The organism is Candidatus Chlorohelix sp., from assembly GCF_037138995.1.
Lineage (GTDB): Bacteria > Chloroflexota > Chloroflexia > Chloroheliales > Chloroheliaceae > Chlorohelix.
The window spans coordinates 1-57,671 of the sequence record NZ_JBAXHI010000013.1 but is presented as its reverse complement, the minus strand read 5'-3'; the positions used below and the strand labels follow the sequence as shown (position 1 = coordinate 57,671).

The following is a 57,671-nucleotide window of genomic DNA, read 5'->3' as shown; positions in this document are numbered from 1 at the left end:
CATTGTGCGCCTAAAGAAGCGGTATTGGGGGTTTCCTTTGGTCCGTAGCAGCCAAAGCAATTGCGCTGATAAGAAGGGCAGAGCGCATTGCATCCGGCGTGTGTGACCGGTCCCAAGCAAGGAGTTCCATTCGCAACCATCACGCAAACGGTTTGCCGCATTTTGCATTCCACGCATACGCTATAAGGCGGCGTATTAGGTCTGCGCCCATTTAGCATCGCGTTTATTACTTCCAGTAGTTGGTATTTATTGATAGGGCAGCCCTGCAACTCAAAATCCACCCTTACATGCTGCGCGATAGGCGTTGAGCGATCTAGGGTGCTGATAAATGCAGGATTGGCATAAACCGCGCTGGTAAATTCTTTTACATCCTTAAAATTGCGGAGCGCTTGAATACCGCCCGCATTGGCGCAAGCTCCAATCGTAATGAGGTATTTTGAAAGGTTGCGTACTTTCTGGATGCGTTCGGCATCATGTAAAGTGGTAATTGAACCTTCCACCAGTGATATATCATAAGGTCCCTTGAGTACAGTGCTAGAGGCTTCGGGGAAATTGGCAATTTCTACCTTTTCCGCCACCGCCAATAGCTCATCCTCACAATCGAGCAGGCTTAGCTGGCAGCCATCGCATGAGGCGAACTTCCAGATTGCCAGTTTTGGTTTTTTCTCAGGCTGCATTTCAAACCTCCCACTTTTTGAACCAATCTTGAATCTGGTCAAATCTGAAAACAGGACCATCCTTGCACACAAACACCGGACCTACTTGGCAATGTCCACAAAGCCCGATGGCACATTGCATATTGCGCTCCATCGAGACGTAAATATGGTCAAGAGGCACACCACGTTTTTCCAGTTCCATAATAGTATAGCGCATCATTATTTCGGGACCGCACACCAGCGCCACCGCATTATGAGGGTCGAAAGGCACTCTAGGTATAAGGGTAGTCACTACGCCAACATCGCCCATCCAACTTCCGGTAGCGCGGTCAGTTGTTACTTCTACCGTCATATCAAAGCGGCTGCGCCATTTAGCCAATTCGCTTTTGTAAAGCACTTCTTGGGGAGTACGCGCCCCATATAGCAGCACAAACTTACCGTAATTAGGGCGATTGGCGAGAATATGGTAAATGGCGGGGCGCAAGGGCGCGAGTCCAATTCCACCCGTTATAAGTACAATATCCTTGCCGATGGCTTTATCCACGGGCCATGGAGACCCGAACGGACCCCGCACTCCAATTTTGTCACCGGGTTTTAGCATACGCATAGCATTAGTGACAGAACCAACCGCTCTTAAAGTATGCACAAGAGTTTCAGGATGAGACGGATCTCCGCTGATTGATATAGGCACTTCGCCTACCCCAAACATATAGAGCATGTTGAATTGTCCCGGTTGAAAACGAAACTCGCTGTGTCCATTTACCGGTTCAAGCAATAGGGTAAAGGTATCATTCGTTTCCTTGCGAACCTGCTCAACCACAAAAGGAATGGGTAGCATAGAATCTGGCAAGGCAGATGAAATGATTTCAGCAGAACTCATCTATTACCGCCTTTCAGAGGATTTGCCGTACAAATCCAGCAATTGTAGCCGGGTTGCTTGCAGTCTTTGGATAGTCAATTGCGCTACACGGTTCATCACTATATAACCTAAGTCGTGGTCTAGTTCGCAATATTCGCGCAACCACCTGCCATCAATTGAGAGCGCAATGGTTTGTTCAACCGAGCGGGCATCAAAATGCCAGCGATAAGGCGCGAAAAGCCATGACCAACCGAGAATATCACCATCCCGCAGAGTTTGAATTATAACCGAGCCGGTTTTTGCTCCTGCTACTTCAAGCGCAACTTTGCCGTGTTGGATAATATAAAATTGTTGTGCCGGAGTATCGTTTTTGAAGATAAACTCTCCCGATTTAAAATCAACGTTGGTACAATGTTCTGCAATCAGGTTGACATTGTATTCACCCATCCCTATAAAGAAAGGATGGTTTGCTATAACTTGCTCAAACATAATGCCCTTTCCTTTCTCAGCGTGCTAGTTCGCTCTGGCGAATGGCAAGTGCCTCTTCAGTCAGGTCTATCCCTACCGGACACCATGTTATACAGCGTCCGCAACCTACACAGCCGGAAGTACCGAATTGGTCGTGCCATGCGGCGAGTTTGTGAGTGAGCCATTGCCGATAACGCGAGTGAACAGAAGGTCGCACCGCGCCGCCTTTTATATAGGAATACTCCACGATGAAGCACGAATCCCATTTGCGCCAACGTTCTGCACTCGCGCCGTCCAACTCGGTGACATCCTCGACTCTGGAGCAAAAACAGGTTGGGCAAACCATCGTGCAGTTTGAGCAAGTGAGGCAGCGATTGGCTACTTCCTCCCAGCGCGGGTTTTCTGTATTACGGTAAAGTAACTCTTTTAGCCCTTCAGTAGCAAGAGTGCGTCCCATTTGCTCATCCGCTTGCCTAACCAAACGGCTTGCTTTTTCGATTTCAGCAGGCGCTTCCGTTTTATGCGGGATTTTTTGCAAAATCTTTACGCCTACATCTGAGCCTGCTTCCATCACAAAGTAATGTTCTGAATCCTCACAAACTTCGGTCAATGCAATATCAAAGCCTGATTCAACCTGTGGACCGGTTCGCATAGAGCTACAAAAACATGTACCACCCGGTTCAGTGCAGTTTACCGCTACAATAAAAAGGTTCTCGCGCTTTTTACGGTAGTCCGAATCCACATAATTACCCTGTAAAAAAACCTTATCCTGAATATGTATGGCGTGTAGCTCGCAGGCTCTCACCCCCATGAAGGCATATTTTGGAGGCGGTTCTGCGGATTCTTGGAAACTAGATAGCCCGGCATCGGTTCGCCACATTTGCAGATTGGCTGGAAATAAAAAGTTTTTCCAAGAATGAGGACCTACTACATAGCCAAATAGCGACTCATCTTCACGCTTTTTTAGCCTGTAAGATGCGTTATTTTGCTCATCAGCCCAGCCTTCAGGAAGCTCATCGGAAGAATCAAGTTCTGCATATACAATGGCTTTATTCTGAACGGTTGGACCTACAATCTGATAGCCCTGTTGAACAAGCTTTTCAAAAAGCTGTTGGAAGTGTGGACGTTGTACCACGACTTTTTCGCCGACTTTTAATGTCATAATTGCGAGTCTTTCTTTGCCTTAGCACACCGGGTTGGTAATATTTTCAGTTAGTAATACATGAATCCTTCATCATTGAAAGATGCCAGAACCCTGCTAAAACCAAAACCGCGGTTGCTGTCTAATTCCATCGCACAAACATCAGGATTAATTATAGAACCGTTAGGTGTATAGAATGGAAAAATATGTAAATTTTAGGTAAAACATTTATAATGAATTTCCCCCCAAGATAGTGTCATTTCTCTTATAACTGCGAAATGAAAAGGCTCAAAGGACTTCTAAAGCAACATTATAATTGCAAAATAAACACTTTGAATTCAAACCCCCATAAGTAGTACAGAATAGGTGAATCTGTTATTTTTGTAACCAACTTTTCTATTTATTTCACTTGAATTTCATAGTACATGGATTAAAATGTCTTCATAAGATAACGATTATTGCTATGTTTGGTGTTTTTATTCTTTTACTTAGTTTATAAATATAAAGGATGTTGGTATGGGGCTTGTACGTGACGCTTCTCGATACTAGATTCAAGCAGTAAGAATTTTGACATAGGATGAACCCCATAGTTTTTAATTATCCACACCCTACGTTAGTTTATACATCCTAGTTTATTAGACATATCTTTAATACAAACTACTGCACTGTTGCAGTAGCTTGCGTTATGCTCCCTATTGCAAGGGCGGGATAGGAAAGTTTACCGCCACATTATTCAATCAGGGGTGGTACTAATCCACCGCCCCACCATTTTCTTGTAACCGATTATAGCATAAAAGGAATAGGTGAAATGGTGGTACTTGTTATTAATGAAACTTCTGCCTTGAGAAAAGTTGTGCGCTTATTCTTTGAGTTGCATGGCTACGATGCGGTTGAAGCCGCTAACTGTAGCGAGGGTTATGCGCGAGCAGCCGAATACAAACCGCAGATTGTATTAGCAGATAACTTTATTGAATCAATGCCCTACATTTATCTTTGTAAGAATATTCAGGCAATTCCGGGTATGGAAACCGCTGAGTTTGTAGTTTTTACTGAATTTGAGGATGAGTTAGTAAATGTTTCTGGTATCAATCTAAAAGGAATTATTACCAAGCCTAATATATTACCTAAGTTGCGAAATTATTTCCCCCCCTTGAAATAGAATTTACCCCTCCTCTTACGCACCCCCACCAAGCAGTCGAAAACAAAGAGCCGGACTAAAACCCATCCGGCTCTTGCATCATAAGGAGCATAATTCCCCTTGTTTGAACTAGGGGTGTCTATTTACCTAACGTCCGTAGGAATTACGGCGTTTTCCGCCGGAATACGCCACATCTCGTTCTCGAAACCCTTCATTGCGATTGCCTTCGTTGCGGTTGCCTTGTTCTGGACGAGATTCTGAACCGTTTTCAAAACTGCCCTTGCGGATAGGACGTTTGGTAGAACGGTCAAATTGCCCCTGTGGTTGGCTATTTTCGCGGCGTGGTCTGTCATTTCTAGGGGGCTGCCATGAATTATTTTCGCGGCGCGGATATTCTCGTGGCGCAAATTTTGATTCATCGTAGCTGCTAATTTCATTGACCGGAACAGCGTTAAAGGCTTGAATAGATTCTGGGGTAGCGCGAGGTCCATCCCATTTGCTACGGGTGTAATCTACTCCGGCTTTGCGCATCGCCGCTTCAATCTCGCGCCATTTATCACGGTCTTCCCCTGTCAAAAAGGTAATAGCAGTGCCGCTTTCACCGTTGCGACCAGTACGCCCAGCCCGGTGTGTAAATAATTCGGGGCTTTCCGGCAGGTCATAGTTTATAACATGGCTCACACCTTTGACATCCAAACCACGCGCCCCCACGTTGGTAGCCACCATTATGCGGATTTTTTTCATTCGGAAGTCCGACATTACGCGGTCACGGGCGTTCTGGCTCAAATCGCCCTGAAGCCCTGCCGCAGAATAGCCGGCATGTTGCAAACGAGCAGCAAGTTTGTGAACGCCATGTCTGGTACGCGCAAACACGAGCATAGAATGGGAAGGGTAGGTATCGAGCAAATGGCACAACGCCACTGGCTTATCCATTAGCTTCATATCGTAAATTAAATGCTCAATGTCGGGACCGACTACTGAACCGGGCGGAATTAAAATGGATTCGTGGTCACTTCGCATATGAGTTAAAGCGGTTTTCATTACCCATTCCGGCAAAGTAGCCGAGAATAGGGCGGTTTGGCGTTTTCCCGGCACTCCCGCACAACTGGCGATTGCTTCAATATCCTGAGTGAAGCCTCTATCTAGCATTTCATCAGCTTCATCGAGAACCAACATGCGGACGTTACCAAGTTTCAAAGTGCCACGATTTAAATGGTCACGCAAGCGTCCGGGCGTTCCCACTACAACCTGATAGCCGCCGGTTTGCAACCCTCGGATTTGTCCTTCCATACCAACGCCACCATAGATTGAGGTAATTCTGGCGCTGTTTCCGGCGAGACCTTTGAAAACATGGGTTACTTGTACCGCCAATTCTCTGGTTGGTACAATAATAAGAGCTTGCAACTCTCTTGATTTGGTCTGAATTCTGGCAAGCATAGGCAGCGCAAAAGCGGCAGTTTTTCCGCTTCCGGTCATAGACTGTGCCATCAAATCCTGACCTGTCATCAGTATTGGGATAGCTTTAGACTGAATTTCGGTAGGGTGATGAAACCCCATCTTATGCAGCCCTTCTTTCAAATAGGAGGGAAATCCAAATTGGGCAAAGGTGGCAAGTTTGGGTTCAGTATGCGTTGGTTCTTCGGTAATTAAATTGTTCGTACTCAAAGGTATGGTTAGCCTTCCTAAAAAATCTCTCCCCGGCATACAGCCAGAACGAGTCATATTATTGATAAAAGATGAACAGAAAAATTAGCCTGGGGAAAGCTTCAAAGAGAAGGAAAACAGGACACGTTGGATAAGTGCCGATTGCTGAAGAAGTTCCCTGAGGTACGTAACTTCATTGACGCAACCTCTTATCACAGCCATATATTTGTTCTTAACAAGTATAACACACTTTTTGCGCTAATGCACAGGTATCGCAAATTAGCCTTTACTAATGAGAAATATTAACCAATATTATTCTCAATGTTTATCTTTGATGTTCAATTAAAGATGGCAAACACTAATTTTTTCTTTCATTCTTCACAAACTGCGTATAATATATTAATATTTTTTGGTTAGCTTTCATAACAAAGTAGTGTGGAAGAAAGGAATATCCTTTGCTAAAGGTTAATGAGCAGGTTGCTACGAATACAAAAACCGCCTGTATAGATATAGTCACGCGGCGCAAGCGTGCTGCGCGTTGGAGTGTTATCTCAAATAGTTCGCTTATTGTTTCCAAACTGGCGGTTGGTCTGACTATCGGCTCAATCAGTGTTATCTCCGAGGCGATTCATAGCAGTGTAGATTTAATAGCCGCCATTATTGCCCTTATAGCGATTAGGATAGCGGCGCGTCCCGCTGATAAAAGCCACCCATTTGGTCATGGCAAAATCGAAAACTTGAGCGGCGCAATCGAATCCTTGCTCATTTTTGCAGGAGCCGGGGTAATCATTGTGGAAGCACTGGATAAATTCGGCGAAGCCCCCGTGATAGACCAACCTTTGTTGGGTGCCGCCATTATGGGCGCTTCTGCGCTGGTCAACTACTTAGTATCCAGTTATCTCAAGAAAGTAGCTAAAGAGACCGACTCAATCGCCTTGCTGGCGGATGCCGCGCATCTTCACGCTGATGTTGTAACCTGTGTTGGGGTGCTGGTGGGCTTGTCGCTAGTCTCGCTAACGGGCTGGAACTGGCTTGACCCGGTGGTTGCCTTGCTGGTTGCCTTGCTGATAATCAAAGCAGGTTGGGATATTCTGTTGCATTCTATTTCAGGCTTGCTAGACTCTAGCTTGCCGGAAGAGGAAAATAGGGTAATTAGCCAAAGAATCGAGCATTACAAAGAATGGTATGTAAATTACCACATGCTACGCACTCGTCAATCCGGACCCGAACGCCACATTGATTTTCATTTGGTTGTACCAGATGAAATGACCGCTCTGGAGGCACATCGCCTTTGCAATTGGCTTGAAACGGATATTCACAATTCCGTCAACGGCGTAACAGTGCAAATCCACGTTGAGCCTCAAAGCATCTGCACCGAATCAGAAGGAATCTATCTTTGTAGTTCTACTGCTTGAATCTGTGGAAATCTGCAATATCACTTCTGAATAGTAACTATTCACCACCCTAACCCCCTCAAGGGGGGTAGGGACACCCTTTATTTACCCCGCGGCGGGGAGCTTACCCTGCATCCCTTATTTACCTGCCAGTTATACAAACGTACCAACAAATAGAAAAACAGGATAAGCCTTGCTTGTAACGGTCAGTATGAAATTACTGTTTAAACCGAATTAGCGGTTATTTCTTGCAACGATTCCTATCAAGGACTACAATTGAATAGAGATCAATCGCTACCAGACAAAAAGGGAGACATATTATGAGGTTTGCGATATTTGGTACAGGCGCAGTAGGCGGTTATGTGGGCGGTTTACTTGCCTTGAACAATCATAAGGTAAGTTTTATTGCAAGAGGGGCGCATCTGGAGGCAATTCGAGAGAAAGGGCTGACTTTGCGCTATATCAATCAGGGCGAAGTTAAATCTGATGTACTCAAGGTGTTTGCTACGAATGACCCAGAAGAAGTTGGCGAAGTTGATTATATTATTTTCGGGGTAAAGGCTTATGATACCATCGAAGCGGGGAATAAATTGCAACCCTTGATGGGACACGAAACCGCTATCATAACCATTCAAAACGGTTTGGATGCACCCCACCAACTCTCGATTCTATATGGTGATGATAGTGTAGTAGCCGGAGCGGTTCGCGTTGAAGCCACGCTAGGTGAGCCGGGCGTGGTGATAAAGTATGGACCTGCCCGTGATAGCAGCGCTTTTGAGGTAGCCGAATTAAGCGAGGTACGTACTACCCGGATGGAAAAATTCGTGGAGTTGCTCAATGCTGCACATATCAAAGCTTCACTCAGCGCCGACCCGCATACTGTACTTTGGACTAAATTTCTTGCGCTTGCGCCTACCGCTGCTCTAACTGCTGCGGCACGCGCTCATGGAGGTGAGGTTTTTGGCTTTGACCTAACCAAACAGCTTTATGCGACTCTGGTAGCGGAAGCTGCCGCTGTTGCCCACGCGGAAGGGGTGCATTTTGCGCCTGAGATGATAGAACGTGCTAAACATCCACTCTTCCCGCTTGATACTGCCTTCAAAAGTTCGCTACAGCGCGATTTTGAGAAAGGACACCGCACTGAAGTAGATTCATTGCTAGGGGCATTAGTGAAACGCGCCCACAAATATAATGTGCCTGTGCCACATTTTGAGACACTTTACGCTCTGCTGTCGCTTTCGGCAAAGGTTGGGTATCGTTATTCGGCGTAGGTTACAATTACGTGGAGCAAATAGAAACCCATGAAATATTTGAGCGAACCAAGAATGATAGCAATGGTTGGCGCGCCGCTGGCATTGGGACAGGACTTGGCGGGGGTAGAAGATGCACCCGATGCGCTGCGTAGGGCAGGGATGGCGCAATCAATTCAAGAATTAGGCTGGCAGGTTATTGATACGGGTGATTTGCCTTTCGACCTGCCTCATCACCGTGAACTTGATATAGGTCAGGTCACTTTGGGCAAGGTAAAATACGCGCATGAGGTGGGTACTGCCTGTCGCCTTCTCTCTGAAAGAGTGGCTAATCTAGCGGGGGAGGGTAAATTTTGCCTTACGCTTGGAGGCGACCATAGTATTGCAATGGGTTCTATTAGCGGAATGGTAAAGGCGCGACCAGATGTATCGGTAGTGTGGGTAGATGCACATGGCGATTTCAATACTCCCGAAAGCTCGCCTAGCGGTCATTTGCATGGGATGCCGCTTGCTGCCCTGATGGGCAAAATTAATCCCGGTTCAATGCCCGGTTTTGATTGGCTAACGCAATTGCTCAAGCCTGACCATGTGACTCTTATTGGGGTGCGCTCGATTGATGCAGAGGAGCGCATTTTGCTACGCGAATCCGGCATCAAGGTTTTTACCATGATGGAGGTTGACCGCTACGGTATCGGTAGGGTGATGGAAATGGCGTTGAACTCGATAAACCCTGACAACAACCGCCCAATCCATCTTAGCCTTGATATAGACGCGCTTGACCCCTATATTGCCCCCAACACCGGCACTAAAGCGCGTGGTGGTTTGAACTATCGCGAGGCGCACTTTATCTGCGAAGCGTTGGCGGAAACGGGCGCATTAGTTTCTATGGATTTGGTGGAGATTAATCCGCGCTTGGGTTATCTCGAAGATAGGCACAACCTTGCACAGGGTGGTACTAACCTACAAGAGGATGCCACCGTTGAAATGGGCATCGAACTGGTGGCTTCCGCGCTTGGAAAACGCATACTCTAAATTGGATAGAGCAAGGAATGTTATTTTCTACTTATCAAGCTATTAAGTTTACATAATTATATTTATAAACCCGTATTTCATACTAGGGTTTTAAATCAGCCTATTTAAAGGAACTTTTCTAATGTCTGAATCAGCCTCATCCGGTACATCTGCTATACAAGAAGTCGCGGCTAATCTCTACAAAATAAAACTTCCAATGCCGTTTGAACCGTTTCACATCAATGTTTACCTGTTGAAAGGCACAAACCGTCTGACGTTGGTGGATACAGGTTTGCCTATTGCGTGGGAAGATTTGCAGCAGGGCTTTAAAGCGTTGGACATTTATTTTGGTGAGTTAACCGATATTTTCCTGACCCACTACCACATTGACCATATCGGGGCGCTTTCCTCCCTGCGTGAAGCGGCACCGGGCGCAAAAATCTTTTTCCATCAACTTGACCATGAGTTTATGCACTACCGCACCTCTAAGCCGCAAGAGTCAAACGAGGCGATGTATAAATGGTTATTGCAAAACGGCGCGGCTGATTTAGGTGGTGACCCCGCCGGTTTTCCAATGCAGATGATAGATTTAAAGCCGGGTGATACTTTGGTGGGAGGAGGCGAGAAAGTCAGCTTACGGAATGAAACTGACGGTTGGGAAGTAGTTTGGACACCCGGACACACCAACGGTCATTTTGTGCTATATAACCGCGAACAGCGATTACTTTTGTCTGGCGACCATCTTTTAACCACCATTAGCAGCAATATCGGTATATACCCCGGTTCTCGGCCCGACCCATTGGGCGATTTTATCAGTTCGTTGGATAAACTTGCCGCTTTAGAGGTAGATGAGATTTTACCAGCGCATGGTCATCCCTTTGGTAATCATCGTCACCGCATAGAAAATCTGAAGCTACATCATCGCCATCGTATGAATAAAATTTTAGCAGGGCTAGAGCATAGCCCGCTTACTGCTAAAGGGGTAGCGCATACCATTTGGGGAGACCGCTTGAAGGGTTTCAACCGTTATTTGGGCTTGATGGAGGTCTTGTCACATCTTGAACGTTTGAAACAAGAAGGGCAGGTTTTAGCCGAAGAACGTGAAGGCATAGTATATTACCGCCAAAATTGAACAAGGGAGGCTTGACAAATTTCGGTAAAAGCGGTTTCATCTAAAGCGGTATTTTCAACCTTTTGTCGCTTTTTACCACAGATTGAGAACAAGAATGACCAAACGTTTTTCCCTAACCCTTCTTCTGATAATCGCCGCGCTTATGCTGCTGGTAGGTTGTGGCGATTCGCCTATCGCTACTGTCGCGCCTACTGTTACACCTGCGCTCACCGCAACGGTTGCCCCAAGTCCCACCGCCATCCCTACTCCTACCACCATACCGCCTACCCCTACTCCGTCTTTTACTGCTACCCCGTTACCCTCGCCTACGCCTGCTTATCGTTTCGGCGAAGAAGTAGCCACTTTGCAAGGGCATACTGGTGGGCTATGGCAAGCGGTGTTGAGTCCCGATGGTAAAATCCTTGCCACCGCCTCTGCTGACAAAACTATCAAATTGTGGGATTTTGCCAGCCACAAAGAGCTTAAAACGCTCAAAGGACATGCTGCCGAAGTTAGAGCGGTGGCTTTCAGCCCGGACGGAAAATTGCTTGCCAGCGGTTCGGTAGATAAGACTATTAAATTATGGCAATTGCCCGGTGGCGAAGAACTGGCTACCCTCAAGGGACATACCGATGAGATAGCGGCGGTCAGTTTTAGCCCGGACGGCAAAACCCTCGCCAGTGGCTCTAAAGATACCACCTTGCGCCTGTGGGAGATTCCTTCCGGCAAAGAGCTTGCCATCCTCAATGGGCATACCAACTGGATTGAAAGCGCGGTATTCAGCCCTGACGGTAAGCTCATCGCTACCGGTTCGCTGGATTATACGGTACGTTTGTGGGATGTCGCTACTCGTAAAACTTCGTCTATCCTGAGAGGTCATACTAATTGGGTTTTGCCTGTCACTTTCAGCCCCGATAGCAAACTGGTAGCAAGCGGCTCGAAGGATGCCAATGTGCTGATTTGGGAAGCGGCTACTGGCAAACTGCGCTACACTCTCAAAGGGCATACAGAGGAAGTGCGCTCGGTGGCTTTCAGTCCTTCCGGTAAAATTCTGGCAAGCGGCTCGGAAGACCAGTTTACACGCCTTTGGGATGTGGTTAAAGGCTCGCCCCTTGCCAGCTTTAAAAATGGCTCGTCTGCGGCGTGGGTTACTTTCAATGCCGATGGTAATTTGCTGATAGCTGGACTCGGTAACGGACTTACCAAAATTCGTTATGTGGGCGTTTCGTAATTGCTTATACAATTTTTTAGTAATATTCAAATAAGATTTTAACAAGCCGCTTTTTGAGAAAGCCTATTATTGTATTGTAAACTACCTACATAGTGGGGCAAGTTTGGTAGCTTTAAGCAGAAACCCTCAAATCTATTTGAAATAGGAAAATAATCATGAAAAGTGTTGTAGAGATAAATCGAATCCCTGAAGAAGTTTTCGAATATCTTTCTAATGGCAATAAAACCAACGAGTATTTTATTCGGGATTTCGAGGTTAAACCATTGGTACGCCCACCCTCTACCGATGGTATTTATCGTTTGGGTACTTATGTGAGGGGCAAAGGGGCGTTTTTTGGCAAAAAGGTTTCAATCCTTTATAAAGTTGTGGTTTTTACTCCCGGACAGGAAGTGCGATTGCGCTCTGAAGATAAAGAATACGACAGCGAGGTTATATGGCTATTGCATAAGACCGCCGATGGTAATACTCGCGTTTCGCTTGAGTTAAAACTGGTGATGCGTACAGCTTTTATCGGTTTTTTCGCCAATACTGCCATCCAGATGCTTGACCCGGTACTCACTGGCTACCTTCAACATAGCCTTTCGCGCCTTAAGCACATCCTTGAGGGCAAGCCAGGCGAACACCACATGCAACCCTCTATCAGCTAGAAGTAAAAAACTTGAAATGGACGCTCGACTGGGAGCGTCCTTTTTTTACCCAACCAATTCCCGCATTACTTCACGGACTGTTTCAAAGGGTATGTCTTTGCGGATTGTGACACGCCCAACCCCTTCTGGGATTATCCAGCGAATTGCCCCGCCATCACTTTTTTTGTCTAGACCCATAGCTGCTAACGCTCTATCCGGGTCAACTGCTGCCTTGAGCTTGAAACCGAAGCCTTCGAGGATTTGGCGCTGTCTTTCCACAAAAGCGGAATCGCAGTAGCCCAATTGCTGTGAAAGCAAAGCTACCCCGTGCATCCCAATCGCTACCGCCTCGCCATGCAATAGCAGGTTGTAACCTCCAGCCGACTCTAGACCATGCGCGTAAGTATGCCCGTAGTTAAGAGTCATTCGCAAGCCTGTTTCATGCTCGTCCTGCTCGACTACCCCTGCCTTTACCGCTACAGACTCCCGCAAAATCGCAGCGGTTATTTCCGCCTCGCCAGCTTGCAAGCGTGGCAAGTGCGTTTCCAATCGCGCCAAGCGTTTCAGTGCGCCCTGCTCATTGAGGTCTGCACCGGGAATAATGGCGTGTTTTATAACTTCTCCCCAACCGCTGCGCCGCTCTCTTTCGGGCAAGCTATCTAGCAAATTGACATCGGTTAGCACCAAGCGTGGCGGGTAAAATGCGCCCACCAGATTTTTGCCCTGTGGCAAATTAACTCCAGTTTTGCCGCCTACGCTGCTATCTACCATTGCCAGCAACGTGGTAGGAACTTGCACTAGCGGCACACCACGTAGCCATGTAGCCGCCACAAACCCGGCTAAATCTCCCACAACGCCTCCGCCCAACGCCACAATTATATCTTTGCGTTCGGCACGCGCTTCTGCTAACTTTTCGTATAGCTCTGACACACGCTCAAGGCTTTTGGACTGTTCGCCGAAGGGTACGCTCGATAGTGTAGGGCGAAAGCCTTCCGAGCGTAGCGCGTCCAATGTTTTCTCTCCATAGATTGCTGCAACATTAGAATCGCTTATTACAAATACGGCGCGGTTCTCGCTACCCGGCAAATGAATTTTTATGAGACTTCCAAGTTCTGCCAGCAAATCAGGCGCAAATAAAACATTATAACTACCTTTGGTGGCTTTGATTTGAAGCGCTTCTGAGTCAGAAGTATGCGGGCTGAAAACTATTGCATCGGCGGCGGCTCTCTTAGCAGGCGTAGTTGCGCCACCCTTGCCTTTTTCACCGCGCCGTTTTACCAGTTCTAAAGCCCGTATAATTTCCTCCACTACAACTTCGGGGGTCAAAAAATCGGTATGCACTGTCCAATCTGACTCGGCGTAAAATGATTGTCGTGACGCTTTTAGGCTGGTAATACGATTATAGGAGTCATTGCCTTGTAGCAAAGGGCGCACCGAACCGGGTTCACTGCTTGCCAGCATAAGGCGCACCATAATTGTTTCGGGACGCGCTTCAAGGCAAAATACATAGCCGTTAGCAGTCATCTTTGTACGATTTGTCGCCGAAATAACGATGCCGCCGCCGGTAGAAACCACCTGATAATCTTCGCGGCAAACCGATTCCAACACATCACTTTCAAGCTGGCGAAAAGGCGCTTCCCCATCCGCAGCAAAAATTTCAGGGATACTTCTCCCGGTATTAGCCTCAATCTGGAGGTCGGTATCGACAAACTCGTAACCGAGCATCCGGGCAAGCAGTTTACCAACGCTGGTTTTGCCCGTACCGCTGAACCCTACCAGAAAAATATTTTCTTTCAAACTTTCCATGTTATCCTCTAGTTAATTTTTGCTTCATTTTATGCCAAAAGAAGGCATGCGGCAAATAGGCACAAAAAGAGGGGTGCATTTTTACCTTTGGAGTGTTTCTGCCATTGTTTGGCGCAGCAACCATTCCTTTGCTTGTTCCACGTCCGGGTTGGAAGGTGCTAACTAACCATTTTGAAACACAATATTAACTGGTTTGTGGCAGCAGTACCCCGTTTCGGGGGTTACGCAAAAAAAACCAATTTCGGGAAATTCTTTACAACTTGGAAGTCAAACACAATAAATTGCTTATCCCTCTCCGCGTATCAAATCCTCAAATGTTTCCCTTGAGCGGATGATACGCCAATTATTCTCCTCGACTAATATTTCAGCTGCGCGTGGACGGCTATTATAATTTGAGGACATACTGAAGCCATAAGCCCCTGCGCCCAAAATAGCCAGCTTCATACCTTCTTCTAGTAGCGGTAAAGCCCGATTTTGAGCTAGAAAATCTCCGCTTTCGCAAACTGGACCTACCACATCATAACTAATCAGGTCGCTGTTTAATGGTTCGACCAGTGGCGCTATTTCGTGATATGCTTGATAGAGCGAAGGACGAATCAAATCATTCATCGCCGCGTCCACAATCGCGAAGTTTGTCTCGCTATCTCTTTTCAGGAATAACACTTCTGTTAATAGCGCACCTGCTTCCGCTACTATCCAGCGTCCCGGTTCTGTCAGTATTTTCCAATTTCGCCCGTATTTTGCCAGCGCATTTGCCACCAGTTGCGCTAAAGCTTCGGGAGAAGCAGCTTGTTCTTCTGACAATTTATATGCCACTCCCAAGCCTCCCCCGATGTCGAGATATTCTAGCGCACAATTATTTTGCTTCTCAATCGTTTGCGCCAAATCTACCAACCGAGTTATTGACTCGCCGATTGGTTCAAGCTCATGTAGTTGCGAGCCGATGTGACACTGTACTCCTACCAACCAAAGATAAGGCGATTTTGTAGCGTAGCGTGCCAATTCCAACGCCTGTTCGTAGCTTATACCAAACTTGTTACCTCTTTGTCCGGTGGTAATATACGCATGGGTATGAGGATTGACACCCGGATTTAAACGCAGCGAAATACGCGCAGATAAACCCAATTGCTCGGCTACCCGCTCAATCAGCCTTAACTCTGGTTCGGACTCAACATTAAAAGCGCGAATACCGCTTTTCAAGCCCAATCCTATCTCGTGTTTGGTTTTACCCACTCCCGCGAACACTATATTATGGGCAGGAACGTCCGCTTTTATGGCGCGTAGTAGTTCCCCTCCCGATACTACATCTGCTCCCGCCCCTTCATTGGCAAGCAAACGGATTATTTCAAGGTTTGAGCAGGCTTTTACCGCATAAAAAATTTCAGCTTCCAAACCCGCTATAAGAAAAGCACGGGCATATTGGCGGTAACGCTCGCGTATAGCAGATGCGCTATAAATATAACAGGGCGTACCCACTTTATTAGCAATTTCGCCAAGCTCAATATCCTCAATAAATAAGCGGTTATCGCGGTATTGAAATTTATTCGACAAGTTGGTTAGCATTATTTCCCTTCATTCCAGAGTTTCAGGCTATTTTTTCGGGGTATATAGCCAGTACAAACCCTGACTATCCCGCCCTCGCAAAATTTGCACCTCATAATTATCGGCAAGCGCGTTTGCTATCGGCGCAACCCAGCGGTACAAGTCAGGCGTAACCGTCAGGATTTGCTTCCAACGTTTTTCTTTGAGGTCTTTTACTAATAAGGTTGAATCGGCTTTCCCTGAACTTAACATAATAGAATAAATCAGGTAATCACCCGCTCTATTATAATATTCATTGGCTATCAACGCGCCATCTGCCAGCACAAGGCTATCCTGAGCATCTTTGATGACCGCTGCTCCCGCTTGATACGCTTCTGTGAAATTATCGGCGGCATTAAGTTGCGAATAACCTATTACCATTCCCGCGCCAAGCAAGCATTGGATTCCGATTAATAAGGTTGGCACGTAGTTTTTTATTTTACGCTGCTTTGCGTTTAAATCCCTTGTCTCCGTATTTTTACTTTGCAAAAATATACAGGTCATTATACTGGCAAGATAAACCAGTTCGGTAAAATAGTAATCCACTGCACCATCTTTAATTATAGTAAGGCAAGATAACGCACTGAATAGGGCATAGAGCGGTAAAAAGGGCTGTTCCTTCTTCCATAAGAAAGCAACGCCCGTACTTGCTAGGATTAATATGGGTAAATGGTCAATCAAGAAGAAAAAGACCATTCCCGGCGCGAGATGAAATATAAACCGGGTTGCTCTGGAGGGGTCAAATATATTAAAGAAAATCCCACCCGAAAGAATATTTGTAACAAAATAGGCAATACCCAATGGCAAAATATAGGAAACAGTAAAAATCCCGGCTTTTTTCCATTTTCTTGCTAGTAACAAATTGAGTAGCAAAGCAATGGTCGCAGCAAGATAAGTTTGTTTGGTTAACGCGGCAAGCGCAAATAGAAACCCGGTTGCTTTGACAGAACCGTTGCGTAGATAAAGCCATGCGCCGCTCAAGCTCAGAAATAGAGCCAAAGGGTCAACCCGCGCAGTCTGCATGTAGATTATTACGGGCCAGAAGCAAAATGGCAGAAAAATTGTCAAATAGTTATAGCGAAGCGGCTGTTTAGGCAACCACTCTTTAACTATGAAACCGGCGACAATTGCCGCAGCGATATAGCCGCCAAAGCTCCAGAAGCGCACTGCCCCTTCTAGGCTGATACCGAAGATATTGTGTAATAAGACTGTCAGCACAGGAAACAAGGGTGGGTACTGGATACCGGGCATGTCGTAGGGTGCGCCCGGTGGCGCGTACATTGCGGCGATGCCGTTATTTTCTAACTGCCATGTTCCGGCAACCAGCATTTGCTCGGTGTAATCCAATACCAACGGCGTGAAAAGCGCAAGAAAACCGCGCATCATCTGGATTGCGCCCAAAAATGCCAACACTGACAGCATTATTTTAAGAATTGATTTTGACATTTGCGCTAATTATCAAACTATAGAACCAGTTGACCAAATGACGCTAAATCTAACACAGTACACTGAGGTTTAGCAAACCTCGCTAATATCCGATCCTCTCAACAACCTTCTAACATAATTGTAGAAGCTACATAGAATAGAAACATTTATATTTCTTAATAACTGTTATAATAACAACAACCATTAAATACAAATACATACAAACCACAAATTATTGGATATAACTTATGCTAAACTTGTTCAAGTTAAAGTCGCAACCGCAGCATTACAGTAAAAAAGGGCAAGACCCGCTTTATCCTGTAGTATTTTTCAAGGTCGTTCCAAGATTAGGACAAGTAATAGAAGCGTTAGAACGTTGGGCTATATGAGTTCGCAAGAGAGAACACAACGACAAATGGCAAGGGTCAAACTGACACCTACAGATTGGAAAGACTTAGAAGGTGGTCTTGAACGAGAATGGTTACTTACCAACGGTCTGGGCGGTTGGGCAAGCGCTTCAATCTTTGGAGCAAATACTCGCCGTTATCATGGCTTGCTGGTTGCTGCCGAGAAGATACCTACCGAACGCACGACGCTTTTATCTAAAATTAACGAAGAATTAGTAATAAATGATGTAGTGTATCCACTGGATGTTAACGAATGGTCAAATGAAGTTGCTGAACCACGGGGCGACCAATATCTAAAGCAATTTATCCAAAACTACTGGTCAGTGGAATTTCATTATGAAGTAGGTAATTACAGACTTGTAAAAATGGTCTGGATGGCAAACGGCTATAACGCAACCTATATTCGTTATCGTTTAGAGGGCGCAGAGCAAGGAGATAAGCTTGAACTGCGCTTGCATCCATTAATAACCCGCAAAAATTATCATGACGAAGCCCGCGCTAATCTTGAGATGCGTTGGTACTGTGATATTTTGGAGAATAATGCAGGGTTTAAATATTACAGAAAAGAACCGGGTTTGCCCTTACAGATTCGCTTTGAAAATGAGAAGGGTTGGTCTGTTACCCAAACAGGTTACTGGTTATATAACTTTCATCATCGCGCTGAATTAGAACGCGGGCTTGACCATCTCGAAGATTTATTTGAACCACAAGTCTATGTGGTTGAGTTGAAACCGGGAAAATCGGCAGGCTTGGTAGCATCATTAGGGGAGGCACCGGAAGAGGATTTTGAGGTCTCGCTAAAAAACCAACAACACAGGATGTTGGGTATTCAGTCGTTTAGCAAACTTGACGAATTTGGTAAATGCCTTGCTGCCGCCGGTGATCAGTTTATTGTAGCCCGCCCTTCGGTAGAGCAAGTCCTAAAACCGGGTGGAAAAGATCGGACAATAATTGCCGGGTATCACTGGTTTACCGACTGGGGGCGCGACACTATGATTGCGCTACCGGGTTTAACACTAAGCGGCGGGCGTTTTGGGGAAGCTTCCGCGATACTTCGCACCTTCACTGCCTATCTAAGCGAAGGGATGCTACCAAACCGTTTTCCTGATAAAGAGGAAAAACTTGAATATAACACTGTAGATGCCACTCTCTGGTTCTTCCAAGCAATATATGACTATTACCAAGCAACTACCGATTCAAAACTGGTTAGCGACTTATACCCAAATCTTGAAGAAATTATCCAATGGCATCTGCGCGGAACTCGCTACAGTATCCGAGTTGACCCAGATGATGGCTTATTGCACGCCGGAGAACCGGGAACACAACTCACTTGGATGGATGTAAAAATCGGTGATTTGATTGTAACGCCCCGTCATGGAAAACCCGTAAGTATAAATGCGCTCTGGTGTAATGCGTTAGGAATTATGAATTATTTCCGGCGTGAACTTAATCTAAAAACCACTCAGACGTATGATACCTTGTACGACAAAACCCGCCGCTCTTTTCTAGGAAAATTCTGGAACAAAGAAGGTGGCTATTTATTTGACGTGATAGAATCGGAAGATGCGTCTGCACCCAATATTAATTCACTCAAGCGCGATTCTTCGATTCGTCCAAACCAACTGTTCGCAATCTCATTACCATTTAGCCCCTATGCAAATCTCGAAACCGAAGAATTAGTCAATCAGGCTAAAAGCATAATAAATGTATGCGAACGTGAGCTATTAACGCCTTACGGTTTGCGAACGCTTAACCGAAATGACCCACGTTACAAGACTCGTTTTACCGGAAATCAAGTACAACGAGACGTTGCTTATCACAATGGAACTGTATGGTCATGGTTGATGGGCGCTTTTGTTGAAGCGCATCTACGGGTTTTCAAGGATAAAAAAGCCGCTCGAAATTACCTGTTACAATTCCAAAGTTGCCTTAAAGAAGGCGGAATAGGCACTATCAACGAGGTATTCGATGCAGAGCCACCCCATCGACCATTGGGCTGTATAGCGCAAGCATGGAGCGTGTCCGAAATTATGCGACTCTGGCGGCTGGTAAACGAATAGTAACATCAATCACGGTTGCTTAATAATCCGATTTCGGATATGATACCTCAAATCGCTGGAGTATTTCAAAGATTGAACGTAACAAAAAAACATGAGCAAGGATTCTAAGATAATCAGACCTGCCTTTATGGATGCAGTAGAAGCAGCTGCAAACCTCAAAACAGATCGTCAAACTGTGCTGCAATATATTCAGGAAGGCAAACTGAAAACTTTCGGTGGGAAATCCGGCAATCCTTTTGTGCGTACTGCCGATGTGGATAAACTGGCAGAAGCTCTGGGAGTTCTTCCTACAGCCGAAGAAGAACCGCCAGACCCTCGGGCGGTACAGAGAAGTGACCCGGTTCGGAAAATCAAGCTGCGAATACAGCAGGATGCCAAATGGAATGAACTGGGTGAATCTGATATGCGCCTTTGGGCAAAGGAAATTGACCCGGTGACATTTGTAAGCATGCGTAAAGTAGCTACAGAAGCCATTTCCAAACTAAAGCTACTAATCAAAATTATAGATGAAACAGCAAATCAAAGTAAGTAAGAATAATAAATGAGGGCAGAAGTCATTTTTAGAATTATCCAGCAGGCATATTATGGGTAAAGAAATTACGACAACACAACTCCGCGCCGAATTATCTCATTTGTTGGATATGCTGGATAGTGGCGAAACACACTTTATTATCAAACGTAACAATCAAGCTTCGGCGGTTCTGCTAAGTATGGATAAATTCCGAGACATAATGCAGACCCTCGAAACTTTACGTACTCTTGAATTCATCGGACAACCTGAACTGGAAGCGGGCAGTCTTCAAGATTATCTTAACTCATTATTAAGAGCGGATAACCATCTCTCAGATGAAAATAACCTGCCATTGCAAGACGAGTTCTCAGATGAAACACCCGAATCACCTTCGCTGGTTTCCTTACCCGGCAACCCTGATAAAGAAAAAGAAACCAAAGTTTCGAGGGAAGGTTCAGTAGAAGAAGCCGCTGCCAAGCTTGGAATCCGCTTGATAAAATAATTGGAGAGCATTCGCATAGGGTTTTGATAAGCGTTCAATCACCGGAGAAGTCTTACAAGTGGTGGATATTGTCATCAATCAAACGATTGATGCGGAACATGATGTTAGAAACCGAGTCCAACATGCGCTTGATAATTCAACGCATGGCAGAAAACCCTCTCACTAACTATTTTTTCCCTTTTACTACCATTTTGCCGGAATAGCGCCACATATTCATACCGCCTGAAAGATTATATATATTAGTGTAACCGGCAATTGCCGCTACCTCGCAAGCAGCAGTGCTACGCTGTCCCATTTCGCACACAAAAATTAAAGGCTCATCCTTAGAAAGATTTATTTGATTCAGTGCTTGAGAAAATGAGTAAAGTCCGTCAATTGATACAAGTAAAGCTTGGTCAATATGGTCGTAGCCATATTCATAAGGCTGGCGAACATCAATCACCTTCACACCCTTTGCAATCAATTCTTCCGCCTCATCCGCATCAACTGGATGGTAAGGTTCTAATGACATTTACAAAACCTTTCTCTCTATTGACGTTTGACTAAAAGAACAGAACGAATCGGTAAATTGAAAAAAGGCAAAGGGAGTTGCTAGAAATAGGTTTTATTAGTAAAGTTTCTTTTTCATCCTAATTGCAAAAGAATCTCAAAAAGAGCCTTATTCACATGCATTTTAACACATACTAGCTGTGTAGTTACTTTTTGTTAGACTATTATATTATAACCCGGTTCTCCCAATTTAAGCGCTCCCTGACTTCTCCGGAATTTATAAAACAGGGGGCTTTGATTACCCCCTGCTCGAAACCCTGCCCGTTAGACACAGGGTATTTCTTATTCAGATTACAGGTTGCGTCCGGCAGTACGCGCGTTAGGATTTGCGCCCATTATACCGGAGCCTTGCTCGCCAAGTCCTTCGATTTCATCTTCCAGACCAGCGTAAATATCCTTGAGTCGTTCGATAGTGGAGGCATCGGCTTCCCAGAAACCGCGCCCGTTAGCTTCCAGCAACCTGCCCACGATGCCCTTAAAGCTGTAAGGGTTCATCTCGGTCAGCCTTTCGCGCATATTGGTATCGGCGATAAAAGTTTGGTCAATATCGCTGTAAACCCAATTATCTACTGCGCCAGCAGTCGCGCTCCAACCGAAAGTATTGCTGACGCGGGTTTCGATTTCTCGTACACCCTCGTAGCCATATTTGAGCATACTCTCGTACCATTTAGGGTTCAGCAGTTTGGTGCGAGATTCTAGCCGTACCGCTTCATCCAGCGACTTGATACCGTTGCCCTGACTCAACCCGCCACTAGTAGAGGAGATGCTATCGGCAACCAACGCTGCTGGTTTTTTCCCGCCCGTCAGCTTTTCTACCGCTTTGGTTACACCGCCCAGATACTCGTAATAGTGATCTACATCGGTGATACCGACTTCGGCGCTATCCACATTCTGGAAGCTAAGTTCCACGCGAGTTAGAGCAGCCTCCATCAACTTACGGGAATTTTCGCCACCGCTCTTGATGCCATAAGCAAAGCTCTTGCGATTCAGGAAGGCTTCGCTCAACTCATCATCATTTTCCCAACTGGAATTGTCCACCATAAAGTTGACGTTTGCGCCATACTGTCCCGGCGCATTGCTAAAAACGCGAGCGCAGGCTTCATCGAAAGTCATGCCTTTGGAAACCTCTTCTAAAACATGCTTGCGAACGTAGTTCATTTCAATTGGCTCATCCGCTTGCGCTACCAACCGTACCGCTCGGTCAATCAACTCCATCTGGTTTGGCATCAGGTCACGGAAAATACCGCTGACCGTACACACAATATCAATACGTGGACGACCCAGTTCTTTAAGAGTCAGCAATTTGACATTGCTAATCTTGCCCAAGCCATCGGTAGTGGCGCGTGTGCCTAGCAGATAGAGCGCTTGCGCTACGCCTTCACCATCGCTTTTGATATTGTCTGTACCCCACAATACCATCGCAATAGTTTCTGGATACTGCCCTTCCGGCAAGTTAATTTCCTCGCGGGCGCGTTCCAGCATTGCCTTCGCGCTGCGCTCACCGTTGCGGCGGGCGATTGGACTAGGAACCAATGCAGGGTCTAACCCGTGAATATTGCGTCCGGTGGGTAGCACTTCTGGATTACGTACAATATCGTTGCCGGGGCTAGGCTCGATGTATTCGCCGTTGAAAGCGCGTATAATCTGCTTGATTTCGGCATTATGCTTTAGGGTTTCAGCCACTTCCGCCAGATATTCAAACATCGGCTCACTGGCATGGGTATCAACTCTTGCCATCGAGTGTAAGTACCGAGCAGCATCTTTTACTGACTTCTCGGCATGTCCTTGCGTCAAGCCTTCTACCAGAATCTTGAGTGACTGCCGCTGAATATGCTCTATTTTCTCCCAACGCGAAAGTAAGTTGTTATCCTCACGCGCTTTTTCGCGAATTTCTTCAAGGTCAAAGCCCAACCCGGTTGCAATCAAATCGGTTAGAGCTTGCGCTTCTTCATCGCTACCGGGTTTCCCGCGTGAGAAACTACCGATAGAGTTGAGCATATCGCCAAGCATCGCCACATCGGGTGCTTCATCAATGATGTGCAATCCGCTAGGTATCAGGCGTTCTTCAATTTCTAGCAGGTCGTTGTATAATGCCAGCGAATATTTTTCTGGTTCGTTGAGTGGGTCAACATCACGCGGTTTCAGGTTGATTGCCGCAGCCTGTTCCACGATTGATTCTATCAGCATCTCCAGATGACCCTGCTCTTTATCTCCGCCGCTATCCGCTGCATCGGTTTGCGCCGTCTTCTCAGAACGCGCCTTGAAAGTATAGCCATCACCCAGAGCTTTGCGGAATACATTGAGCGTATCCTTTAGCTGGATTAATTGGCGGTACAATCCGGCGGTTTCCATCGGCGGCGAAAGGTAGCTGATAATAGTAGCGTAGCCGCGCCGCTTGGCGATAGTGCCTTCGGAAGGGTTGTTGACGCTATACAGATAGAAGTTTGGCAAATCACCGATTAATCGGTCGGGCCAACATTTGGCGCTCAAGCCCACTTGCTTGCCCGGCATAAACTCCATTGCGCCGTGTGTCCCAAAATGAAGCACCGCATCTGCACGCCAGATTTTATCCAGATAAGCATAGAAAGCGGCAAAACCATGATGCGGTGAGGCATTGGTCGCCATTAAAAGGCGCATCGGGTCATCTTCGTAGCCGAAAGAGGGTTGGATACCCACCAACAGGTTTCCAAATTGACGACCAAGCACTTGCATACCGCTACCATCGCTCAGTAACGCGCCGGGGGGAGGACCCCAGTAAGGTTCGATTTCACTCCAATAAGGGAAGTGACGTTGATAATCAGTAACACTCAAATGGGTATGCAGGTTTGCGCTGGTTCCATAGGCAGCCGAATTGCCTTCAACTACCTGATTGCGTAATTCCTCAGCATTAGCAGGTACTTCGACATTATAGCCTTCTTGTTTCAGGCGTTTCATAAGGCGATAAAGGCTTTCAAATACCCCTAGATAGGCAGCAGTACCTACGTTGCCTTTGTTGGGCGGGAAGCTGAAAAGCACAACCGCGATTTTTTTACTGTGGTTCGGTACATGCGAAAGGGTCGCTTGTCGCGCTGCCCTTCGCGCTAGTCTTTTAACCTCATCCGGTAGCGGATACATGCTTTTATCAGGTCCGCGCTCTACGCCTGCTGCAAATACGCGCGGTTCAGAAGCGCCATCCAGTTCTGGAACTGCCACCTGTAGCGCCGCCTGTACCGGGTTCAAGCCTGTGCGACTTGCTCTCCAGTCTTCCTCACTTTGGAAGAACAGCGAAATAACCGACCACAGAGGACGATTAACGCGGTTAAACTGTGCAACTGCCGCCGAAGCGTCGTTTTCGGCAGGACCCCCGACTAAGGAGAAACCGCTCATGTTGATTACCAAATCAACGGTCGGGGTTACATTACCCTTCTTATCCTCATCTAGAAAATAGTTCTCGATAGTAGGGCGGAAATCCAAACCCGCCGCGTAGCATGGCACTGCCTCTGCGCCGGCTTCTTCCAGTTGCTTAATCAGTTCAATAATATGGCGACGATTTCCGGCAAGATAGAGCGCACGCATTACCACGATACCTACGCGGGGTCTTCCCGCTTGCTTGGGATGCGCTTTTGCCAGCCATTTATCATAATCCTCGCGGGTTTCCCAAGTTTTATCGGGCGCATCGGGATGGAAAATGGCAAGGCGCGGGTAAATTACCGGGTCTTTGGATTTGAGCTTAGGTCCCTTATATGAAGGGATGTAATGGTCAATGGCGAATTTGAAAAACTCCTCAAGGTTTTCCGGCGAGCTATTCACCCAATAGAGCATAATCATTAGGTAAGCGCGTACATCCTGTGCCTGACCGGGGAGCAGTTTCAGAATGTTAGGAAGGGTACGCATGAGGTTGACCATCCCATTATGCATGCCCTTCTTGACTGCCTTGTGGCGTTTCAAGCGGCGGCGCGGGGTACCCTCATCCGGGTCATCATCTTCTAGGGTTTCAACTTTGGCTTCGGAGCGTCCGTCTTTAGTAACTAAGCGCTTCAAGCTACCCACGAAACCGGAAATTTTAGTAACAGGGTTGTTCTTCATGAACTGAAGCAAGCGGGTAAACTCAAAATCGCCTAAACGAGTCATGTTCATCAGGGAAGGCATCGAGTTCATAACTACAATCGAGCGTTCGGGCTTGAGTGGTCCATATTGCTTGATTATTTTTTCTACCCCTGCTACCTGATGTGAGAGCGTTACCATGTTCGCCACGAACATATCGCACTCTTTGAAATCCTGTTCAAATTCGGGCCAAGCTGGAGAACCTTCGCTTAATTGCCGTAGTGTCCAGAACTTCAAATCCAACTTTATGCCGTGCTTACGGGTAACTTCGGCAGCAGCGCGTTCGGTGGCGCTTTGCACACTATTCTCTATAAGTAGAAAAACAAATTTCATTTTTATCTCCTGATAGCTTCAGCCAGCACCACATGATAAAAACCTTTACTGAAATGCTGCTGGCGTGCAAGTTCCAATCCAGCCGTAGCAAGACCACGCCTTACCGCCGCTTCGCCAATAATTTGCATGCTGGTGGAGCGATGTCCGCGTGGGAATAACCTGCCAATCCGGTGCATTGCCTTAAAAACAGGATGAGCAGGAGCATATGTGAAAATAAGACGATTAGGAGTCAAAGCGGTTAGATGCTTCATAATGTTGCCGAATTGTTCTTCGGGGTAGTAAATCAACACATCTAGGCATATTGCTAGATCCACTTGCTCCTGCACGAGAGTACCAATCGACTCCAAATCCGATACTACAAATTTCATTCGCTGTGCGATTTCCGGAGGTTCTTCAGCGGCAAGTTGCGCGGCGGTTTCAACCATTTGTTCCGCTAGGTCACAGCCTATCACCGTACAACCGGCACGCGCCAACGCTCTAGAAACAAGACCGGGTCCGCATCCGGCATCCAGCACACGTTGGTTTGAACCATTTTCCCAAGCCCATGCCAATGCTTGGGCTACCATTGCGTTGTGTCCTTCCCGCACGGTACGGCGAATAAAGGAGACTTTCTCACTGCCATATATCTTGCGCCAGCGTTCATAGCCATCGACTCCAAAATAACGACGCAGTTCAAGCTTGCGGGTGTCAAGCGGGTGATGCTCAGGCGCGTCGGCTACTGCCATCCACAAATCCTCGCTTCCTTAAAATATTAGGGATACAGAAAAAAAAGACCGCATTTAAGCGACCCTTAACGGGAAATTTATAAATAGTGGAATATAAGCCAGTTTTGAGTGAAGCTATAAGGCAAGCAACCTAACCTAGTTCATTGAAATAGTGCAGCCTTGATACTACTCGCCCACATTACCCTGAATATATCAGAGTGAGTTAAAGAAGTATGTAGTACGAACTACTAGAAAAAATAGCATTATTCGGGAGGAAGAAAGTAAAATACCTGACCGCCAGGAAAAGGGTAATGCCCCATCTTGCGGTTATAGGTCTGGAGATGTCCGATAAGCCGTTTTATATCCCAATCAATATCCGCGAAACGCTGGTCAACTGCAATCACCAACCCTTGCGGCGGCACTATCACCGATTCTGGTGGTTGTGGCAAACGCAAAATATCTCTCAGTTCCTCATCTCGCATGTAGAAACGCAAGACATCCTCGACCGGTTTCATCGGTATCATCAGCGCAGGGCGAGGCTGTTGGCTTTCCAGTTGCCGAATTTGTGCCACCATCACGCGGTAATCGTCACCATGTGTAGCAGTACGGTAATAATATTGGAGGCTATAAATCGAGATTATTGACAAAAAGAGTAAAACTATCACGCCTGCCCAACGTTTCCATTGCCCCAAGCGTTGCCCCATCAACAAGAGCAGAGTGTAGATTACCGCGCCCGCCCCACCTAGAAAGTTTCGAGTTTCTAACTGGCTGTTGGTATAAATCATTACCCCGATATAGGGAGTGATAATGGCAGGCAATAGAATCCACAAAGCCACCACTCGATTTTTGCCAGTGGTGGTGCGTCCGCGCAAACGCCATGCGGCATAACCTGCCGCCGCGCCCCCTACCGCTAAAGCTAATGCCATTCGGAATAACCATTCATCTTTTAGCGGCAAGCCTAAAAACAAATTGGGAAAACCTGCCGCTTGTCGGTAAAAGAAATCAAAATCGAGCTTGTAATAAAGCCAGCCCGGATCTGAAACCCGCTCATGCAATGAACGCAACGCCACAGGCAGCCACGGCAGGTACAAAATAAGTGACACAAAAAGCGAACCGACGGTATATAGCAAAGTTCTCAGGCGCGGGAGTTTGCCGATTGCCAGCAGGATTGCCAACATTACATATTCGCCAATTACCACATAGACGCTGAAATAATGGGTATAAGCAATAAGCGTATTAACCAAAGCCCAAGCCGCCCAACGCCAATCTAGCCCAAATTTGCCCGGCTTGAAATCTGAGATGATTTTCAGAAATAACGCCAGCGAAGCAAACGCAAAAAGCGTTACCAGCACATAGTTTTTGGCATATTGCGAATAATAAAGGTGGTAGCCGTTAACCGCTACCATTGCTGCGCCCACTAATGCCCACCAGCGTCCAACCACTTGCCGGAACAGCCAGTAAGAAACCGGGATGGTAGCAGTTCCAATCAACGCTGATAAGAAGCGGACGTTAAATTCGCTGTTCGCGCCCCCGCAAAGAAAAGACCATAGGCGGAACAGAAAATAATATAAGGGCGGTTCGATTGCATTTGAAACGGTGTTTATAATAGTAGAGACATCTTGCCGCGCGACATTATAGTTGAACACTTCATCCCAAACCGCCGGAATACTTTCGATATGATAAAGGCGCAACCCTAACCCGACCAGAGTCAATATTCCTAACGTTAACCAACCCAGCGTATTTTCTCGCCGCTTAATAAAGTTTTGTGCCGGGAGAAGCCATGTCATCCGCAGATTCTCTTTAGTCTTTACCAAATATACACCCCTAAATTTTCAACAGCAGTCGCTAACAACGGGCTAATATAAGTTACCCAACAATGCTTGTCAAACTTTAATACCTCAGTAACTAGGTATAGGTAAGTGGCAAATTGAGTTTTTTTATGTCAGGGATTCAAAAAATGAGCTGTTCCAACCGCTATTGTTAGCGAGCGCGTATCGGGACCGGGCGCAAAATCAGAAGGACGGTTAGCATTACCGCCTATTTTCAGGCTCAAAATATTTCGACCTGCTTGTAAATCCAGCGTTACCCTCACATTTTGCGGCTCAAGCCCGATGCTGCGGCTTCCGTCTGGCAGTTTCACCCCGTTCAAATATAGCTCCAGCGAGTGCGCTTCGTGGAAACTCCAAGCAGGAAACTCAAGTTCGAGGCGGCGCGGCTGACCGCACCAAAATTCCATTTTCGCCTCGCTCTCCTTAGCCCAACGATAAACCATACCGCTTGGGTCGTTCTCCGCTTCATTCCAGCTACTTAGCAAAGGATAATAGAAGAAAACGTTTTCGGGTACTCCGGCAGGAGTTTCAAATACCTGCAAGCCTTCTTTGGCATAAACGGGACCTTGCGGAAACAGGCGATAAGCCAATGTCAGCAACTTATCAAGCTGACTGCGCGATTGCACCCGGTCTTCATGAATAATGACATAGCGGGCATTGAAATAGCGCAACGTATCGAGTGAGAGTGGTTGCGCTGGCAAAATATCCGGCTTTGGCGCGGTCTCAAAGTTGCGAAACTCGCGAAAGATTGGCGCTCCATCCAGAATGAAGTAAGCCGGATTTCGCGAAACATAGCCCCCCAAGAGCGGTTTGCCGTGTTCCATCTGCGCCTCCATATAGGAGGTTTCATATTGCGACACGGGCAAGTCGAGAATGGCATATTTAGATGGGTCTTTTGCCAGTTCGCGATAAAACTGCGGCACATTGTATTCGGTCATTTGGTAGGGGGCAGGGAAAAGCTCAAACGCCAGCGTCAGACAAAACAAGCCCGCCAAACTCGCCTGACCAATTTTGCGCTTGTTCCAGCCAATCTCCAGCGCCAGCAATTTGCTCAGTCCCCACGCCGCCAGCAAGCCCAACGCCAGCAGCGCGGGCAAAGCATAGCGCGAAGGTACGCGAGTCACATTTAGTATCGGCATGTCGAAGATAAGCGAGGCTGGCAAAGGCGGACCGACTTCGATTCCGTTTATATGCAGCCTGCGCCCGAAGCTGAGAAGCGCGAATAGTCCTGCCACCACTAGCCAAAACTCTGCGCCCACTTTCACTAGGCGGTTAGAAACTACAGGCTTGCTTTGCAACTTTTTCCTCAGAATCGGTAGTACCGTAACCACCAACCCAAACAAGCCCAACAGATAAACGGTATAGCCGGGAAAAACGATTTTCTCAATCAGCGTGGCTGTCCAAGGCTTCACCGCTACTTTCATAGCATTGCCCCACAGCGGTTGAAAAGGACTAGGATAGAGATAAGCCAGCAAATCCGCGCTATAGATATTCTCCTCGCGTTTGGGTACGGCGTTAGGATTGCTGGCAATATCCTGCATTAGCGGAATAGTAAAGGGCAGAGTCAGTAGCACAAAAGCCAGCGCAATTGCACCCGCTCTGAGAAATAGCGGCATAAGAGCCGAAAAATCACGCTTCCACATGTGCTTGACTGTCAGATATAACATTAGCAAGACACTGAAAATCCCCAGATATAACACGAACTGCAAATCGAGGAAGGTATTAAAAATAAGCAACAGCGTCGTCAGCGATGCGTTACGTACCCACTTCTCTTGTTCTGTCAGGGTTTTGAGCAGGAACAGGATGTAAAAAGGGATAAACTCGGTGGAAATCAGGTTGAGGTGTCCGAGCAGGTGGTCAAAGTTGAAAGCACTAAAGCCATACGCCACTCCTGCCGCCAGCGCCGCCTTCCAATCGCCCCATAGCCACAATGCCAGCCGATACGCCCCGTATGCGCCAAGCGTGAACGATAACAGCACGATGAAGTTGTAAGCGGCAACTGCCCCATGCGCTGCCCCTCCTAACCAGTCGAAAAGATATTGTACAGGCAAGCTCACAAAACCGTTCCAAGCGTTGAGCGCGTGCAAAACCAGTCTCGGCTGAATCGGATAAAAGAGCAAGTCGGTTTGGAAAGGGCTTTGCCCAGTTTCAAGGGCGTGGCGCACCCACCACAAGTTCCAGACCATTTGCCACGCATCCTTGTTATCCTCGCCCGGTACGGCAACCATAAAGCGCACAATCAAAGGAAAGGTGAACAACAGCGCCATCAGAGCAAAACCGCCCAGTATTATAATTTCGCGCCTGAGAGTGGAGGGTTTAGCGGTAGTTGCTGTTTGTAGTTTTAGCATTGCTAACTTGCCTTGAGGATGCTCACCGTCCCCACCTCAATTGAATCGCTGCCGTTAGATAAGGTCAGCCGCGCTCCGTTGGGTGGTTCGTACATCCCCACCACAATTCTATATTTACCTTCTGCAAGGTTGGCAGGTAAGGGCAATGGATAATCATCTCTGGTAATCTCGCCCGGTCGCCATAACGAGGTAGGGCGCGTACCGCCTAGCGGGGGCAAATCTAGTTGGCTTGCAATCTTGCCGTTCTCATCTAGCAAGTGTACAAAAACGGTGTAATTGCGCGTTGGCGCGTTTATCGCTTGCCAGTACAACGCTAGGTTTAAAGCACTTCCGGCTTGCAGCGAATCGGGGTAATTCGCCCCGATAAGGCGAATGTCGTTGCCAAGTTTAACATCGGTTGGGCGTTGAATCTGGTAATCCTGTGTGTTGCGGGATACCGTTTTCAGAGTAGTTCGCAGGATAATAACCCGCGCTCCCGGCTTATCCTTGCCGTTGACCTGAAAATCCTGTTCGAGTTCTAAGCCCGCCGGACGTGGTCCGTCAATCAGAGCGTTGTAGGCGGCTTTAATCGAATCTTTCCCTGTGGTGCGCGACTCCTTATGATACGCCTCGCTCAAAACCAGATAGTTAAAGCCGTTGGCAGCGTACCACTCCGGCGGGTATTTCAACGCGCTACCGCCTTCGAGACGGTAATTATCGCGCGGCAGCAACTCCACCGAGAAAGGCTCAATGTAAAGTTTTGACCCAGCGGGTAGGTTCTTTTCGATGTACTCGGTGGCGCGAACGCGGGCGGTTGGCTGTGCGTTCAAGTTGGCGTGTGTAGCAATATCGATAGCGGGAAATAAAATCACTACCAGACTCAACCCTGCCAGCACAAAACGGTTATAACGAGCAAACGCTCCCGGCAAATATTTAAGGGCTATTTCCACCAGCCATACTAACGCAACCGCCGCGAAAATAGCCAGAAAAGGAATAATCGGCATTAGATTGCGGGTGAAATTCACCTTGTAAGAGGATAATTGCAAGAAAGAAATCAGCGGGAAAGCTAACAGCGTTACATCCTGCTTGAGGTGACGCGCAAATGCCAATGCGATTCCGCCAAGTCCTAGCCACAGCGTCAACAAATTGTTCTGACCCAACGCCTGTAAGTAGAACAGCCAATTATTTTCGCCTTCGTAGCCGGGATGCCCGCTATTCTGATAATGGTTGATAATTGCCGCAATATCGGTTAAGAAATTTGGCAAATGGAAAAAGATAAAAGGCGAGGAAATAAAGAACCCTGCAAAAGTTCCCACTCCTGCCAACGGCAAATTCCAGTTAAGCCACTTGCGAGGAGAGCGACCCAGCAAATGCGCCAACACCAGCGGCAAAATAATCAGGGCGTTGTTGTATTTTGTGCCGATTGCTAAACCGCATAGGATTCCGGTTGCCAGATATAGCCATTTTTTCTCGCTGCCTTTAAGAATTGGCAAAATCAAAAGGAAAGGTAAAATTGCGAAAAAGCCGCTCGGCACATCGGTAGTAATGTAGCGTGAATTAATAAAATGCAAGTAGAAAAACGTCAGGAAAAGCCCGCCCGTTAGCCCCACCCTGCGGTTGTACCAACGCGAACCTATCACAAACACCAGCAATACCGTACCTGCGCCGAGTAGGACAGTAAGAGCGCGACCCCACAGGTAAAAATCCGGCTTAACGGTCAGTGCATCTAGACCACCCGTTCCGGTGTATTTATCTGCCGCCACACCCGCCAAAAAACGCGCTGCAAAAACTCCGCTTTGCAGGTAAGTGTACAGGCTTGGGTAAGTAAAAGCCTGTCGGTCATTGTCAGGCAGCACGGGGTTGCGATAATCGAGCGGGTCAAAGTTTCCGGTCTGTACAATATGAAGGGCGCGGTCTGCCACCGCCCACTCGTCCACCTGTTCCAGATAGGGCAAACCGAAGTTTATACTCCACAGGCGCAAAACTAACGCCGCCAGCATTAGCGCAATTAGAGGAACAGCCGAACGCACTTTGACGTTTTGCCACAATATTAGGGGAATTTTAAGCAACTGTGTAAAGCCAAACGCTTTATACAACCGAACGCCCGCTGTCACTACCAAAGCCAGAACCGCCAACCCAAACAATAGTTTGCGCCCGCCCGGAATCCGGTCATATAATTCCCAGTTTTTACTTATATATATAAATAGTAAAGCCGCACATGATAACGCCACGCCAGCATTCAGAATTTTAGCTAATGGCAAGCGGTGGGGTTTTTTACCGTATTCCTTATCTTTATCGGATTCATTTTTGATGGGATTGGATTCCGTTTGCAAAACCAGCTTAACCTCGTAACATCATTAGTAATTCAAATAGGTAGCTCAAAATACTGAAATTGTACCAACACCGCCACATTATATAACAAACTTCCCGGCTTTCAGAATTTTCCTGCAAGACGATTTATTCCATGTTGCGGTTACAGGCGGATGAGCTTAAAATAAAAGGAAAAGCATAAAGGAGAAATGCGCTGACTCAACAAATTACCATAGATGAACATACGCACGACCATAGCCACCACCAGCATCAGCACAGTTTTAGCGGGACGGCGTTTAAAATCGGTTTTGCCCTAACCGCCAGTTTTGTAGTAATCGAGTTGATAGCCGGGTTAATGGCTAACAGCCTTGCGCTTATTTCCGATGCCGGACACAACCTGACCGATGCGCTGGCTTTGGCTTTTAGTTGGTGGGCGCTTCGGATTGCACGCCGCGCCCCGAATCACCGTAAAACCTACGGCTACCATCGCGCCGGAATATTGGCAGCCACCCTCAATGCCGTTACGCTTATCCTGATTTCGATTTATATATTCTACGAAGGTGTGCAGCGTTTTATGCAACCGCCCGAAGTGCAGGGCTGGACGGTGCTTGGCGTGGCATGTATTGCTCTGATTATAAACCTCAGCGTGGCGTGGTTGTTGCATCACGACTCAAAACACGACCTCAATACCCGTAGCGCATACTTGCATATAGTGGGCGATGCCGCCGCTTCCGTAGGCGTTATCATTGCAGGGCTGGTTGAAATTGTATTCGGCTGGCGTTATGCCGACCCTATAATCTCAATGCTTATCGGGCTTTTTATTCTCGTGTCAAGCTGGACTATCATCAAAGAGGCAACCAACATTCTGCTAGAAGGGATACCGGACGGATTGGATATGCCCAGTCTGGTGCGCGACCTTATGAAGCAACCCTATGTTGAAGATGTGCATGATTTACATGTGTGGACGATTGGACGCGATTATAAGGTGCTTTCCTGTCACCTAACAGTGCAAGGCGAATGTTCGTTGCAAGATGCGAACCGAACAGTGCATTCCATAAACCATATGCTGGAAGAACAGTACCACATACACCATGCCACCCTGCAAATCGAGAGCGAATCCTGCGAGTTAAACCAGATTTTTTGCGCTAATCCCAACGCTAGAAATTAGCGCAACCTTGATTTGTCGAGGAGGAAACCCAGATTTCACAACCTGCTGGGAAATATTACTCGCCAAAATGAAAAACGAGGAAGTAACATCAAGGGTAGAGCAATTTATTCCAGAAAAATGACCTTCCGAGGGCATTGCAGGACGATCTTTCTTAGCTCGTTGCTTAAATACCTACATCTGCAAAATCCTCTCCCCTCCTCTCCGGCAGGTGCCGCAGATTACTGACCTAAAAACGTTTCTTGCAACTGCTATGAATTATGGTTGGTTACTATTGACTTAGAAATAGTCAGGGGATATAATTTTTCAATCATAAGAATGATTCTTAATTAGTAACGATGGGTAAAATGTATATCCTAGCCTCGTTAAATATCCACATAATTGATTCGGGGGTAAATAAATAGATGTTCATTGCTGAAGAGATTTGCCAAAAATTACGCGAAAACGGAAAGAAAGTTACACCACAACGCCGCCTGATTTATAAAGCGTTGGAAGGTAAGACTACACATCCTACCGCTGAAGACATCTATAACGAGGTAAGGGCAGTAATTCCTGACATTTCTCTAGCAACAGTCTATAAAACCCTGCGAGAATTAGTCGAATCAAGTTTCTTGCTTGAAATACAGGTAGATGGAGATTGCAGCCGTTTTGACCCTCGCACCGATGCACATAGCCATCTTAAATGTATCGGCTTCAAAGTTGGAATAGATGGTGAATATCTAGCTTGCGGTCGCCTCGAAGATATATCTACTATATATCCCAATTTGCAAATTTCCGCCGATGAATTGCATGGCTATAAATTAATCGGCAATGAAGTTATGTTTCTAGGATATTGCCCTGATTGCCAAAGCAGATAACCCCCCATGCCTGAAAATTTGAAAGAGGCACGCAACAAAATAAAAAAATGTGCGTATGTATATAAGAGTTGTTTGTTGATTTAGGATGACAGGTTGTCTTGGAGGTTATGCAAATGGGCGGTTTAATTTTGGCAGTTATTCTCATAATAATCGGTTTGGCGGTACTCTCAGTGGTTATGTCAATGGCATTTTCGCTGGTTGGATGGTTAATAATCGGGTTGATTGCCGGGTTCTTAGCTAACTACATGATGAAAGGTAGAACCGGAGATTTAATTGCCAATATGGTTTATGGTTTGCTCGGTTCTGTACTCAGTGGCTTTATACTAACGAAACTGGGTATGGGCGGCTTGGATAATAACTTGATAGGTGGGGTAGTTTTCTCAACTATCGGAGCGATGGCAGTAATTGGGCTTTCTCGGCTTTTTAGCTCAAATAGACCGACCTATCCACGCTAATAATAAAAAGTGTGGGCGGGTTTGCTACCCGCCTTTTATATCTTTATACTCGGCGCTTCCAAAGTAGCCAATTGCCATGCTCTATCAGAACAGGATTTATTTTTAGGTTTTTGAAATATACTTCATCACCAATGTAAACCCAAGCTCTCCGAATTGAACCATCCAACCCTTTTACTTCGCGAACCTCACGACAATAATGATTATCGTCACGACCGGGTGTATAATCTTCCAGCATATCCACATTAGCCAGCACATCTGAATATATTTCTAGTGGAACAGTTAATAGATCGCCCGTTACAATTTTCGTTTTATCTTTCACTGCTCGTGCCATAGGATATGCGCCGAGGTCATATAGCTCTATACCTTCAAGTGTAAACCCGCTTTCTTCTTTTTCTGTATGCCTGTGGAAAAAAATCATGTAATTGTAATCACGTGGTCTTAGCGTACCATATACAAAAAACGGCAGGTATTCTTCTACCATAGAGTCTCCATCTAAGTGTTAATTGTATTCATCAAAAGATATTATAACAGGGAATCGTTATTATTTTATGGTAAGTTTTATCTATTTTCGCTTCTGGGTGGGAACACTAGGATATACCAGACCCTCTCACATCGATATTTCTTTTTGTTTTCACCTACTACTATTTGATAGAACTTCTTTTCTGTACGGTGGCAAATCCTGAAAATCTAAAATAGATTATTTGGGAGAATATTAGCGGCGTTAAGGCTGTTTGAACCTAGAAGAAGGTTCGGATAACGTTTCTTATCCGAACCTTAATATATTCTTTCTTAATATTTATAAAGATACAACAATTAAAATTTAACGGTTGCGATGAGGAAAAAGTTGTGGCTGTGGACGTGGACCAAAATCCGAATTAGGCTCTGTCCAGAGTGAGCGGATGATTGAAAGATTCAGTTCTCCAAGGTTGGATAATACAAGGCTTGCGCCCATTGCCCGCCAACGCGGTGTATGATAGCCGGGAATACAGATAGATTTCATTGCAGCGTTAGTTGCAGCTTCTACGCCATCTCTACGACAAGTTAGCGATAGTACAGAAGAAGGGTGAAGCGCAAAAGTTTCACCGCAGGCTATGTGAAAAGTTGGATCAGGGTAGCTCTGCTGAACCATATCGCCAGCTACAATCACATCGAAGGCTTCATCAAGCCCCAATTTTTCTAATACATAATATAAGTAATCCCTTGGTCCGGTGCAGATTATAGCTAACTTAAACTCATAATCCTTGAACATTTGAAGGGATTCTATCAATCCCTGTTTTGGTTCGAGGCTTTCCTCTATCAGTTGCATGAATATTTCATGCCAACTTTCATGAACCTCCATGGGGCTAATAGGCAAATTATAGCGATGGCGCAAAAAGTCTGCTATATCAAAAGTACGCTTGCCCAATAAATCCAACAACAAATTTTCGTTTGGCTCAACTTTGAGTTTTTGCAAACATTCGCCCCATGCGCGAACGTGTGTCAACTCGGTGTCAACCATTAAGCCATCAAGCTCGTAAATAATACCTTCAAACATCATTTGCCTTCTGGCTCATCATTTGTACGATAATTGATAAGACCTTCTAAATGATAAGGCTTAAGCCCTATTCGCGCAACTTGATTTATATACAAGATTTAAAGATTTCTCTAAAACAGAACGATTAAAAGGGTTGACACTTTTCCGCAGCCTGATAAGATAAAGTAGGCGCTAATCATACCGATTATCCCATTATCATACCCCTTGAACCAATATTCAATTTAAAGCTAAGCTGAGAGTTATTATATGTCAAATATTTTTCGTCAGAATGCGCTTAATAAGCTCTCCACACCCGAAGACTTGGATAAAACAATTCGAGTTACAGAAAGGCGTGGTTGGGTAGCTCTTGCAGGGTTAGCATTAGTCCTGATAATTGCACTTGTCTGGTCAATTTTTGGCAGTATCCCTACCGTATTGCGTGGTACTGGACTTCTTTACAGCCCAGATGCGATAAAAGAAGTTAACACACAAGAAGCCGGATTTGTGACTAACATTAGCGTGCGTTCTGGGGATACAGTAAAAGATGGACAGATTATTGCCAAAATCAAGAACCAAGCAGGCGCAGATATTGAGTTACGTAGTCCGGGAGATGGAACTGTGCTAGATGTACTGGTGGAAAAAGGCTCTCCCCTTCAAGCATTAGCTTCGGTTGTGAATATTGAATTGAGCGGCAAACCTTTGCAAGGGGTAGTTTTCGTATCTCTAGCTGATGGCAAGCGAATAAAACCCGGTATGAAGGTGCAACTTTCGCCTTCTTCTGTTCGCGCAGAAGAATCTGGTTTCCTTTTGGGTACCGTAAGCTTAGTCTCACAATTTCCGGTTTCGTCACAAAGCCTGTTGGTGCAGCTTAAAAGCCGCGAACTGGTCGATGCTTTGGCTTCCGGCGCACCGTTAATTAGGGTTGACGTTACGTTGGAAAAAGACTCTACTTTTAGCGAATTTAAATGGACAACCGGAAGTGGACCCCATCTCAAACTTACCGGAGGGACGCTTGCAAGCGCGAATCTGGTGCTGGGAGAGCAACGCCCGATTACTCTGATATTACCTGTATTTCAGCAGGAGGGTAACTAATGCGGGTCAAGACTCCTACTGTCCTGCAAATGGAAGCCGTAGAATGTGGAGCCGCCGCGCTTGCCATTATCTTAGCATATTTAGGACGATGGGTTCCTCTGGAAGAATTAAGGGTTTCTTGTGGAGTTTCACGCGATGGTAGCAAGGCAAGCAACGTTGTAAAAGCGGCGCGTACCTATGGGCTTACGGCAAAAGGCTTCCGAAAAGAACCGCAAAGCTTGCCCGAAATGCAGATGCCGGTTATTGTCCACTGGAAATTCAACCATTTTCTAGTGGTAGAAGGTTTTAGCAAAGGCAAAGTATTTCTGAATGACCCTGCCAGTGGTCCCTATGCTGTCACCTCAGAAGAGTTTGACGAGTCGTTTACCGGGGTAGTGCTGACATTTGAACCAACTGCCGAATTTCGCAAGGGTGGTAAGAAATTCGATGTAGTAGCGGCATTGCGTAATCGCCTTACAGGTTCTGGTTCTGCTCTGCTATTTGTGGTTTTGGCAGGGTTAAGCCTTGTTATTCCGGGTTTAATAGTACCCTCCTTTACACGTATTTTCGTGGATTACTACCTCGTTCGAGAATTAAATTCCTGGCTAGTACCTCTTTTGGTGGGAATGGCTGCCACATTATTACTCACTGCCGCCTTAACATGGGTGCGCGAATATTATCTTTTAAGGCTAGAAACCAAACTTGCCGCTAGTATGTCGGGTAAATTTCTCTGGCATGTTTTACGCTTGCCGATGGAATATTATTTGCAACGTTATGCCGGTGAAATCGGTGGGCGTGTTTCGATAAACGATCAAGTTGCATATCTGTTATCCGGTAGGTTGGCATCCACCTTCCTTGATATTATCGCAATTTTTTTCTATGCCATTCTGATGTTTATTTATGACCCGCTTCTGACTCTGGTGGGTATATTGTTTGCTGTTTTGAATATAGTAGCTTTGCGCTACGTTTCGCGAAAAAGAGTTGACCTTAACCAAAGAGTATTACAGGAATCCGGGAAAATGACCGGAGTAGCGATGTCGGGTTTGTACACTATTGAAACCCTTAAAGCAATTGGGCGCGAGTCGGATTTCTTTTCCCGATGGGCAGGGTATCAGGCAAAACTGGCAAGAGCGCGTCAAGAAATGGCGGTTTATACCCAGTATCTATCCATAGTTCCGCCCTTGCTAACTGCCTTGAATACTACCGCAATTCTAACCTTGGGTAGTATGAAAGTAATAGAAGGGCAATTGAGCATTGGTATGTTGATAGCCTTCCAAAGCCTGATGTACGCTTTTCTTTCGCCGGTAAACAAACTGGTGGAACTTGGTACGACTTTGCAAGATGTACAGGGCGGGCTAAAGCGTCTGGATGACGTACTCGGCAATAAAGCTGATACCGCGTTGGATAAGAAAGAAGATTGGAGCGACCTCTCCAAACGGCAACCTAGATTGACCGGATATTTGGAATTAAAGAATTTGAAATTCGGTTACAGTCGGCTGGAGTCGCCCCTAATAGAAGATTTTAACCTGACGCTTCAGCCCGGTAGCCGTGTGGCATTGGTGGGTGGCAGCGGGAGCGGCAAATCTACCGTTGCAAAATTAGTTTCTGGTCTTTACCAATCATGGGAAGGCGAGATATTATTTGATGGCAAACCGCGTTCCGACATACCACGCAGCGTAATTACAAACTCATTGGCAGTTGTAGATCAGGATATATTCCTGTTTGAAGGCTCAGTGCGCGACAATCTGACAATGTGGGACCCTACTATACCTGACCAACAAGTGATTCAGGCTTCCAAAGATGCCGGAATACACAATGAAATTGCTGCCCGACCCGGCGGTTATGCCTCAACCGTAGCCGAAGAAGGCGTAAATTTCAGCGGCGGTCAACGCCAACGCCTTGAAATAGCCCGCGCTTTAGCGGGAAACCCGGCGGTACTGATATTGGATGAAGCTACCAGCGCACTAGACCCGGTAACAGAAAGCTTGATAGACCAAAACTTGCGCCGCCGTGGTTGCACCTGCCTGATTATTGCACACCGACTCAGCACAATTCGAGATTGTGATGAGATTATAGTGCTGGAGAGAGGCAAAATCGTACAGCGTGGCACTCACGAACAGATGAAAAATGTTAATGGTCCTTATTCACGCCTGATTGCGACGGAATAGAGTTATGTCAACACCAGCACAAGCCAATCCTGCCATAAATATGCCCCGCCTTTTAGTTCTGAACGGAAACCAGCGCGGAGTATTCATCCCACTTGATTTTGAAAGCCTCAAGCTTAAACCTCTGGTTTTGGGACGCTCCACAACAAATGCCGATGTGGTGCTACAAAGCCCGCAAAATCTTGTTTCTTCGCGCCACGCTATTATTAGCTATAGGGTAGAAGATAGCTTACTGATAATCTCCGACTCCGGCTCAACCAATGGTACTTTCGTAAACGGCGATAGGATTGCGGGTAACATTCCGCTTTTCCCCGGTGATTGGGTAAGTTGCGCCGATGTAGAGATGGTTTTCCTTTTGCCCGGTCTGGTCAGTGCGCCGCCTCCCAAACCAACTCGTTTTCAGGTTGAAGATAATAACCCCGGTATGGCACGCTTGGAAGTTGTCGCCAGTAATATAACAAACCTACCGCCCGGCTCTTTCTGCCGTCTTACGCCAACCCGCCCTTTCGGAATTGGGCGAAATCAAAGTAACGACATGCGACTAATCGAGCAGGGCGAGGCACAGCGCATGGTCAGCCGCAAGCAAGCGGAAATACGCTGGTCAGAGCAAGGTTACTTAATCTATGACCCCGGCGCGACCAACCCCTCGCTGGTAAATGGCAATCCCTTAGTCGGCTCAATGCTGTTAAAAGAGGGTGATACCATTATTATCGCTTCAACCACCTTGCGATTTCGCGCACCACGCAAGCCCTATGGCGGAAAAGAAAAGCCTGTAGCCGCAAAAACAGATAATCGGATGGTAGTTTTACGGCACGCTTCTCGCCTTCCGCTATATTTGGGTCCTGAACGGTTAGGGTTGCCGCAACAACAAGAGATTATAATCGGGCGTGATAAAGATGGTTTGTTGCGTTTGATGGATGTCTCAATCTCACGCCGTCACGCCCGACTCTTTTATCAGAACGGGCAATTGCTGATTGACGATTTGGGTTCTGCTAACGGTACATTTGTAAACCGGAATATGGTGCTACAACCTACCCCGCTCAAGCCCGGTGACCATCTCCAAATCGGCGAATTTGAATTTGTAGTGGAAGATTCGTCCCAGCCCGGTTCTCAACCTGTGCCGCTTGGCGCCCCGGTTACGATGCAATTGGCGCTTGAACAAGGCGCAGTGAGGGTTGCTGCCGCTCCTAGAGTTACCGGTTTTATTTCAGTTGTGCCTAAGCCGCTCCCACCACCCGCTGATTATCAGGGGAGCTTTGAAGAAATTTGTGAAAAACTTGGCTCTATCGTTAATAAGGGCGGCAACGAACCATTTCTATTGAATGACCATGACAGCTTCTGGTTGGTCAAAAAGGGCAAAGTAGAAGTTTTTGCGGTGCAGCTAAGCGAAGGCAAGCCCGTAAATACTCGACACCATATTTGCTCTGTAGTTCCCGGTCAGGCTTTAATCGGGCTGGATTCTGCCCGTTACGGGGGCGGTCTTGGGTTACTGGCGGTAGCTGTGCCAGACACCAATTTGCTTAAAATACCCTCCTATCACTTGCGCTATATGGTTAAAGAACCACATCTGATTGGAAAGCTATCGCAAATATTTGAGAACTGGATAGATTACCTTTCGCGCAGTATTAGCGGAGAAAGCAGCACATCGCCCATTGAAGCGGTTTTGGAAGTCGGCACGGAACTAGAATTGACTGCCCAACAACGAGTCGGTTTGAAAAAGAGCGGCTTATGGGTGAAACTGCTAGAAGGAAACGCTTTGTATTTCGGGGAAGAAGAGCTAGGCTCCGATACGGGTGAAACTGTTTTCCCGGTTTTTGGCAATAGCTGGCTGTTAGCGTCCTCCAAATGTCGTCTCAAACCAATCCCCTCTCAAGAAATACTGTCAGACCCGCGCCTTTGGGAGGGGCTGGATCAATTCCATGAAATCTTCTTTCGGATAAAAGTCACCAATATTCGCCTGATGACTTTTGAAGAAATTAACCGATTGAGAAGAAAAGCGGAATATGATACAGCGGTTGCTCAAACGGCTTTAGGTAATCTTTCTTCTATATTTGAAGACCGCAAAGCAGGCGAAGAACCGGCTTACCGGGCTACTCGCAATTTGTTGTTAAATGCTTGCCGAATGATCGGAGATGCACGGGGAATTTTAATCCAGACTGCCCGTGAACAATTTGATGCTTCCGGTAGAAGCAATCCACTTGACGATATTGCCAGAGCTTCGCGTATTCGCATACGTGAAGTAACCCTAGAACCGGATTGGTGGAAGCAGGATACCGGAGCCTTATTGGGTTATTGGAATGAAGGTGTATCTGGAAAAGAAGCCGGTAGCCCCTTGGCATTATTGCCCCTCTCCAGCAAACGCTATGAGGTAGCAGACCCTGCCGATAATAGCAGGACTGTGATTACTCGCGAAATAGCCGCGCAGATTTCCACTACTGCTTATGTCTTCTACCGCCCTTTCCCGCTGAGAATATTTAAGGCATGGGAATTGATACGCTTTGGTACGCGCGGTTCTAGCAAAGATTTAGTCAGCCTGATTTTGTTGAGTATCGGGGTTGGGTTGCTTGCATTGTTTATACCGGCAATAACCGGCTTCCTGTTTGATACAGTAACACCTACCGGGAATCGCTCCCTATTATTACAGGTAGTAATCGGGCTGATAGTGGTAACTCTTGCTTCGGTAGCATTTCAATTTACTCGTAGTATTGCAATATTAAGGTTTGAGACAAGGCTTGAATTATCCACGCAAGCCGCTCTATGGGATAAATTGCTCGAACTACCCACCTCTTTCTTCCGCAAATATACTGTCGGGGATTTGGCGGTAAGGGCAATGGGGCTGGATGTAATTTTGCAACTGGTAGGGGGAAATGTAATAACCGCTGTGTTAGGCAGCGTGTTTTCAATTTTCAGCTTCTTCCAGCTATTTGCCTATGATGCGGGATTGGCTTTTGTTGCGCTTGGCTTGATTGCGCTGACCTTACTGACGGTAATCATTTTTAGCCTATGGGAATTGCGTTTTCAACGCACCCTTACTGAATTGCAGGGCAAGGTTTCAGGTCTGGTATTGCAACTCATCACTGGTATTGCAAAGTTGCGAGTAGCTGGTGCAGAAACTCGCGCTTTTGGCGTATGGGCGAGTGAGTTCACCAAACAACGCCGAATAGCTTTTAAAGCGCGTACTGTCAGCAATTACCAACAAGTATTTAACTCGATACTACCTATAATAACCAGCGCGATTATCTTTGGCGCGGTAGATAGTTTCAAGAAACAAGGTACTCTTTCCACCGGTTCATTCCTTGCATTTATAGCCGCGTTCGGTCAATTTCAAGCGGCTATGATTGCAATGGTGGTAGCCTTTACTTCAGTATTACAGGCAATCCCTCTATATGAACGAATCCGTGTAATACTGGATGCTGAACCGGAGGTTCAATCCGGCAAAATCAATCCCGGTGAGCTTAACGGCGAAATCGAATTAAACCATGTCTCTTTCCGCTATAGTCCTGAGACACCTTACATCTTGAATGATGTATCCTTGCATATTCGCGCCGGACAATTTATCGCAATTGTGGGACCTTCCGGTTCTGGCAAATCTACTATCTTCCGTTTGCTGCTGGGTTTTGAAAAACCTGAAGCAGGCTCGATTTTGTTTGATAATCAAGATTTATCCGAACTTGATTTGTCGGCAGTACGCAGACGCACCGGAGTAGTGATGCAAAACGGTAAATTAATGCCGGGCGATATTCTGAGCAATATCATCGGTTCAAGCCCGTTTACCATTGAAGAAGCGTGGGAAGCGGTAAGAATGGCGGGACTTGAGGCTGATATTAAGCAAATGCCAATGGGTATGTTTACTTTAATTTCTGAAGGTGGTTCGACTCTATCAGGCGGACAACGCCAGCGCCTAATGATAGCCCGCTCAATCATAGGCAAACCGCGTATCCTGCTGTTTGATGAGGCAACGAGCGCATTGGATAATCAGACTCAAGCGATTGTAAGCCGCAGCCTTGAAAATTTGCAGGCGACCCGGATTGTTATAGCGCATCGCCTCAGCACTATTATAAATGCTGATTGTATCTATGTATTGCAAGGTGGGCATATTGCTGAATTTGGAACCTTTCAAGAGTTAATGAACCGGGATGGTCTTTTCAAAGATTTAGCTTCACGACAATTGGCTTGAAAAATAAGTAAATCGGGTTTTAATTCTCAGGGCTTTCGCCGCATTATAGCGGCGGTGATTTGTCTAGGCAAAAATTAAAAACCCCTCTCGCCGAAAAGCGAGAAGGGCATCTATAAGGGAAACTATCTGCCGTGTGACATGTCTGCTGTTCGTTCAGGCATAATCTGAACTACCAGCGCAGTCAAGGTTGTGCCATTGGCATCCATTGTACCTTCAGCCTCAATATTCTTGCCGGTTGCAATATCGCTCAGGGAAGCTGCCGTTTGAGCAGCACCCGGCTGAGTAACCACATAGAATTTGGTGCTTGAATTGGTCACAACAGTAATCTGACGGTTGCCGCGTGGGTCACTCAAGGTAATGGTGGCTCCCTCAACCTTACTAACCGTACCGTGAGCTTCCGGCAACTGGATAACAACCTGCTCTGCTTTGAGGCTGCCGTCACTGTTCAAAGTGCCGTTTGCCATTATCTGGCTGCCTACCGTCACATCGGCTAGTGATGCGCTCTGACCTGCCTTCAAAAAGCTGGTAGATGCGTCAACCACTACTTGCTGAGTGGCGCTATTGCGTTCGGTCAGGGTAATGGTAGAACCAGACACTGCGGTGATAGTACCATCAGCATGCGCCAACACAACTTCGATAGAACTTGCGGTGGTAGCGCCCTGATTCATATGCACTTCGATTTTATCGCCCGTTTTCAGGTCGGCAAGGCTGATTGCTTTACCGGCTCTGGTATAGGTAGTATTGGCATCAACAGTTACGGCGCTGGTGCTACCGTTCTGGGCAGTTAGGGTAAGAGTATTGCCGTTCACAGCCGTTAAGGTAGAATCGGCTTGACCATGTTTTCCACCACGACCCTGCATATTATCTAGTCCGCCCGCGCCATCTGGTCTGCCGCCCATCGAGCCTTTACCACCGTGACCGCCAAAAGTATCTGGGGCAACCCCGGTTTGGTCGCTACTACCCGAAGGCGGGGAAACTTGGCTGCTCGGAGTTGTGCCGGGCGTAGTTGTCTGTGCGCTGACCGATTTCAAGTTTGAAACGCTAAACACGCCAGCCCCAACACCTAGCATCAAAGCCAATGCCATCATTACTGCAACAAATCTTACCTTTTTCTTTTTTCTACCTTGATTAGAAGGGTTCGATATTTGCGTATCCTCGTTCAATGTAAAGCCATCCTTTCAGTTATTTTCAACAAACTTTCAGTAAAGATTTTTTCTTTACACTATCACTTTAGAACTTATGGATTGGTTTGTACTGAAAGAAGGCTGAGAGTTAGCTGAGAATTTAGGCAAGCGACTTTGCGGAGTTAGACGGGGGCTTAATTGTTCAAAAGTGGGGTTTCGCGCCTGTTCACGGGCGTAGCTTACCATTCGTTCCAATCGTTCCAACACGTTAATACCTGATTGCACCAGCTTTTGCTGTTTTAGCCAATCCAAGTTCTTTGTGCTAAAATGGTTTGACCTGCTTAATTTATTCCAAGCTTTGGTATCGTGAACGGTTGTGAAAAAGTTAATTTCTACTCAAGTCCAAAACTGCTTATTTTTATAAAATGGAGGGATGCCTACAGTGTTTGCTACTAAAAGGATATTGATAACAGGCGGTAATGGATTTTTAGGTCGTAGCATTGTCAAACATTTGAAAGAAAAGGGGTGTGAGCATATTTTTGCCCCGCGCAAGGCTGATTATGACTTGCGTAACAACGAGCATGTTAGACAATTATATCTTGATATAAAGCCACAGGTAATAATTCATGCTGCCGCTTCGGTTGGTGGAATAGGCGCTAATCTAGAACATCCCGGCGATTTTTTTTACGATAACCTGATTATGGGTGTTCAAATGATGGAGCAAGCCCGACAAAACAAGGTTGAAAAGTTTGTGGCGGTTGGTACAGTTTGCGCGTATCCTAAATTTGCCCCTGTGCCGTTCAAAGAAAACGACCTCTGGGACGGATACCCTGAAGAGACGAATGCACCCTATGGTTTGGCAAAAAAGATGTTATTAGTGCAAGCCCAAGCCTATCGCCAGCAATATGATTTTAACGGTATTTTTCTCCTGCCGGTTAATCTTTATGGACCATATGATAACTTTGATCCGAAAAGCTCACATGTAATACCAGCCTTGATAAAAAAATGTGTGGATGCCCGAAAAGAGAATTTAGCAGAGATTACAGTCTGGGGGGATGGCTCCCCAACTCGCGAGTTTCTTTACGTGGACGATGCCGCACGCGGTATAGTGATGGCTACCGAATTATATAATAAAAGTGAACCTGTAAACTTAGGCTCAAGCTATGAGATTTCCATACAAGAACTTGCTTTAACCATAGCCGAATTTTGCGGTTTCAAGGGCAAAATCACCTTTGATACTACCAAACCGAACGGGCAACCGCGCCGCAAACTTGATGTAAGCAGGGCAGAGCAAGAATTCGGTTTCAAATCCAGCGTCAGTTTCAGTGAAGGCTTGAAAGAAGCGATAGAATGGTATCTTAGAAATCACTAATAAATCAGGTGTGTTTTTTACCTAGTCAAAACGCTAGAAAATTAGCAGATTGGAATTTTAATGATAGCCTTTGCTTTATCAATAGGAATATTTATATTTTGGACAGCGTTAGGTTTTGCTTTTCTCTCCATTTTCCAACTCAAGTCTAGCTCAATCCAAAATTTATTACTTGCCCCAGCGCTAGGGTTGGCGGTCACCCTTTTACCTGTGTTTTTTTTGAATAGATTAGGAGGGATACCGGTAAAATATTTTGGGGTTATTCTAGTCCTCCTACTCCTATTCCTCATCGGGATACTATTTTGGCGATTCCGACCAAATATCCCAATAAAATTGTACTTGCCTTTTGGTATTGTTTTGTTGTTAGCAGCCGTGATTACCGGACGACCCCTGTTTGAATTTGGCTTTAATTGGATGAGTTATTACAACGATGATTCATCTCTTTATATAAGCTCTGCATATCGAGTTTTAAATTTCGGCTTTGATGAGCCACCCAATCTAGATAGCTTGATATCAAGCAGCGATAATAGTGCGGCTCTCTGGTTTCTTTATAGCGTTTCTGGACATCGCGCCGGTAGTGATTGGTTACTGGCGCTGTTGAGTAGTATAACGGGTATGATGCCTGACCAGATTTATATGCCGCTCATTATGGCAATGCACATCACTCTGATAAGTACCAGCGGAGCCTTAATTTACCAAACCCCCAAATTACGTATGCCGGCTTTAGTGCTGTGTATAATGTTAGCATTTTCGGCTCTTACCAGCCTTGGTACCGCATATCAGTTAATGCCTCAGGTTGGAGGTTTAAGTATATTGATACTTTGCTTGATTTTATTAAGCCAAATAGCCCAACCTGATAAGAGATGGTCTATTATATGGTATTGTATTCTAATCAGCATTTCGGTTTCTGCCTTATTAGTGGATTACCCTGAAATTTTCCCCTTCCTTGTACTTAGTTATGGACTCTATTTAGGTGTTGGTTTTATCAAAAAGCTTATAAACTGGAAAATCTTATTAACACGTCTATCTTTCGCCAGTTTTTTTGTCCTTATAATTTTAAATACTTATATTATAAAAGTTGTTGGTTTTTTAATAAACCAAACAACCATAGGTACTGGTAGTGTTGGTTCGAGTGGACAACTTTCGTATAATACCACCGTTGAATTGATGTTCCCCTATTATCTAATACCAAGTGGGCTGGCTGACCTATGGGGATTCCAGAATATAGCTTCTATTCCAAATGATCCTTGGCTAACAATTAGTATAATACTGGGAGCATTTCTACTGATATTGGCAATTATTGCAATTATATGGTCATGTTGGAGATTACAATTAGTTGCCTTTCCTGCGCTTGTAATGCTATTAATGGCTGCTTTTCTATTCATCAAAACAAGCGATTTTGGATTATTTAAGTTAGCTATGTATATTCAACCCTTTTTATTGGGTTCCGTAGTAGCCATCTGGTTCTATATTATGCGAAAACATCCGAAATTCGCTCTTATCCCTTTGATTTTTTTGGTTTGTTTAGGCATACCGTTCCAATATAGCTATATAGAGCGTAGTCGGGGTACTGCTGATTCTGGCTTCGGATTATTAGAGATTCCAAATCCTTCCGCAACTGGAATTCATCAAGATTTTCGAACTATCATTAATCAGAATAACCCCTCGCAAGTTATTTTAGACACTAACAACTTTATTCTCGCTAAATTCCAGAGCCTTTATATGAGAAATCAAAAGGTAGTTTCATTTCCAGGTGTAGGACTTTTTTACTGGAGAATAGTACTTAAAGGAAAGTTCGACGACGATTTTAGTAAATATGCACAAATAAAAGTTGCAGATCGCTATCGTGATGCTGAATTTAATTTGTTTAGCACAGAAGGCAATCCTTCAACAACTGCTTTCTCTATAGATGCGGTTTTGACCAAAGAGTTCTTAAATAATTCAACCATGATTTCCCCAACTCCTCGGTTAAGTATTTTTAATCGGCGCAAATTTCTTAATGATAATTCTATAAATTTCATAGCACAACCTACGAACAAACTGGAGAATCATCTGGTTTTCATACCTTCTTCACTTGGAATGAATTATTACGGTGGAAACTCTGACCTCGTTTCTCTTTTCCAACTAGAATCTGATTTGTTGTACCCCGGAAAAACTATGGCAGGTTTAGGTCGTTATTATATTTTTGAGCCAATAAATCCTTCTCCTAGCGTGAGATTGGTAATGGAGTTAACCGATAGTCTTAGTGGTGATCATGAAAACCTATTGCCTTCAGCTAGCGCTATCGGCGTAACTCGCCAACCCTTTCCTATTGTTGGGCGGGGTTCTGCAAGGGTTTTTTCCGAACCAATAACACCTCAAATAATCCAAAATCAACCATTTTTGGGTATTGATATGGGTAAGTATGGAAAATACTTTCCAAATCCAAAAAATGGGATTATGGAACTTTTTGGCAAGCAAATATTGCTGGATAAGCGGAAAATATTAGGTTTTGCTCGCGATATTTCGCTGGTTTCCATCGAAGAATATGACCAACTAAAAGCGCCGGAAGTAGTTTCTCAATTTCCCTCTGATTTGACTAACCCTAACCTAGAGTATTCGGGAGTCTATGAAGATGGATGGATATCAGAAGCCGCTTTCTTCCGCCTAGCGCAACCAACCAGCACCGCTAAACTGGTTATCAAAGGCACAATACCCCTAATAGATAACCAAAACTTTACATCAAACCTTGAAATACTCAGTGATGGTATTCTAGTTGCCACAAAGCAACTACCTCTTGGAGATTTTGAAATTCAACTACCGGTAACAGGAACTGTGGCTAACCACCGCATAGACCTGCGTTTTTCCAAATTTCAAACTTTACCCGGAAACGACGGTCGCCCGGTGGCAGCTTTAATCAAGTATGTCGGTTACGAAAAATAGAAGTAATTTCATTGAATAGCAGAAGGAAACTGCCAAAGCGTGAGGCAGTAGGGTAAAACGTATAGCATTCTAACAAATTCTTTTGGTTGGTTTTTGAACAACTCAAATTCTAACATGAAGGAGTTTTTATGAGGGCGCTTGCTGGTTATGAAAGGCGCTAAATACTTAAGCATATGCTTACAAAAATAAAAACACGCTGGTTATCGCCTAATATTAATAGGCGCTTAACGAATATTTTGTTTGTTTTATATTACGATTTCGGAACAAACAGCGCCATTCATGTTCATAATATAGCTAATAATCTGGTTATTAATGGCTTAGATTGTGTAGTAGCTGTGCCTGAAAATAAGGATTCTATTAAGGAAATTGGAGGGAATTTATACAAAATAGCCGAATTTAGAGAGATTGGAAACCTAAAACAGCTATTTAATAATTCTAGAGGTCCTGACATCGTACATGCTTGGACACCACGGGAAATAGTACGCCAGTATTGTGAGGAATTGAGGAGCAAGTACCGCTTTAAACAAATCATTCATATGGAAGACAATGAGGATTTTATCCTAAAAAAAGCATTGGGAGACCATAACTATCAAATGAATGAAGTTTATCATGTGCAATTATCGCATCCTGTGAAGTACCGTGAATTTTTAGCCTCAGCCGATGGTATAACAGTAATAATTGATTCGTTAAGAAATCTAGTTCCTAATCAAGCGCCTATACATTTGTTAATGCCCGGAGTAGATACCTCGATATTTTTCCCAAGAGAGCCTGATGAACTAATGGCAAAAAGTTTGGGCATACCAATAAATAGTACAGTGATTTGCTATACCGGTGGCGTGCATAAAGCAAATGCAGAGGAAGTAAGAAGTTTGTATCTTGCAGTGGCTTTGCTTAACCAACAGGGTTATAACACTTTTTTGATAAGAACAGGATATGATGGGTGTGAATTTCTTGGAAATGACGAACTATGGATAAAAAAATATTCTATAGAATTAGGTCGTGTAGCCTATAGAGAGATTCCTCGAATTTTAAGTTTAGCGAATATATTAGTTCAACCCGGTTGTCCCAATGAATTCAATAATTATCGCCTTCCTTCCAAACTCCCGGAATTTCTTGCGATGGGAAAACCGGTGATTCTACCTGCTACGAATTTGGCTAATTACTTGACGCACAAAGAAAACGCTTATATTCTGGATAACGCAGATGAGATTCAAATTTCTAATGCTGTAAAAGAACTTCTTCAAGACAATGAGCTTTATCATAGATTATCCATTGGTTCATACGAATTTGCTAAATTGCATTTAAATTGGCAGGAAAATTGTCAAGAGCTTCAAAAATTTTACGAATCTGTTATGTCGGTTAAATAACACTATCTTGTTTTAGAACCTATTGACTAAAATCTCCCAACAATCGGTAAAAGTCGAAGGCAATAACCATAGTTGGTAGTAGTAAGTATGATTATTTTATTAATCTAATGAGGTGAAGTGTGACTTGTAAGCTTTTTTCTGACTTTAGTTCGGAAAATAAAAATGAACTAACTACTAATGATTTTTACCTTATGCTAAATAAACTTCGAGATGCAGCAAAGAATAAGCAACCCAGTTGGGCAGAATATCCTAATTTCATTTTATACTCAAATGTATGTTTTTGGGCAATACGCAAAAGGGAATACGGTTTTATCACAAATTGGTTTATTGAGCTAGAAAAACAGCTTGATGGGACAAAAACAGTTTTGGATGTTGGTTGTGGGGTTGTTCCTTTATGCAATTGGATTTCGAGCCGAGGACACGCAGTTACCGCTATTGATCCACTGAAAGAAGATATTAATTTTTTAATTGATAATAATCTCAATGCTTTTTATGGTTCAAATGTTGAATACTTAAATGTACGTGCTGAAAATCTCCCTTTTAAAGATGCTAGTTTTGATATTGTAACGTTTGTTTCATGTTTAGAACATATAGCGCCGGGTAATGACCGTATTTCGCTTTTTGAAATTGCGCGTGTACTTAAACCGGGCGGTTATTTGCTCATAACCTTTGACGTAGCGCCTCAGAAACAACAAGAGTCTGGAGAAAAAGAAAAACCGCTTTATCAACGCCAATTCTCCTATCCATTTTCTATAAATGCTACAAGACATTTATTTGCGGAAATAAGTAATTATTTTGATGTTACTGCTATAACGTTGCCCTCTGAATTTGAGTATTTAACCCTAGAGCAAGTTCATAACTTTTGGCAAAAGACTCAGCTTCACGATGAGCGCAATGAAGCAATAAGAGAGTATTTGGCAATGGGCTTAGTATTGCAACGAACCGCTAATCCTGTGAACCTCTCATTTGATTCCATTGAAGCTGCCTATATAGAAGGACAGGCTGCTATTGAAGAACAATTATCGTACTATCAGAATCAAGCTAAATTACGTTATGATATAATCAATCAATTAGCCCAAGAAAACGAGCTTTTGAGGTCAGAAACTGACGCAAGATTGCAAACCATTAACAACTTGGCTGAAAACCAAAAGCAGTTAGCCCAAGAAAACAAGCTTTTGAGGTCAGAAACTGACGCAAGATTACAGACCATTAACAACTTGGCTGAAAACCAAGAAAAGTTAGTACAAGGGTTTGAGCTTTTGAGGTCAGAAACTGACGCAAGATTGCAAACCATTAACAACTTGGCTGAAAACCAAAAGCAGTTAGCCCAAGAAAACAAGCTTTTGAGGTCAGAAACTGACGCAAGATTACAGACCATTAACAACTTGGCTGAAAACCAAGAAAAGTTAGTACAAGGGTTTGAGCTTTTGAGGTCAGAAACTGACGCAAGATTACAGACCATTACCAGTTTGGTTGAAAACCAAAGATATAATTCAACATCTTTAATTCCAGAATATAGTCAGGTTTTCTTCGGATATCTTGATAAACCACAAAGCAGCATAGTGTTATCAAATAATTTGGAAATAGCTGGCTGGATATTCTCAACCCGCGCTCCAATTACCGATTGTGATATCTTCATAGATTATCATTATTTTGGGAAGATAAAATATGGGATAGAAAGACCTGATGTATTTCAGAAATATAACCATCCTAACGCGAGCAACTGTGGATTTCAATTTTGCTTCCCTTCATTTGAGATTCAAAATGGGAACCACTTGATTGTAATTCGAGCGCTGGATGAGACAGGCAATCGCATTGAATTCTTTCACAAGCTAAGTGTAGTCGGTAACTCTATTATTTTCAAGCGTGTTCTTGGCTTCAAGAATTCATTCAAAGGAATTAGACCGTATTTTGCCAATATTAGACCATATTTAGCTAAAAGATTGTTTGGCTTTCAATTAGGAGTGCTTTATCAGTATTCGCCCAAATCCTTTAATATTCCCTCTAGATACTATAAAACCAAAAAGATGAAAGCGCCTCCATTAATTACAATTGTTACTCCCAGCTATAACCACGCAGAATTTATTGAAAGAACTATTAAAAGTGTGCTGGACCAGCAATATCCAAAGTTGGAGTACATAATACAAGATGGCGGTTCCTCTGATAATACGGTTGAGATTCTAAAACGTTATTCCGGGCAACTAACACGCTGGAAATCTGCTAAGGATAAAGGGCAATCGCATGCAATTAATTTGGGTTTCCAAAGCACCAATGGGGAAATTATGGCTTATTTAAACTCGGACGATTTGCTTTTGCCGGGAACATTGGATTATGTAGCGCGGTATTTTTCTAATCATCCGCAAATTGATGTGGTTTATGGGCAGCGTGTAATCATTAATGAGTACGATCAGGAAGTAGGGCGCTGGATTCTGCCACCTCACAGTCATGGGTTGCCGGTAATGGAAGATATACTTTCATGGGCTGATTTTGTTCCGCAGGAAACTCTATTTTGGCGTCGAAGAATATGGGAAAAAGTTGGTGGCGCGATTGATGAGAACTTTCAATTCGCAATGGATTGGGATCTTTTACTTCGTTTCCGTGCAGCAGAGGCAACATTCGCTCGTTTGCCACGCTTTTTAGGCGCCTTTAGGGTACATACTGAACAAAAGAGTCAAGCAAGAATAAATGACATAGGCGCAAAAGAATCTAGCAGACTTAGGGAGCAATATATCGGAAAAAGCGTTTCTGAAGCTGAAATTTATTACAAGATATTACCTTACTTAAAAAAACATGTAATTTACCACAAGCTCTATCGTCTTGGTATTTTGCGTTACTAATGTCAAGTAGCGGACGATAATATGCCAAAGAATTTCGGCAGAAAGCGCAGTGGCAGGAAGTGCGAGAAACCATGCAAAGTGTACTTCTTAACCGTAGCAGCACCCTCTACTATTCTTCGACACCTCGTGACCCCCTCTTCAAATGGTTGAAAAGTGCGAAAGTTGGCAACTGCAAATCTTGAAGACTATTGACAAAGCTGGTAAATTAACAAGATGACGATAGAAGAAGAAATGCAACTATTAACCGAAAATACAAAGCTTAGGCACAAGTTGGCACAAGCCCTTACGCGAATAGCACTGCTTGAGGCACAATTCGCTCCAAATAGTCGCAATTCTTCCAAACCACCATTTAAATTATGAAAAAGCTTTCGGTACACTCAATCATTGTAACCATAATCGCGCTGGCTTTGCTTATAGTAACGCTGGCGCTGTTCTTTACTCTAAAGAATTTTGTTGATGAAAATACAAATAGCTTGGCGCAACCAATTGCCATAATACCTGCTCCCTCACTTTCTCCAACCCCTCGCTTATATATCGGGCGCAATGATTCGGCTACTCCCATTGGAATCGGCGATATGTACCTAGCTTTAGGCGATTCTATAGGGTATGGATTGGGCGCACCTACCCCATATGATATGGGTTTTGCAGGGCTATTTTATAATAACTACCTTAAACGTATTCGTCCCACAATTACCTCATATAAGAACCTTGCAATACCCGGTGAAAGCAGTAGCAGCTTTTTTGAAGCCAAAGGCGGCAAAAGCCAGCTTCAACGTGCATTGGATGAGATAGAAAAAGCCAAAATTGGGGGTAAATCGGTCAGCCCGATTACCCTTACGCTTGGCGGAAATGATATGTTGGACAATCGCAACAAAAGTGAGCAGGAACGCAATAGCGCGTTACAGCAATTTGAAATAAATCTCAGCCGAGCATTAGATGAGCTAAAAGCGCATACTGAAAACCTTTCCGATATAATTGTAACTACCTATTATAACCCCTATATATATCAAACTGGCGGTGGCAGCGATGATGAACAGAACAACTGGGTTAAACGTTTTGATGAAAGCATAAAACGGATTGCCTTAGATAAAGGTGTCCATGTTGCTGATTTCTTTACTCCCTTTTTTCAACGTGAGGGTAAATATACATGGATTAAATTCGGTGACGTGCATCCAAACACAGCCGGATATAGTGTGTTGGCACGCGCTTTATGGCAAGCAAGCGGCTATGACCGAGAAAGCCCGTCACTTAGTTTGAGTTATCAGGGCATACCGGATAACAGGGAAATTCTAAGCGGGGAGCGCATTATTTTCAAGCTGGTAGCAGCCGATAATATAGTCATTGCTAAGCAGGCAGAAACGCTCGGCGCCGGTAGTATTGCAGAAGTGTTCTATACTATTGATGGGTTAAATCAAACCCCGCTTGCCCCCGTTCCGGCTATATATCTGGCAAAAAAAACCGAAGCCGAATTTACATGTATTGTTGATACAACAGGTTTGGGAGCAGGTAAGCATATTCTAAAATTTGTAGCGCAGGATATGGTGGGGAATACCAGCGCTTTAGAAATAGATTTTGAGGTGTCAGGTTGAGTAATATCTTTGAGGAACTGGCTAATTCGCTCATAGGAGTTGACCCTGAAATAAGCCAAGAACCAATTTTTGAAAAACAAGCCAGTCTTGATTACAACCGGGAAGACCGTAAGGGTGTACCCGAAATTATATATGCTGAACGCAAACGGGATAGTGATACCATTACAATTGCCCGGAATTTTTTGGTAAAGGGAAAAGGGCGGGCAATTATAAGTCGGGCAAAGCCGGAATTACGGGCAAGGCTGGTACAAGAACTGGCAACAATAGAATTTGATGGTAAAACAATACCAGTAAGCGTGGAAGAATTTGATGCAAGCGGCATGCTAGTGCTAAAACGCTCTGATTTTAGCCAACCTGTCACTGGCGGTCAGGTCGGCATTATAACTGCCGGAAATAGCGATATTCCGGTTGCAGAAGAAGCAGGGGTAGTGGCACGCGAAATGGGTTGTAATGTTACCTCGATTTATGATGTTGGAGTAGCCGGCTTACACCGCCTTTTCAGACCGCTCCAATCAATGCTGCGGATTGATGTAGATGTAATTATCGTAGCAGCGGGGATGGATGGCGCATTACCCTCAGTGGTTGCCGGTCTCGTAAATGTCCCGATTATTGGACTTCCGGTATCAGTCGGGTATGGTCTGGGTGGGAAAGGCATTGCGGCGCTATTAACTATGTTGCAAACCTGTGCGCCGGGGTTGACGGTAGTAAATATTGATAATGGAGTGGGCGCAGGTGCGACTGCCGCGCTAATCGCCAATAGAATGGCAGCTATACGCAATCAAAATTCACTTGGATTGTAACACTATTTGTAATGTAAATTAAATTAACGATTGATTATAATAGAAAATGCTTATGGTTATTTGCTGCAAAAAGAATTATAATCACAATAGATGTTAAACACGTCCGAAATAGTTTTGTTTTATCTTATCTTAATAATTTATATTTAACTATATAGGCTCATTTATATGGCTGAAATTGTTAATCTGAAACCTTCTATCTTAATTGTAGATGATGATTTGGGTGTTCGTAATGTTATAGCCCGAATGCTCACTATTAATCATTATCGAATCACCGATGTGGATAATGCTGAAAAAGCCCTTGAACTTATTAAAAATAATAGTTTTGACCTTATAATTAGTGATATTCATATGCCGGGAATGAGTGGGCTTGAATTTCTGGAGGAACTTAAAAAAACAGACCCCGGAATTGCCTGCATAATTATAACCAGCAATGACAATGTAGATGTTGCGATAAAAGCTTTGAAAGCGGGCGCATTGGGATTTATCCCTAAGCCTTTTACCGGTCCTGAATTGATTGAAACAATTAACGCGGCTATGTATAGCGCACAGCTTATGCATGAAAGCATGAGCCTGAAAATGTTTTTTCCTTTGCTAGAGAACGCCAGTTTAGCATTACTAAACGCATTAGAAGCAAAAGACCATGACAGTCAGGGTCATAGCCAACGGGTAGCAAATTATTCACGAACTGTAGCGGAAAACCCCTCATTGGGACTAACTCAGGAAGCGATAAGAAATATTTATCTAGGTGGTCTTTTCCATGATATTGGTAAAATAAGCGTTCCGGATAAAATTCTCCACAAAGCTAACGATTTAACTACCGAAGAATACAAGGAAATGAGCTATCATCCTGAAATAGGAGCAAGAATTTTAGGTCGCGTGGAAGGACTTGAAGAGTCAGCAATAATAATAGCGCAACACCATGAAAGATTAGATGGCAGTGGTTATCCATATGGTTTGAAAGGTGACGAAATCATACTAGGAGCGCGGATTGTTGGTATTGCCGATGCCTTTGACGATATGACCTCAAAAAGAGTCTATGCCGATGGTTTACCCAAAGAAAATGTGATTGGAATTCTAATTCATGGAAAAGGACGGCTTTTTGACTCTGCTTTAGTTGATATTTTCCTCGACATTATTTGATTAAAAAACAGGGCTTTTGCAAGAAAGGAATTGTCCTCTATAAAACGGTTCTCAAAGGGGTTTGGGCAAGGGCGCGAGGTGATTTTGTAGGGGCGCATCGCGTTGGGAGGCGCAAATCTCATGGGGTTGGGGCAACGGACGAAGGGCGAATCCAGCGTCGCCCC

42 protein-coding genes (1 of these 42 running past the window's edge) are annotated in these 57,671 nt (G+C 45.1%); 24 read left to right on the top strand and 18 right to left on the bottom strand.

Annotation, left to right across the window (positions count from 1 at the left end; all coding sequences use genetic code 11):
• The 4 genes in view from WCK19_RS08185 to WCK19_RS08170 are tightly spaced (at most 16 nt apart) and all read right to left on the bottom strand, a layout consistent with a single transcriptional unit that may run on beyond the window.
• On the bottom strand, nucleotides 1-677 hold the 5' portion of the coding sequence (locus tag WCK19_RS08185; protein WP_342396888.1) for a hypothetical protein. Its footprint begins 103 nt before the window's first position; only the first 677 of its 780 coding nucleotides appear in the window; the start codon lies at nucleotides 675-677; its stop codon lies off the left edge, out of view.
• A 1-nt stretch (nucleotide 678) separates the two neighbouring features.
• Nucleotides 679-1,536 (bottom strand): FAD/NAD(P)-binding protein, encoded by an 858-nt coding sequence (locus WCK19_RS08180; RefSeq protein WP_342396887.1) that lies wholly within the window; start codon nucleotides 1,534-1,536, stop codon nucleotides 679-681.
• Nucleotides 1,537-1,539: 3 nt separating this feature from the next.
• On the bottom strand, nucleotides 1,540-2,004 hold the full coding sequence (locus tag WCK19_RS08175; RefSeq protein ID WP_342396886.1) for a cyclic nucleotide-binding domain-containing protein: 465 nt from the start codon (nucleotides 2,002-2,004) through the stop codon (nucleotides 1,540-1,542).
• Nucleotides 2,005-2,020: 16 nt separating this feature from the next.
• The gene (locus tag WCK19_RS08170; RefSeq protein WP_342396885.1) at nucleotides 2,021-3,145 is read right to left on the bottom strand and encodes a 4Fe-4S dicluster domain-containing protein; all 1,125 of its coding nucleotides are present in this window, start codon (nucleotides 3,143-3,145) and stop codon (nucleotides 2,021-2,023) included.
• Between the two features lie 787 nt (nucleotides 3,146-3,932).
• Here WCK19_RS08170 and WCK19_RS08165 point away from each other — a divergent pair.
• A complete protein-coding gene (locus tag WCK19_RS08165) occupies nucleotides 3,933-4,283 on the top strand; it encodes a response regulator (RefSeq protein WP_342396884.1) in 351 nt (116 codons plus the stop codon).
• A 126-nt stretch (nucleotides 4,284-4,409) separates the two neighbouring features.
• Here the strand turns inward: WCK19_RS08165 and WCK19_RS08160 are convergent, their stop codons facing one another.
• A complete protein-coding gene (locus WCK19_RS08160; protein ID WP_342396883.1) occupies nucleotides 4,410-5,927 on the bottom strand; it encodes a DEAD/DEAH box helicase in 1,518 nt (505 codons plus the stop codon).
• 434 nt (nucleotides 5,928-6,361) lie between these two features.
• On the opposite strand from WCK19_RS08160, the gene WCK19_RS08155 reads away from it, so the two are divergent.
• The 6 genes from WCK19_RS08155 (at nucleotide 6,362) to WCK19_RS08130 (ending at nucleotide 12,550) form a co-directional block, all read left to right on the top strand.
• A complete protein-coding gene (locus WCK19_RS08155) occupies nucleotides 6,362-7,321 on the top strand; it encodes a cation diffusion facilitator family transporter (RefSeq protein ID WP_342396882.1) in 960 nt (319 codons plus the stop codon).
• A 299-nt stretch (nucleotides 7,322-7,620) separates the two neighbouring features.
• Nucleotides 7,621-8,571: a 2-dehydropantoate 2-reductase gene (locus WCK19_RS08150; RefSeq protein WP_342396881.1), complete on the top strand. Its 951-nt coding sequence runs from the start codon at nucleotides 7,621-7,623 to the stop codon at nucleotides 8,569-8,571.
• Between the two features lie 39 nt (nucleotides 8,572-8,610).
• Nucleotides 8,611-9,582 (top strand): arginase, encoded by a 972-nt coding sequence (gene rocF, locus WCK19_RS08145; protein ID WP_342396880.1) that lies wholly within the window; start codon nucleotides 8,611-8,613, stop codon nucleotides 9,580-9,582.
• 121 nt (nucleotides 9,583-9,703) lie between these two features.
• Nucleotides 9,704-10,693, top strand: coding sequence for an MBL fold metallo-hydrolase (locus tag WCK19_RS08140; protein WP_342396879.1), 990 nt, complete (start codon nucleotides 9,704-9,706; stop codon nucleotides 10,691-10,693).
• 94 nt (nucleotides 10,694-10,787) lie between these two features.
• The gene (locus WCK19_RS08135; RefSeq protein ID WP_342396878.1) at nucleotides 10,788-11,903 is read left to right on the top strand and encodes a WD40 repeat domain-containing protein; all 1,116 of its coding nucleotides are present in this window, start codon (nucleotides 10,788-10,790) and stop codon (nucleotides 11,901-11,903) included.
• A gap of 155 nt (nucleotides 11,904-12,058) precedes the next feature.
• Nucleotides 12,059-12,550 carry a hypothetical protein gene (locus tag WCK19_RS08130; RefSeq protein ID WP_342396877.1) on the top strand — a complete coding sequence of 164 codons (492 nt, stop codon included), beginning with the start codon at nucleotides 12,059-12,061 and terminating at the stop codon, nucleotides 12,548-12,550.
• A 45-nt stretch (nucleotides 12,551-12,595) separates the two neighbouring features.
• Here the strand turns inward: WCK19_RS08130 and aroB are convergent, their stop codons facing one another.
• From aroB to WCK19_RS08115, 3 genes are all read right to left on the bottom strand, one after another.
• Nucleotides 12,596-14,335 (bottom strand): 3-dehydroquinate synthase, encoded by a 1,740-nt coding sequence (aroB, locus tag WCK19_RS08125; protein WP_342396876.1) that lies wholly within the window; start codon nucleotides 14,333-14,335, stop codon nucleotides 12,596-12,598.
• Between the two features lie 285 nt (nucleotides 14,336-14,620).
• Nucleotides 14,621-15,898: a diaminopimelate decarboxylase gene (gene lysA / locus WCK19_RS08120; RefSeq protein ID WP_342396875.1), complete on the bottom strand. Its 1,278-nt coding sequence runs from the start codon at nucleotides 15,896-15,898 to the stop codon at nucleotides 14,621-14,623.
• 27 nt (nucleotides 15,899-15,925) lie between these two features.
• Nucleotides 15,926-17,362: a hypothetical protein gene (locus WCK19_RS08115; protein ID WP_342396874.1), complete on the bottom strand. Its 1,437-nt coding sequence runs from the start codon at nucleotides 17,360-17,362 to the stop codon at nucleotides 15,926-15,928.
• Between the two features lie 227 nt (nucleotides 17,363-17,589).
• Between WCK19_RS08115 and WCK19_RS08110 the strand changes: the two genes are divergently transcribed.
• From WCK19_RS08110 to WCK19_RS08095, 4 genes are all read left to right on the top strand, one after another.
• A complete protein-coding gene (locus WCK19_RS08110; RefSeq protein WP_342396873.1) occupies nucleotides 17,590-17,730 on the top strand; it encodes a hypothetical protein in 141 nt (46 codons plus the stop codon).
• 26 nt (nucleotides 17,731-17,756) lie between these two features.
• Nucleotides 17,757-19,808 (top strand): amylo-alpha-1,6-glucosidase, encoded by a 2,052-nt coding sequence (locus WCK19_RS08105; protein ID WP_342396872.1) that lies wholly within the window; start codon nucleotides 17,757-17,759, stop codon nucleotides 19,806-19,808.
• Between the two features lie 91 nt (nucleotides 19,809-19,899).
• Nucleotides 19,900-20,340 (top strand): hypothetical protein, encoded by a 441-nt coding sequence (locus WCK19_RS08100; RefSeq protein WP_342396871.1) that lies wholly within the window; start codon nucleotides 19,900-19,902, stop codon nucleotides 20,338-20,340.
• A 52-nt stretch (nucleotides 20,341-20,392) separates the two neighbouring features.
• Nucleotides 20,393-20,821, top strand: coding sequence for a type II toxin-antitoxin system Phd/YefM family antitoxin (locus WCK19_RS08095; RefSeq protein ID WP_342396870.1), 429 nt, complete (start codon nucleotides 20,393-20,395; stop codon nucleotides 20,819-20,821).
• Nucleotides 20,822-20,987: 166 nt separating this feature from the next.
• Here the strand turns inward: WCK19_RS08095 and WCK19_RS08090 are convergent, their stop codons facing one another.
• From WCK19_RS08090 to WCK19_RS08065, 6 genes are all read right to left on the bottom strand, one after another.
• The gene (locus WCK19_RS08090; RefSeq protein WP_342396869.1) at nucleotides 20,988-21,332 is read right to left on the bottom strand and encodes a rhodanese-like domain-containing protein; all 345 of its coding nucleotides are present in this window, start codon (nucleotides 21,330-21,332) and stop codon (nucleotides 20,988-20,990) included.
• Nucleotides 21,333-21,661: 329 nt separating this feature from the next.
• Nucleotides 21,662-25,786, bottom strand: coding sequence for a magnesium chelatase subunit H (locus WCK19_RS08085; RefSeq protein WP_342396868.1), 4,125 nt, complete (start codon nucleotides 25,784-25,786; stop codon nucleotides 21,662-21,664).
• Nucleotides 25,787-25,788: 2 nt separating this feature from the next.
• Nucleotides 25,789-26,511: a magnesium protoporphyrin IX methyltransferase gene (gene bchM, locus WCK19_RS08080; RefSeq protein WP_342396867.1), complete on the bottom strand. Its 723-nt coding sequence runs from the start codon at nucleotides 26,509-26,511 to the stop codon at nucleotides 25,789-25,791.
• Nucleotides 26,512-26,753: 242 nt separating this feature from the next.
• Nucleotides 26,754-28,304, bottom strand: a complete 1,551-nt coding sequence (locus WCK19_RS08075) for a glycosyltransferase family 39 protein (protein WP_342396866.1) — start codon at nucleotides 28,302-28,304, stop codon at nucleotides 26,754-26,756.
• Between the two features lie 128 nt (nucleotides 28,305-28,432).
• Nucleotides 28,433-30,667, bottom strand: a complete 2,235-nt coding sequence (locus WCK19_RS08070) for a hypothetical protein (protein WP_342396865.1) — start codon at nucleotides 30,665-30,667, stop codon at nucleotides 28,433-28,435.
• Nucleotides 30,668-30,669: 2 nt separating this feature from the next.
• A complete protein-coding gene (locus WCK19_RS08065) occupies nucleotides 30,670-32,979 on the bottom strand; it encodes a glycosyltransferase family 39 protein (protein ID WP_342396864.1) in 2,310 nt (769 codons plus the stop codon).
• Nucleotides 32,980-33,170: 191 nt separating this feature from the next.
• On the opposite strand from WCK19_RS08065, the gene WCK19_RS08060 reads away from it, so the two are divergent.
• The 3 genes from WCK19_RS08060 to WCK19_RS08050 all read left to right on the top strand — a co-directional run bounded on the left by WCK19_RS08060 (nucleotide 33,171) and on the right by WCK19_RS08050 (nucleotide 35,433).
• A complete protein-coding gene (locus tag WCK19_RS08060; RefSeq protein WP_342396912.1) occupies nucleotides 33,171-34,124 on the top strand; it encodes a cation diffusion facilitator family transporter in 954 nt (317 codons plus the stop codon).
• 401 nt (nucleotides 34,125-34,525) lie between these two features.
• The gene (locus WCK19_RS08055) at nucleotides 34,526-34,978 is read left to right on the top strand and encodes a Fur family transcriptional regulator (protein WP_342396863.1); all 453 of its coding nucleotides are present in this window, start codon (nucleotides 34,526-34,528) and stop codon (nucleotides 34,976-34,978) included.
• Between the two features lie 113 nt (nucleotides 34,979-35,091).
• Nucleotides 35,092-35,433, top strand: coding sequence for a GlsB/YeaQ/YmgE family stress response membrane protein (locus WCK19_RS08050; protein WP_342396862.1), 342 nt, complete (start codon nucleotides 35,092-35,094; stop codon nucleotides 35,431-35,433).
• A 43-nt stretch (nucleotides 35,434-35,476) separates the two neighbouring features.
• Here WCK19_RS08050 and WCK19_RS08045 read toward each other — a convergent pair whose 3' ends face one another.
• Nucleotides 35,477-35,914 carry a gamma-glutamylcyclotransferase family protein gene (locus tag WCK19_RS08045; RefSeq protein WP_342396861.1) on the bottom strand — a complete coding sequence of 146 codons (438 nt, stop codon included), beginning with the start codon at nucleotides 35,912-35,914 and terminating at the stop codon, nucleotides 35,477-35,479.
• Between the two features lie 339 nt (nucleotides 35,915-36,253).
• Complete coding sequence (locus WCK19_RS08040; protein ID WP_342396860.1) at nucleotides 36,254-36,970, bottom strand: HAD family phosphatase; 717 nt, start codon at nucleotides 36,968-36,970, stop codon at nucleotides 36,254-36,256.
• Nucleotides 36,971-37,213: 243 nt separating this feature from the next.
• Between WCK19_RS08040 and WCK19_RS08035 the strand changes: the two genes are divergently transcribed.
• Genes WCK19_RS08035 through WCK19_RS08025 form a run of 3 tightly spaced genes read left to right on the top strand, consistent with a single transcriptional unit; the run spans nucleotide 37,214 to nucleotide 44,359 of the window.
• A complete protein-coding gene (locus tag WCK19_RS08035; RefSeq protein ID WP_342396859.1) occupies nucleotides 37,214-38,038 on the top strand; it encodes a biotin/lipoyl-containing protein in 825 nt (274 codons plus the stop codon).
• Complete coding sequence (locus tag WCK19_RS08030; protein WP_342396858.1) at nucleotides 38,038-40,185, top strand: NHLP family bacteriocin export ABC transporter peptidase/permease/ATPase subunit; 2,148 nt, start codon at nucleotides 38,038-38,040, stop codon at nucleotides 40,183-40,185. Before WCK19_RS08035 ends, WCK19_RS08030 begins: the two co-directional genes overlap by 1 nt.
• A gap of 4 nt (nucleotides 40,186-40,189) precedes the next feature.
• Complete coding sequence (locus WCK19_RS08025; RefSeq protein WP_342396857.1) at nucleotides 40,190-44,359, top strand: NHLP bacteriocin export ABC transporter permease/ATPase subunit; 4,170 nt, start codon at nucleotides 40,190-40,192, stop codon at nucleotides 44,357-44,359.
• Between the two features lie 122 nt (nucleotides 44,360-44,481).
• On the opposite strand, the gene WCK19_RS08020 is transcribed toward WCK19_RS08025, so the two are convergent.
• Together WCK19_RS08020 and WCK19_RS08015 are read right to left on the bottom strand one after the other, a co-directional pair.
• Entirely contained in the window at nucleotides 44,482-45,522 is a 1,041-nt protein-coding gene (locus WCK19_RS08020; RefSeq protein ID WP_342396856.1) for a DUF5666 domain-containing protein, read from the bottom strand.
• 54 nt (nucleotides 45,523-45,576) lie between these two features.
• Nucleotides 45,577-45,768 (bottom strand): hypothetical protein, encoded by a 192-nt coding sequence (locus tag WCK19_RS08015; protein WP_342396855.1) that lies wholly within the window; start codon nucleotides 45,766-45,768, stop codon nucleotides 45,577-45,579.
• A 157-nt stretch (nucleotides 45,769-45,925) separates the two neighbouring features.
• Here WCK19_RS08015 and WCK19_RS08010 point away from each other — a divergent pair, with 157 nt between their 5' ends.
• The 7 genes from WCK19_RS08010 to WCK19_RS07980 all read left to right on the top strand — a co-directional run bounded on the left by WCK19_RS08010 (nucleotide 45,926) and on the right by WCK19_RS07980 (nucleotide 57,507).
• A complete protein-coding gene (locus tag WCK19_RS08010; RefSeq protein ID WP_342396854.1) occupies nucleotides 45,926-46,855 on the top strand; it encodes a GDP-L-fucose synthase in 930 nt (309 codons plus the stop codon).
• A 60-nt stretch (nucleotides 46,856-46,915) separates the two neighbouring features.
• Nucleotides 46,916-49,774, top strand: coding sequence for a hypothetical protein (locus WCK19_RS08005; protein WP_342396853.1), 2,859 nt, complete (start codon nucleotides 46,916-46,918; stop codon nucleotides 49,772-49,774).
• Between the two features lie 173 nt (nucleotides 49,775-49,947).
• Nucleotides 49,948-51,141, top strand: a complete 1,194-nt coding sequence (locus WCK19_RS08000) for a glycosyltransferase family 4 protein (RefSeq protein ID WP_342396852.1) — start codon at nucleotides 49,948-49,950, stop codon at nucleotides 51,139-51,141.
• 119 nt (nucleotides 51,142-51,260) lie between these two features.
• Nucleotides 51,261-53,978: a glycosyltransferase gene (locus WCK19_RS07995; protein WP_342396851.1), complete on the top strand. Its 2,718-nt coding sequence runs from the start codon at nucleotides 51,261-51,263 to the stop codon at nucleotides 53,976-53,978.
• A 356-nt stretch (nucleotides 53,979-54,334) separates the two neighbouring features.
• Nucleotides 54,335-55,567, top strand: a complete 1,233-nt coding sequence (locus WCK19_RS07990) for an SGNH/GDSL hydrolase family protein (protein ID WP_342396850.1) — start codon at nucleotides 54,335-54,337, stop codon at nucleotides 55,565-55,567.
• Complete coding sequence (gene larB / locus WCK19_RS07985; protein WP_342396849.1) at nucleotides 55,564-56,367, top strand: nickel pincer cofactor biosynthesis protein LarB; 804 nt, start codon at nucleotides 55,564-55,566, stop codon at nucleotides 56,365-56,367. The genes WCK19_RS07990 and larB overlap by 4 nt, the downstream gene beginning before the upstream one ends.
• A 165-nt stretch (nucleotides 56,368-56,532) precedes the next feature.
• Nucleotides 56,533-57,507, top strand: coding sequence for an HD domain-containing phosphohydrolase (locus tag WCK19_RS07980; protein ID WP_342396848.1), 975 nt, complete (start codon nucleotides 56,533-56,535; stop codon nucleotides 57,505-57,507).
• Nucleotides 57,508-57,671: the final 164 nt, after the last annotated feature.

Excerpts from the sequence above, each read along its gene's own strand:
- lysA (WP_342396875.1), bottom strand. The coding sequence starts at position 15,898 with ATGCTAACCAACTTGTCGAATAAATTTCAATACCGCGATAACCGCTTA.
- WCK19_RS08100 (WP_342396871.1), top strand. The coding sequence starts at position 19,900 with ATGAGCAAGGATTCTAAGATAATCAGACCTGCCTTTATGGATGCAGTA.
- WCK19_RS08110 (WP_342396873.1), top strand. The coding sequence starts at position 17,590 with ATGCTAAACTTGTTCAAGTTAAAGTCGCAACCGCAGCATTACAGTAAA.
- WCK19_RS08045 (WP_342396861.1), bottom strand. The coding sequence starts at position 35,914 with ATGGTAGAAGAATACCTGCCGTTTTTTGTATATGGTACGCTAAGACCA.
- WCK19_RS08040 (WP_342396860.1), bottom strand. The coding sequence starts at position 36,970 with ATGATGTTTGAAGGTATTATTTACGAGCTTGATGGCTTAATGGTTGAC.
- WCK19_RS08005 (WP_342396853.1), top strand. The coding sequence starts at position 46,916 with ATGATAGCCTTTGCTTTATCAATAGGAATATTTATATTTTGGACAGCG.
- WCK19_RS08175 (WP_342396886.1), bottom strand. The coding sequence starts at position 2,004 with ATGTTTGAGCAAGTTATAGCAAACCATCCTTTCTTTATAGGGATGGGT.
- WCK19_RS08070 (WP_342396865.1), bottom strand. The coding sequence starts at position 30,667 with ATGCTAAAACTACAAACAGCAACTACCGCTAAACCCTCCACTCTCAGG.
- WCK19_RS08130 (WP_342396877.1), top strand. The coding sequence starts at position 12,059 with ATGAAAAGTGTTGTAGAGATAAATCGAATCCCTGAAGAAGTTTTCGAA.
- WCK19_RS08085 (WP_342396868.1), bottom strand. The coding sequence starts at position 25,786 with ATGAAATTTGTTTTTCTACTTATAGAGAATAGTGTGCAAAGCGCCACC.
- aroB (WP_342396876.1), bottom strand. The coding sequence starts at position 14,335 with ATGGAAAGTTTGAAAGAAAATATTTTTCTGGTAGGGTTCAGCGGTACG.
- WCK19_RS08095 (WP_342396870.1), top strand. The coding sequence starts at position 20,393 with ATGGGTAAAGAAATTACGACAACACAACTCCGCGCCGAATTATCTCAT.
- WCK19_RS08140 (WP_342396879.1), top strand. The coding sequence starts at position 9,704 with ATGTCTGAATCAGCCTCATCCGGTACATCTGCTATACAAGAAGTCGCG.
- WCK19_RS08000 (WP_342396852.1), top strand. The coding sequence starts at position 49,948 with ATGCTTACAAAAATAAAAACACGCTGGTTATCGCCTAATATTAATAGG.
- bchM (WP_342396867.1), bottom strand. The coding sequence starts at position 26,511 with ATGGCAGTAGCCGACGCGCCTGAGCATCACCCGCTTGACACCCGCAAG.
- WCK19_RS08055 (WP_342396863.1), top strand. The coding sequence starts at position 34,526 with ATGTTCATTGCTGAAGAGATTTGCCAAAAATTACGCGAAAACGGAAAG.
- WCK19_RS08135 (WP_342396878.1), top strand. The coding sequence starts at position 10,788 with ATGACCAAACGTTTTTCCCTAACCCTTCTTCTGATAATCGCCGCGCTT.
- WCK19_RS08105 (WP_342396872.1), top strand. The coding sequence starts at position 17,757 with ATGGCAAGGGTCAAACTGACACCTACAGATTGGAAAGACTTAGAAGGT.
- WCK19_RS08150 (WP_342396881.1), top strand. The coding sequence starts at position 7,621 with ATGAGGTTTGCGATATTTGGTACAGGCGCAGTAGGCGGTTATGTGGGC.
- WCK19_RS07990 (WP_342396850.1), top strand. The coding sequence starts at position 54,335 with ATGAAAAAGCTTTCGGTACACTCAATCATTGTAACCATAATCGCGCTG.
- WCK19_RS08030 (WP_342396858.1), top strand. The coding sequence starts at position 38,038 with ATGCGGGTCAAGACTCCTACTGTCCTGCAAATGGAAGCCGTAGAATGT.
- WCK19_RS08115 (WP_342396874.1), bottom strand. The coding sequence starts at position 17,362 with ATGTCAAAATCAATTCTTAAAATAATGCTGTCAGTGTTGGCATTTTTG.
- WCK19_RS08035 (WP_342396859.1), top strand. The coding sequence starts at position 37,214 with ATGTCAAATATTTTTCGTCAGAATGCGCTTAATAAGCTCTCCACACCC.
- WCK19_RS08170 (WP_342396885.1), bottom strand. The coding sequence starts at position 3,145 with ATGACATTAAAAGTCGGCGAAAAAGTCGTGGTACAACGTCCACACTTC.
- WCK19_RS08025 (WP_342396857.1), top strand. The coding sequence starts at position 40,190 with ATGTCAACACCAGCACAAGCCAATCCTGCCATAAATATGCCCCGCCTT.
- WCK19_RS08050 (WP_342396862.1), top strand. The coding sequence starts at position 35,092 with ATGGGCGGTTTAATTTTGGCAGTTATTCTCATAATAATCGGTTTGGCG.
- WCK19_RS08165 (WP_342396884.1), top strand. The coding sequence starts at position 3,933 with ATGGTGGTACTTGTTATTAATGAAACTTCTGCCTTGAGAAAAGTTGTG.
- WCK19_RS08180 (WP_342396887.1), bottom strand. The coding sequence starts at position 1,536 with ATGAGTTCTGCTGAAATCATTTCATCTGCCTTGCCAGATTCTATGCTA.
- WCK19_RS07980 (WP_342396848.1), top strand. The coding sequence starts at position 56,533 with ATGGCTGAAATTGTTAATCTGAAACCTTCTATCTTAATTGTAGATGAT.
- WCK19_RS08090 (WP_342396869.1), bottom strand. The coding sequence starts at position 21,332 with ATGTCATTAGAACCTTACCATCCAGTTGATGCGGATGAGGCGGAAGAA.